Source organism: Alteromonas sp. ABV4_150, assembly GCF_056311745.1.
This window is the reverse complement of the sequence record NZ_CM149971.1, coordinates 288,358-346,028: the sequence shown is the minus strand read 5'-3', so window position 1 is coordinate 346,028 and position 57,671 is coordinate 288,358. Positions and strand designations below refer to the sequence as shown.

Sequence of the window (57,671 nt, the reverse complement as noted above, 5' to 3'; positions counted from 1 at the left end):
GTTATCATATAGCTGCAAAGAAGCTGAAGATGATGCGAACTAAGCATTAACCCAGATAAAAGGTCGTTAAGATAGCATGCCTGAAGGTCCTGAAATTCGTCGCGCTGCAGACAAAGTCGAAGCAGTGTTAAAAGATGCTTCGTTAGAAAAGGTAGAGTTTGGGTTAGCGCAGCTTAAACCCTATGCTAAACAGCTAGAAGGCGAAAAAGTCTTGCGCATGGAAACCCGCGGCAAGGCGTTAATTACCCATTTTAGCAATGGGCTCTCTATGTATTCACATAACCAACTCTATGGCGTGTGGCATACCTGTAAACGCAACGAAATGCCCGCGACTACCCGCCAGCTAAGGGTAGGGCTTCATACCGAAACAAACAGTGCTATTTTATATAGTGCGTCTGACATTAGCATTTGGCCAACACAAACCATTCATGAGCACCCTTTTTTACAGAGAGTTGGGCCCGACGTACTCAACGGTTCAGTGACAGAAGAGTTGGTATTAGAACGACTAGGTTCAAAAGCGTTCTTTAACCGCGCGCTAAGCGGGTTATATTTAGATCAGCGCTTTATGGCGGGGCTGGGCAACTACCTTCGCAGCGAAATATTGTTTGCAGCAGGTGTTCACCCCTCACTCAAACCTTCTCAGTTAGATGATGAGCAGCTACGCAGTTTGGCACATCACACCTTAGCAATATGCAAACGCAGCTATGAAACAGGTGGCTATACTGTGTACACAGAATTACGCGAAGTGCTTGAAGCAAAAGGCGTTAACTTTGAAGGTACGCGGTTTATGGTGTTCGACAGGGAAGAGCAGCCTTGTAGAGTCTGCACCACTCCAATAAAACGCCAAATGTATAACGGGCGACGTCTTTATTGGTGTAGCCAGTGCCAGGCGAAGTGAACCACATCCCCGTTTTTTGATGATCAATAAATAATCTGTTTGACTTGTTTCCAATTACGGTTAATTATATCCGTAACTGGTTACGGAGTTTTGTGAAGTGAAGTCATTTAATGAATTGGGGCATATTGCATTAGGTACTGCCTTACGTCAGTTAGCCGCGCAGGTGTCAAAGGATGCGGAAAATACTTATGCGAAATTTGGATTTGCGATAGAGCCAAAGTGGTTTCCAGTATTTTACGTGCTCGCGTCAAAAGGTGCTGATTCTGTCGTGAATATCGCTAAAGAGATAAATCATTCTCACGTGTCGGTGAGTAAAATCGTAAAAGAAATGAAAGCACGCGATCTAATTGAAAGTTATAAATCGAGCGACGATTCGCGGGTTACGTTGGTGGCTTTAAACAGCAAAGCGAAAGCGTTGGTGCCCCAAATGAAAAAGCAGTGCGATGCCATAGACGCTGCCATGCGCGAACTAAAGGAAGAAACGGGTATCGATTTATGGGAAGCGGTGAGCGTAGTTGAACGGCACCTTCGATATCGCCCAATTAGTGCAAGAGTGGACGCTCACTCGCCTGATATTAAGGTAGTCGATTATGCGCCAAAGTATCGCGAGGCATTTAAATCGCTCAACGTTGAGTGGATAAGCAAATATTGGGAATTGGAAGAGCCTGACTTTAAAGCGCTCGACGACCCTGAAGGTTACATTTTGAATCAGTCGGGTGTGATATTGATCGCGTTAGATAACGGCGAACCCATAGGCTGCTGTGCACTTATTAAACAAACTGATGACACGTTTGAACTTGCTAAAATGGCGGTGTCTCCCAAAGCTCAAGGTAAAGGGGTAGGGCTGCTGTTAGGTAAAAGTATTGTTGAAAGAGCGAAACTGATGGGATTAAAGCGGCTGTATTTAGAAAGCAACTCGGTACTTAAGCCCGCAGTCAGTTTGTACGAAAAGATTGGGTTTAAGCATATTAACGGGGCGTCGTCGCCTTATGCTAGATGTGATGTGCAGATGGAGCTACAGTTAAAATAGTCTGGGCGTACGAAAGTACAAAGAAAGTACGCGTAAGAAAAGACAGGATCCTAACGACCTGACCGGTGCTTTACAAATATGAACACTAACATCACGTTTAAGCCGAATATGGCAATGCACAGCGACCCAATTGTGGCATCTCTGAAGCTAAAGAATTGAGCCACGGTACCTGCGCCAATAGTGCCTAGCATCATACCCACCCGAGTGGCATTTGAATAAAATGCTGAAGTGAATCCAGTTAAGTCGGGTGCTTGTTGTTGCAGTAGCGTCAACCCAATGCCAGCATATAAACCGTAGAACAGGGCGTTTAATATTTGAAGGGTTAACAACTCCCAACTTGACTGAGAAAAGTACACGCCAACGTAAAAGCAACAGCCGAAAATAAAAGCCACAGCCATGATACCCGCAGGTGGGAAGCGTCGAGCTAATTTGGCTGCTAGCAGCATGGTAGGTATTTCAAGTGCTGCCACAACCCCCATCATTAGCCCAGGCAAATTTTCCGGCAACCCCAGTTCATTCATTACGTACAAAGGCATGGATGATAAATACATGACATTGCCTGCCATTCCGGCAAGTATGGCTAACCCCACAAGCCAAAATGGCAGTGATAGCGAGCCTTTAAGCGTTGTATTGAGTGACTGTTGATTGGCTTTTTGAGGCGGCACAACGTTCACCACAAAAAGCGTTGCAACAATCACGCATGCAATGGCCACCGAGAAGGACGCTGCGAAGCCAAAATTGGCAACCAGCGTAAATGCCAGCGGCGGGCCTACTACCCAAGCGAGAGAAATGGCAGCGCGAACTTTTGAGTTAAATGCGGCTAAGTCGATGTCTTGGTTTTTTGCCCATAATCCCGAAACGGTCAACATTTGAGACACGGCTCCAGCGCCCACCGACATAAATAAGACGCCTGCAAGAAATACGTACCAAAACTGTTTGCTAAAGATAAAGGCGACCATGGCAATGCCCACGCAAATCATGGTTAGCCCGTAAAGACTATTTGCGTTAAAACCTTTGTCTGCCAAGTGCCCGAGGTACTGACTGATCACCAACCCTGATAGCGTAACGGACACCATATAAATACTTATATAAATAGGCTCAACGTTGATCTCATCAATGAGGAAGTAGCTCATCAGTGGTGTAACAAACGACGATGTTAGGCCAGTTAATAGACTTAACAGTAAAAAAGGAAGCTGTGGAGAAAATGCGTGACGCGATGACATGAGGATACGAGCTCCGAGGCACTGTTAACCGGGATTGGCCGAAATTCGTAAAGAAAAGGTCGCAGCCCTTAATAACGAGGGCGCATTATAAGTGCTGCGTATCTCATGTCTATGACAAAGCTTTTATTAGTTATACCGTTTTAAATACTTAGTTTACTTCATGCGCCTAGGCCCATAGCGCGTTGTAGATTTAAAGAAAGCTCGCAATTTCGCTAAGCGACTTTTTTTGCAAGGCGTGTGCAGGAATAGTGGCGTTATTCGCCGGATAGCCCGCAATAATAAGCATATAAGCACGCTCGTTATCAGGCCGTTGACAGACTTCGGTTAAAAAGTTCATTGGCTTTGGTGTGTGGGTCAAGGTTGCCAAACCTGCGTTGTGGAGTGAAGTAATAAGCATACCCACCGCGATACCCACCGATTCGTGCACATAGTAGTTTTGGCTTTTTTCGCCTGTTTCTGTCTCTCCAAACTTTTGACTGAATACGGCAATTAGCCAAGGCGCGGTTTCCAGATAGGGTTTACTTGCGTCAGTGCCTAACGGCTTTAGGTCATCTAGCCACTGTTGCCCCGCACGCCCATTATAAAAACCGCGCTCATGCGCTTCAGCCTGTTCGCGTATTTGTTGTTTTACTTCGGGCGACTGAATAGCAGCAAAGTGCCACGGTTGATGGTTCGCCCCGCTAGGTGCGCTTCCCGCGGTTAATATACAGTTTTCAATTACGGCTTTATCAACAGGTCGGTCGCTAAAGTGTCGAATGCTGTGCCGACGCTGCATGGTTTTCAAGAATTCTTCGCTACGGGCTAGCATTTGCTCTTTAGGGTATTCGATAAAGTCATTGAGTGGTGAATGGTCGTGAGGCTGCATTTATTTTCTCTTTTTGTTTTTTATTACTTTATCGCTTCTGACGCGTTAATAAAAATAAAACGGGCAAAACAAATGTTGTAGTGCAGAGCAAAATACTAGGTTACGTGATTATGTATGCACAATAAAAAAGCGATTCACTCAGGCAAAAGTGAATCGCTTTGGTGCAATCGGTTGGAAGTTGCAAGCAACGATTAGTTACGCTTGAACGGCGGGCGCGTGCCTCGTTTTTGTGTGTCAGCTTGCTCTTCGAGTACCTCAAGTTGAGCTACGTCGTAAACCGGCATCATTTTCGTCACTCTACGAAATGGGGGCTTGCCGCGCATAATGACGTCTTTCACTTCTACATACTCAATGGCGTCTTGCCCTACCGACTCTAATTGTGCAACATCGTTAACTGACAAGCTTACGATTTTGCGTTTGAACGGTGGCTTGCCAGAGTAATCAACAACTTGCACATCAACCGTTTCATCGCTTGGTGTGGACATTGCCTGTGCTGTATTAGCAGAAACGCCAAGTGAAACCGCGGTAATTAATGAACCCAATACATAGCGTAATTTCATGTTGTGTCCTCTTATTGAATTGCTACTTTAGTCTATTGTATGACCAAAAAAGTTCTAAACAATGGCGATTGGTGATAGCCATTTACTATCACTTAACTGCTTATAGAAAATTTCAACAATCAAGAAGATCGCGAGGAATAGAGCGATAACGGTTCACGATAGACATTGGGCGGTTAATCATAGTGCAGGAAAAATGAGTGGATGCACCGTTGTGGTGCTATAGCGCTATGTGGTTTTGAAGACTGCTGGCTAAATCAATCACTTACCCTTTGGTCTTTATCTTGCTGTCACCTAATACCTATTTAGAATCGGCAGAAGGTATCGTTGCGGTGAAGTTAAAATTCAGGGTGCCGTCTTTGGCGCTATCAACTTTATTATTCGCTTTTGCATCGACAGTGCCGGCGATAGAACAAAATATTCCTCTTTCACAAAGCAAAGGCGGAACACTATATTTGGAAGCGACCCTAGAATCGAACATAAAGGCTTCGTTTCTATTAGATACGGGTTCAAGCTTGTTAACCCTCAATCAAGCTACCTTCGACGCGCTAACAAGAAATCAAAAGCTACTCGCTACGCGTACTTCTGCGGCGAGAATGGCTAACGGCAAGATCGTTAAAATATCACAGTATCAGTTAAACTCGGTTCGTATAGGTCATACCTGTGAAGTGGGGCCTGTAGAGGTGGCTGTACTTCCAAAGGGAAATAATATTCTAGGCATTAATACATTATTGCGGGTTGCGCCTTTAACTATCACACCAGAGTCGGTGATTTTAGCGGGTTGTGAGTAGACATTTTTACAAACGTTTATTTTTTAAACGCCAATAAAAAAGCGAACCTTAAGGTTCGCCCTCAATTTCTACGTTAATATGAGATCACATTAATCGTCACATTCGCTTACGTCGCCGCCCATTTGCTCTTTCATTTTTACGCAAGCTTCGTGTGCTTTCTTCGCTGCTGCATCTTTAAACTCACCTGCTTTTTCAGCAGTCGCGTCATACGCGTCAGAGGCCATATCTTTGCCGTCTTCATATGCGTCTGAAGCCATCTCTTTGCCATCTTCATAGGCATCAGAAGCCATTTTCTTACCGTCATCAAAGGCATCAGATGTTGCATCTTTGGTTTCATCCCAAGAATCTGCCGCGCCTTCTTTCGCCTCTTCATAGGCTTCAGAAGTTGTCTCGCCTGCCTTTTCCATCTCTTTGCTTACTTCGCTTTTTGTTTCTTCGCTAGATTCTGTACAGCCCATTAAAGACAGTAGTAGTGCTAACGCCATTGCTTTAGTTTTCATTATGAAGCTCCTTTTACCGGGATAGTGGCTATTTTTATAACCGATCAACATGGTGTTCGAACATGCAGCATAAGGCTAAGTGGTACTAGCCATTTAATATCAATATTTGGCAAGCTGAATATTCAACTAATCCAGTCTAGCCTACTTATCTAGTAAAGCGTAAGTAGACTTTATGCGGAAAAATGAAAGGTTTATAACTAAATTTTGGTAATTTGTGGAATTTATATGCTCCTGAACGGTGCTATTTCGTCGGAATGCGGATGTTAATCATCTGGGCCTTGTGTAGTAAACACGAGGTGTCGACGCATATCCTTCAACACAACGCCTTTTTTAAGTAGCGCTGCGCTTAATTTTCGCTGCCACTTCTTTAGCTCAGGCTCAGCATTTGACACCGCTTCTTCATTTTCGAATTGAAAGCGAAGCAGTAACGAGCTGGGGAATTGGTGATACTGAACGTCAAACCAACACTGTTGCATACCATTTAACTCTTCAAGCGCTTGTGCTTCAAGGCTATCGGCTACACTAAAAACCAGTGCTTGCTGTTTAAGTTGAACGGCAGAGAGCTTTTTCATTACAACTGCTTCTCTATAGACACTTCAACGCTCTCGGTGACATCCGCACCTTCAATAGTTAGCCACATTTGCCCATCTTGAATAGTAACCTGTATTTGCATAGAGCGATGAACAGCATTGGCCAAAGTAGTGGCAAGCGACTCTGGCAAAGTAAACACTGATAAGTTCTTTTTGGTTTGTAGCTTGTTATGTTCTTTCTTCCACCACGCGTCGAAGCTGTTGTCGGCGTAGGAATAAATCATCATTTGTTGGCTTTGATTGCAGCCCTTTTTGATGCGCTGTTCAGACGGTTGGCCCAACTCAATCCACAGCTCTATTTCATCGCTAAAACTCTTTTGCCATAAATCTGGAACGTCGTCGTCAGACAGCCCTTTGGTAAACTGTAGGCGTTCATGAGCATTAACAATAAACGCAACCACGCGCAGCATCATTCGCTCGTCATTTTCAGAAGGATGACGGGCAATAGTAAGGTTGTGGTCGTTATAGTAATTGCGATCCATATCCGTTATGGATATGTCAGCTTTAAAAATGGTCGCTTTAAGAGCCATGGTGATCCTGCTTTGTTTTTATTAAGGCTTTCGAAAAACCTCGTGTGCCATGCGAACGAACGCTACAGCAAATTTTGACGCTATATTACCAGTAAAATGCGTTGCCTGCTGTAGCTAAGAGGCCTATATCAAAGCTGAGTACGTGTTTATTTTCATGCGTAATGAAATTTTAAACAAACCTTCTCGGTCATGTTCCTAGGCATCGCGCGAAGCGCGAATAACTAAAACGGTAAATAAGCCACAATAAGAATATAAATTTGGAGAGGGATCAATGAAAAGACTCGTCGCTATGGCAGCTATGGTATTCGCCTGTATTGCGGGTACATCAAATGTACATGCTTTAGAGCGTGGAACTATTGCTGAAGATGCAAATTCAGTGACGCCATTGCTCAATGGTCAGGTTGCGCCTAAAACAACGCTTAAAATGGCTGACGGATCGCCAGTAAGCTTACGAGCGCTGACTATGGAAAAGCCCAGTATTGTACTTTTTTATCGCGGCGGGTGGTGCCCATACTGCAACGAACAGCTTGCCCAGCTGAAAGATATTGAAAAAGACTTAGTGGACATGGGGTATCAGATATTGGCAATTTCGCCTGAATCACCTGCGCGTTTACAAGAGCAAAAACTTGAAACTGAGTTTTTGGTTACACTGCTATCTGACGATAAATTAAATACGATCCGCGAATTCGGCGTTGGGTTCTACGTAGATACCATGACTGAATTAAAATACAAAACCTATGGTATTGATTTAACCAAAGATGAAAGTGGAAAAAGCGTTTTGCCAGCGCCTGCTATTTTTATGCTAGATAAAAAAGGGAAGGTTTTATTTAGTTATGTGAACCCAGACTACAAAGTTCGCCCTTCGGCAGAACTGGTATTAGCAGTAGCAAAAACACTTAAAAAAGAGATGTAATGACTCGTGCAAGCCTTATCAAGGCACAGCCCTTGAGCCTTGATAAGCTATCGCCACCACCACTTAAAAAGTCGCCAGCACTTAAACGGCAAGTAGAGTTGCGATTTGCGATGCTAGTTTTTTAGGGGCAATGTAGGTATCGCTCTTACAGTCTTTTACTACGTTCAATAGTGCTTTAAGCAGCGGTTTATTTTCTACATTGCGCTGACACACCGCGTGAATAGTATTGAGCGCTAGTGTACCTCCCAACGTTTGGATATCGTCAATGTTCAAATTTTGTAAAACGCGATTTGCCGTATAGCGGCGCCATGACATGTGATAGCTGTCAAAATCGCACGTTAGGTCAACACTGAGTGCCGCTTGAAGCGCCCAACTTGAAGGTCGGTAGTGCAATAGGTGTTCGGTAAGTAAAAAGATCTCTAGTGCGTGCTCAACAAATAAAGAAGGCTTAGCGTGTTTACTTAGTTCAACTATCGGGAACACACCCTCTGCAGCAAACATCGACGTTACAAATTCAAAGGTGTAATAGCCATCGCCATGAATGGCAAGCATTAACGATTCTATCTCATTTAGAAGAGCTGAATCCGAATGGTTACCGATGTGCTGCAACGTTAAGTTATCCAAAAATTGCGCAACGATTGGGTAGCGAGAATTAAGCTCTACCCATTCGCTGTCTGTTGAATAACGTTTCGCTTTTTGGCTTTCTAGGTAACAGTTGTAGCGGGATAATTCGACAGAGGCATGTGGCGATCTTGTCGAATAAACATATCCTGCCCATGCCATCATTGGCGATGAATTTAGGCCGAGCGCTTTTATATCTTCCATTGACGTACTTGGCGAACAAACTACTTCGACAACCCCATGGGCGGCCATTACATCTAGCCCCATAAAATCGGGGCTTCTTGCATGTGTTCGAATGAATACGCACCGTTACGCCAGCCTGCTAAATAGCAGCCTTCTATACACTTTCCGCACATAACTGTGCTCCTGTTGTTTACGTTATAAGGAGAGGTGACTGGTTAGTCTTAGGTGGAAAACAGCTTATGTACAAAGCCACATCAGAAATTGGGAGAACTTGGCTTTGAAAAACTGCACAAAGCATCGATAAGTATTGCGTCGACACAATGGCCTAAACTTAAAACAAATTTCGTTTCAAAAAAAGCACAGTTTTGTCCCGCTATAAAACAGTTATTTTCTGGCAGCAAGCGAGGTTTAACGCGGCAAGTGTTATACTTGAGAATGCTCGAATCCAAATCGTATTCCCATGATCAATAAAACACTTCCGCTTCTAGATTTACACCGCCACCTAGATGGTAATGTGCGCCCGCAAACTATTCTTGAGCTTGGGCAGCAGTTTAATATTAATCTGCCCGCTAACTCGATAGAGGGGCTGCGACCATACGTTCAAGTAATGAAAATCGCGCCGGATTTGGTGTCGTTTTTAAATAAGCTAACGTGGGGCGTTAAGGTGTTAGGCAATCTTGATGCTTGTAGACGTGTGGCTATTGAAAACGTTGAGGATGCCGCAAAGCAGGGCATTGATTACGCAGAGCTGCGCTTTAGCCCCTATTTTATGGCAGAAAGCCACGGTTTGCCTACACAAGGTGTGGTTGAAGCGGTTATAGATGGTGTAAAAAGCGCAGTCGAAGAGTACGATGTTAAGGTTAACTTGATAGGTATATTGTCGCGCTCTTATGGCGCAAAAGCATGTCAGCAAGAGTTAGATGCAATACTGGCGTGCAAAACGCACATTACTGCCATTGATTTGGCGGGCGATGAAAAAGGCTTTCCTGGTAACCTGTTCGTAGAGCACTTTGAACAGGTGCAGCGTGAAGGATTAGCTATCACAGTTCACGCCGGTGAGGCGGTGGGCCCTCAGAGTATATGGCAAGCTATCGATGATTTAGGTGCTACGCGAATAGGGCATGGTGTTAATGCGATTTATGATAGTAAGCTTATGGACTATTTGCGCGATAAGCGCATTGGCATAGAAAGTTGTTTAACCAGTAACATACTCACAAATACGGTAACTTCATTACCAGAACACCCGTTAAAAACCTTTTTGGATCACGGCATACTCGCCTGCCTAAATACCGACGATCCAGCCGTTCAAGGTATAGAGCTAGATCATGAATTTGATATCGCGGCCAAGCAAGCGGGCCTGACTGCTTCTCATATTAAACAAGCGCAGAAAAACGCCTTAGAAATAGCGTTTTTAAGCGAAAGTGAGAAAGCCGCTCTAATCAAGAAAGTGGGGTCAGAGTAAAGACTCTGACCCCATAGCTTCGATTTTATGAAGGCTTGAGCTCGACAACTAACCTTAAATGGTTGTCTTGAGCAATGGTATAAAATGGGTAACAAGTGACTAAATACAGCCTTTTTTGATTGAGTTGAACATTCAGCGTTTGCTTTTTTGTATCAACAATGCGCTTGGCCGAAATTCGATAAGGGTGCCATATCCCATCAGAAGTTTGCAGCTGTAGCGCATCACCAATATTTACCTTTGCAAGAAAGGCGAAATGGGTGTCTTTGTGGCCTCCAATAACACTGGTTTCACTGGCCAGCTCTCCAGCATTGATATGTCTTCCTGGGCCAAAGGCCAACGCATTACCCTGGGCACCTTCTAGAATATATAAGTCGGTATCGCTTTTGGGATGCACTAACCGCCCGACGGGCCACGTGTCTGCCCATTGCCACGGCTTAACTTCAGCGCCCGTTTGCAAGGTTTCTGCCCAAGCTTTTTCAATCAGTACTTGGGCTAACTCTGCTTTTATCGTTATCCACGCAGCATTACCAAACCCAAAGGTGACAGCCGCAATAAGCAATACACTTATGAGTACTTTGGGCTTAACCATGATGCTTTACTCTTTCATCTTTTACTAAAATACTACATTGGCTTGAAAAAAATCGCTGTGTTTCACTTAAGTAAAGCAGTACCAAAAAGAGGGATGAAAGAGCACCAATAGCGATGTAAAAAATAATACCAGCAGAGGTTTGCGGATAGCTAACGGCACGCATTTGTGTACCTTGTGGCACTAGATTTTTTACGTTCTGCGATTTAACGTTTACCGATTCAGGTCTTGATACGATTTCTTCAATAGCAACAAAGCTGGTATATGCCGTAATTAGATTGTGGGCTAAGGCTACGCTAATAATGTCGTTTTTAACCTCGTTTTCTTCTCTACCAAGCGCCTTTTCATCCATTAGCGCCGCAATTTTTTTACGTGCCCATGCGGTAGCGATACCATTGCGTTGAGTTGAGTGTGATGGTTTAGCATTAGCCGAATTATCGCTTACGTTATTGGTACGTTCAGCTTCTAAATAACGAGCTTGTATACTGCGTTGCCACTTATGTGTATTACCGTCTTTGTCAGTTAAAGTACCCTCGAGCACCAAGCTATTGTCCGCAGTATTCTGTTCCAAATTATTACCATGACTGCGCTTTTCGTAGGCAAGGTCGGGCACTTTTAAATTAATGAGCAGTGGCTCGCCAGCGTACAAATCAGGTAGGCGTTTCGGGTAAACTTCAACGTTATCCTTGTGCCGCATATTCACTGGCAGCGTTAAAGAAAGATTGCTCAATACAGGGCTTTCAAGCTTGCTAAATAAACGCAGCATTTCTTTTTGAATGTTATTTGGGTTGTCGACAAACACATAACTACCCCGGCCGAATTGTGCTGCGCGGGTCATAAAGTAGCTGTTAGGTGCGCTGCCAATTCCTACCGTAAAAAGCCTTGCGCTACCTAGCTGTTGTTGAATCATTGAAAAGAGTGCAGCTTCATTTCCGACAGCGCCATCAGTGATAAATACAACCTGTTTAATGTAGTTTTCTTTTGGCTGTGCGCTTAGCGCTTCTAAAAGGGCGCCCGCCATCTCGGTCCCACCGTTTGCGTGTAGCTCAGAGATAAAAGATAGGGCCGTTTTTATATTATGTGGCTTAGTATTGGCAGGTTGGCTGAATAACTTTGTGTAGCTTGAATTGAATGCCACAATATTGAACCTGTCCTTTGCGCCAAGTCTTTCAATCGCTAGCTTTAACGCGGCTTTGGCATCTTTAATCGGACGTCCGCCCATCGAACCCGATGTATCTATGATAAAAGTAACGTCCCGCGGAAAGTCTTGAAGATCGTCAGGATTAACTTGAGGTGGTGTTAGCATAACTAACGCATAGTGATCCGAATCTATATCTTCAGCGAAATAGGCTGCTTGTGGAGTAGTGTCCTTCGATGGACGCCACCGCAACCACACATCTTTATTCATGGTTACGTGTTTATCATCAATCCAAGCGCGGTATTGATATTTAGCGTTTTCAATAGCATGCCAGTTAAGTTTGTGGCCTGTGCTATTGATGGAATCAAGAGGCACCCCTGCATTTATTGTTGCATTGAAAGAAAGCTGATTCGTATTGCTATCGGGCTGAGCTGGCGCCATAAACGGTGTTATTTTATCGGCGTCACTGACTTCATTTGTGGGTAGCGCCCAGCCTGAAACAAATGTGTTATTGCTCGTTAAACGACTGCTACCATGGTCTGTGCTTTGCGGGGCTCGCTTACTTCTACTTTTAGCGATGTCGCTGGACGCGTCATTGACATTTTCTTCTTTGTGATTGTTTGCTCCAATGTTGCTAAGGTAAGCATGTTCAATTAAATCGGTATCGCTTAAGTTTCTTGTAGGAATGCCAGGGATATAGCGAGGAGTAAGGGTGGTAGGAAGGTGGAAGCTAAACTCTCCATTATCATACGCAACCTGCTGTATGTACTGTAACTTAACCGTGATCTGTTCATGTGGAGCTATATTTGCTAAATGTTGAGTGAATAAGTTCGGGCGCTGTTGTTGCGTTAAGCTGGCTTTCTTTCCCGCTTTTTTTGCTGCATCAAACGCTTCTTTGGCTTGAGCTTTCGGCTTTATTTTCCCGACGATAACTCTATCGCCAATAAGCATTTCCATACTATTTGTCGCCGCGTTTTCATTAAGCGGAAAGGTATACACACCATGTTTCCATTCATCGCTATCATTGGTAAACGTTTGAGAATAGGTGACGTGAGCAATCATGCCATTAACTTGCAGCTCAACGTCAGTTGAATGTAATAAGGCTGGCGCCGACTCTCCATCTTCGCCCTGCATCACTAGTTCACCAGACTCTGCGCGACTTAACGGGCTTACTGCCACACCAAGTAAGAAACACAGGAATGAAACAAGTATTAACAAGGTATGGCTGCGAGATTTTGACGAATTTTGCCGCTCGCGAAACAGGGGCTTATGTGTTTTTGTGGGGTTAAAGTAGTCGCGCTTGGGTGTTTTGGAAAATAGCATGGAATAAGCTCGCGTTAAGTGACGATGCTTATTATTAAACGCCTCGATTAGGGCGAATTATGAACAGTTATTATGGCGAGGTGGTGAAGAAAAATGGCGAAAGTGTGTTTCCCGCTTGCCGTTCAGTGCATTCTGGAAGGCGCAACATTTAAACGCGCCAACATTAAACAACCTATGCAAGCTACAAACAGCGAAGAGCTTCCTAGGTTTAAAACGCGTTAGCCCAGAAACGCGTTGCATTAGATAAAACTGTTCACAGGCTAGCGCTTTATTATAGGTGAGGGGAAGACATTCAGCTTTTTTGCTCCGATAGTGCAAAGCAGAGTTATGACGAAAATGACTGTTGTTGTAATCACCATTTCAGCATGCTCATGAAGACGGAAAAAATATGATAATGTCCTTAGCGCAAATACGCTCACTACAATAATAAAAAGCATGTAGGCAATATATTTGACTATTTGAACAATTGATATATTCATTGAAAACTCCGAAGTCGGAGGCGTTACGCCTCCGGATTTTTATTCTAGAGACGTGCGTTCTGACATTTTGTCGCCAATTTTACCTCCAGCGTAACCTAGGCCGCCAGAAATACCGCCTAAAGCTGCGCCAGCCCAGCCTCCACCGATACCACCTAGTGCCCCTGCACCTACAGAAGCCATAAAGCCCGCAAAACTAAAATCACCCCAGCAGTGCTCTTCACAGCCGCCGGAAACATTCTCGATATCAGTAAAACTTAATTCTTGCATTGTATAATTCCTTTTATGAATTTACCCAACATTGGGTAAGAGAAAAGGTATACAAAACGCTGACTGAATTTAACTGAATAGAAGTATAGTTTTGTAAATTTACGCATCTTCTAAGATGCGGTAACCGCCCGCTCACACTCTCATTGAATGTTGGTGCGATCCTCCTAAATAGCGAGCTAATGCAAAGTTTAAAATAGCTAACGTTTCAGATCGTCTGGAGTATGGTCAGCTACAAAAGCATTTCGTTCGCCCATGGGCTTGTCTTCGCCTTTGGTACTGTCTGCAGTGGTCTGAAGTTCTATCGACGAATTTACCTCTGCACCGATAAGAATGATGTAGGCACTTATGTATAGCCACATTAGTAAAATGATAATGCCGCCCACTGAACCATACGTTTTGCTATAGCTTGCAAATTCGTTTAGATAAATTGAAAAGCCATAGGATGCAATAAGCCACAATGCAGTGGCAAATAACGAACCTGGCGTCACCCATCGCCATTGAGCTTCCCGACGATGTGGAGCATAGCGGTACAACGCTGATAAGGCTAAATTGAATAAGCCGAGCATAACAGGCCAAGTTATCCACATCGACTGTTCTTCGCTAATGGTGTTCGCTGATATAAAAACAATAGCCTCAGGCAAAATCGTAATACAGGCCAAGGCGATAATAACTGCAAGAATCATAAATATTGTGCAAGTTACGCGAGCCAATATTCCTTTTAGAAAGCCCCGCCCTTCCGATTCACTGTAAGTAATATTGCAGGCCTTGATGAGCGCATTTGCGCCTTTACTGCTACTCCAAAGCGAGAGAAATAGAGTAAATAGAAAGCTCCATCCCAAAGCTGTACTGGATTTCTCCGTTAAATTAGTAAGTTGTTCCTCAATAATATATCGGCTATCAGCTGGCACAACGTTTACAAGTAACGCCATATGACTTTGTAGTTCTTCCGGTGAAACCATAAGTCCGTATAAAGCAATAGTGGCACCCAGTAAGGGGAATATCGCCAATAAACAGTAGAAAGCAACACCTGCAGCAATAAGGGGAATATTGTCTTTTTGCAGGCTGGTGAATATGCGTTTTGTTATGCTCCACCAGCTTTTCAGCGAAAGCTCAAATGCAGATTTTGCGTGGCTAAACCGTCCCTTGCTCATAGTTCCTCTAATCTTTTCGATAAGTACGCATTCGTATTCTTGTATACATCAAAATAAAGAAGACGGCTTAACGCTCTCTGTAAATCATTCACAGGCCGTGCAAAAAATTGATGAAGCCTTATGTTGGGATTAATTCAGCTTGCCTGTGAAAAAAATAATAAAAACAATTTGTTATGCTTTTTTTGAGTTCGTGGTTTGTAATTTGCAATTTACTTCTTACTACATTGAAACTGTGGCGCTGTTTAGTCTTACTGGCTCAACTGGTGCTACGGGTGTTCGATAGAACTATGAAAAGGAGTAACAAGTATGAGCAACATTCAAAATCTTCAGGGTAAAAAAATTGCTATTTTAGCAACCAATGGTTTTGAGCAAAGTGAATTGGTTCAACCTAAAGAAATGTTCACCGAACGTGGCGCAAAGGTTGATATCTTATCCATAGAAGATCAAACCTCTATTAAAGCATGGGATGAAGATGATTGGGGAAAAGACATTGAGGTTGATTTGCAGGTTTCATCGGCAAACCTTGGTGATTACGACGCTCTTGTTCTTCCGGGCGGTCAGATAAACCCTGACATACTTCGTACCAACGAAGATGCAGTGAACTTTATTAAGAAAGCAAATAACACTGATAGCATTAAAGCGGTTGGTGCGATTTGTCATGGACCATGGCTACTAGTGGAATCGGGTTTAGCAAAAGGTGCAACGCTAACCTCATTCCCTAGCATTCAAACGGATTTGAAAAACGCAGGTGCGAATTGGGTAGATAAAGAAGTGGTGACCGATGATAAGTTAGTTACCAGCAGGAATCCTAACGACATCCCAGCCTTTGTCGATCAAATTAGTAAGATGATTGCATAGTGTCTTTCCAAACTTTAGCTTCTCTTCACATTACGAAGCTGTGAGAGAAGCAGACTAACGATAATTTCTATGAGTTAAAAAATGGGAGATGATATGTCAGATTCTACACCGAGCGACAAGGTTATTGCGATTACCGGTGCTTCTAGCGGTATTGGAAAAGAAACGGCAAAGCAACTAGTTGATAAAGGATACAAAGTTGCGCTTATCGCGCGAAGTGAAGATAAGTTAACCGAGTTAGTTAACGAATTGGGCGAAGACAATGCACGCGCTATCAAGGCTGATGTGAGTAACTTCGACGAAGTGAACCGCGCATTTGAGCAAGCACATGAACATTTTGGCCATTTAGATGGCGTATTTGCCAACGCTGGGCGCGGCGCGAACGCTGCCGGTATTGAAAAAGGTGATGTAGAAGACTGGGACGGGATGTTAGGCGCTAACGTCAACGGTTTACTCTATACCGCTAAAGCAAGTTTACCTTTTCTTCAAAAAACGAAAGGGCACTTTATTATTACCAGTTCTGTAGCCGGAAGAGTGGCTATTAAAGGTTCTGTTTACGGTGCAAGTAAGTGGTTTGCCTATGGTTTCGGTCAAAATCTTGCCGAGGAGATGCGCGAGTGGGGCGGTCGATGCACTACAATCTGCCCCGGCATGGTAAACACGCCATTTTTTGACGAGCCTAAGGAAGATAAGCTTCAGCCAGCAGATATAGCAAAGTCGGTATTGTTTGCGCTAAGTGCAAATGAATCGGCCTGTGTTCGAGAAGTTTATGTGATGCCGGCGAAATAATCGAGCCTGACGTAATTGCGGCAATAGGCATCGTGTCCCAGTAAAGGGCAGTGTCAGTCACTGCCCTTTTTTCACTCCCCCACTTTTATGTTAAACCTGCCTTATTAATTTCATGAAGCTATTCAAATTAGCCAAATAAAGTATTTTCCCCACCCTGTTACCCCTAATCTAGGCGTGTAGATAAGCGCTAGTTAAGTGGGATAGGCGATTTCAAATTACTCATTGAAATGGCTTTCCCAAATGATCCGCGGCGCAATAAAAATAACTGGAGAGTAAGATGTCTAACGAATTTACAGGTAAGACCGCTATTATTTCTGGCGCCGCTGGCGGCATAGGGTTAGCGCTGGCAGAGGCATTGGCAAGGCAGGGTATGAATATCGTTATGGGCGATATTGATAATGTGGCGTTAACCGAATCAAGCAAAGGGTTGCGCGAACAAGGTTTTGATGTGCTGACTTGTGCCCTAGATGTTACCGACTACTCTCAGTGGGAAGATATAGTTGCCAATGCAATAGAGAAATTTGGCAAGGTTCATATGGTCATTAATAATGCGGGTGTGGGCGGTACTCCGGGTAAAGTAGAAGATTCAGAGCATCAAACTTGGCGCTGGGTTATGGATGTTAACGTAATGGGCGTGCTTTATGGCGCACAAGCATGTGTACCAGCCATTAAAGAACACGGCGAAGGAGGCTGGGTATTAAACGTAGCGTCAATGGCGGGAATGATGGGCATGCCGTATGCGGGGGCTTATTGCGCTTCAAAAGCGGCGGTAGTATCTATGACAGAAAGTTGGATGCCGGAGTTGAAACCCTTTGGTATTCATACCTCAGTATTGTGCCCGGCATTTGTGAAAACCCGCATCCATGAGTCGTACAGAAACAGACAAGAAAAGTACGCAGTGGCAGCTGAAAAGCGCATTGATAAAGAGAAGCTCAAAGCCGGCGCTCAAGCGGCAACTAAAGCGGTTGAGTCGGGAATCGATGCCTCTGTGCTAGCTGAACGCGTGATAGAGGCGCTTCAGTCAGAGCAAACTTATATTTATACACACCCGAATTATCGAAAGGTTACTACGGCGCGCTTTAGCGCTATTGATTGCGCATTTGTCGATGCTGAGCAGAGTCAGGCTGTTGGTCATCTTATTGACGATGAAATCGTGACTTTTTAGTTTATTCGTGGCTACGGTTTGCGTATAAACACACGAAAGTGCCCTGAATCTTGTCTTCCAAAAGCCGTTACATAACGGCTTTTGATGTTGTGAGAGTCTGAAGGTCAATGACGCGGTCACAGACTTTTTCTAGCTGTGTTCTATCGTGACTGATAAAGAGCACCGTGCAATTTTCTTCTCTGCATTGATCGACAAGTAAGTGAGTAATTGCCTTACTTGTAATGGGGTCGAGCCTAGATGTTGGCTCGTCAGCTATAAGTAGCTTGGGCTTTAGTAGCAGCGCGCGCAGCAATGCAATGCGTTGAAGCTCACCTCCACTTACTTCAGAGGCGCTGCGCTCAAACAATTGCTGGTTAAGGCCTAGTTGAGCTGAAAGTAAATCAGCACGATTTTTAGACACATTGTGAAGCTTTATTACGTCATCAATCAATGATTTAAGCGTAGTGTGATCGGCAAATGAACTGGGGGGATCTTGATACAGCTTTAGGGTTTGATAACGGTGTAAAAGCGTATGAAAAGCAATATTGCCTTGATAGGGTAGAAGCCCAAGTAGAGCATCACCTAGAGACGTTTTTCCACTGCCGCTATCACCACAAAGCCCGACAATTTCGCCTTCCCCTAAAGAAAAACTAAGGCCAGTAAATAGTGCACGGTTACCTCTCATAATTGTGAGGTCATTCACCGATACCAGCGGTGCAAACCTATGCGTTTTCTTTGTTGTAGCCGTCCAGTGTTGCGGAGCCGACGCAATAAGGGCTTTGGTATAATTTGATGAAGGGGAGGACAGTATCTTGCGGGTATCACCTGCTTCAACCAGTTTCCCGTTTTTAAGCACCATACATTTACCACCCAGTGCCTCTGCCACTGAAACATCGTGCGTAATGGTAAGTAGCGTACCGTCGTTAGCTTTTTGCTTTAGTTGCTCAATAATATGATGTTTGCGTCCGGCATCTAGCCCTTTTGTGGGTTCGTCGGCTAGAAATAAAGGTGCATTAGTCGCTGATGCACAGGCAAAAGCAACACGCTGTGCCATTCCACCGGAAAGTTGAGAAGGGACCTTATCACTGTCGTCTTTAAGAGCCAGGTTGTCTAGCTGTGTCTTCGCACTCTTTTGTGCTTCGCGAGCATCGTTACCCAATGTAAACCGAAAAACTTCGGCGACTTGCTGGCGAATTTTCATCATTGGGCTTAGAGAATGCCATGGCTCTTGCGGCAGCATAACAATGTCTCGCCCCCACAATTGTTCAATTTCACGTCGGTTCGCACGAAGCATATCTACACCGTTTATCAGAACATTTCCCGTAACCTTAAGTGCAGGCGGTAAGTCGCCCATAATTGTTTGCGCTAGCAGACTTTTACCTGCCCCGGTTTCACCCAATATAGTCAGTGTCTCGCCTTGTTCAAGGTTAAGGGATAAATCCTCTACAATAATTGCGTCTTGCGCATAAATTGATAAATGTTCAATAGCAATGTATTGGCTCACAGTTTGCGCTCCAATGCATCACTCTTCGATAGTCTACTGCTGCTGTCAAAAATGAACTTATTTAAACGAGGGGTTTTGTCACTCTTCGCAGAAAGTAAGTGAAAGCCCAGTACGAGAACGAATAGGGCGAAAATAGGTTGTGCGAGCAGCCAAGGTGCTTCGTGATAGTATGGAAAAAGCTCAACTATCATCAGCCCAAGCTCAGGGCTGGGTGGTTTTAAACCAACATAAACGAAGCCCACCGATGCCATGGCGATAATTGAGGAGGAGGCACCAAAGGCAGCAAGTGATAACACGTCTTGTCGAATGGCGGGCCATATATGCTTACTAAATAAATAGCGTCTTGGAAAACCCATAAGTGTAGAGTTTTCCAGTGCAGGGCCTGTCACTACTGGTAGAGTGATAGCACGTACCAGCCTGAAGTACTCGACGGCCAGTACTAAGGAAATGGCTAAATACAGCATAATGAAAGAGCCTGGTACTAGCGCCGCGAAAAGAAGAATAAGTACCAGTCCGGGTAGCGCCAATATTGTATTGGCAATGAAATTCAACGTCGTATCTACCCAACCTCTACACCACGCTGCAATTACGCCCGTTAGCACGCCAATGATTGATGAACTTAGTACACACAGTGCAGCGAGAGAGAGTGATATGCGCAGACCCTCTGAGATTCTGGCTAACATGTCGCGTCCGAACTGATCTGTACCTAACCAATGTTGCGCACTTGGGGCTTCGAGCACTTGCTTTAAATTTTGTTGATTACCGTTTGTTCCCAATAGAACAGGCTCGCCCAACGCAAGTAATAAGAGCAGCATCAAAAGTGAAATGCCTATCACTTTTTCAACAGGTAAGGCGGGTGTCTTCATTGGCTATGTCCTCGATTTTCCCTCACCCTTGGGTCGAGTGCATACTGACTTAAATCGACAAGTGTGTTGACCAATACGAATAACATGCCCATTAGCAAAGCAGTGCCTTGTAACATAGTGATGTCGCGGGCAAAGACAGCATGGGAAAGTCCGTGTCCTATGCCGGGCCAAGCAAAAAGGCTTTCAATCATAATTACGCCTTCAGTTAACCCGATAAGCTGTATGCCCATGAAGGCTATAGCAGGTATTACAACGTTAGGTAGCGCATGGCACCTAAACGCCTCTAGAGCGCTTAACCCTTTTATCTTGGCGAAATGGAAGTAACCCGATTGAACCGCATTAACAGTACTATTGCGAATTACGCGGTTTGATATAGCCGCCAGGCTTAACCCTAAGGTCATTACAGGTAATATGGTATAGACAAAGCCTGAAGAGCCCGCAACCGGAAGCCAGTTGAGCTCTAGTGCAAAAATAAAGATGAGAATTAGCCCCAAGCAAAAGACCGGTTGAGAGCGCACGAACGTGGAAAACACTAATGTTGTTTTATCAAAAAGAGAAGCACGGCTTTTAGGTGTATTTTCACTTTTTCGAGCGCTTCTGATGCCGCTATAAATTCCCAGAGGAAACGCAATTAATGCGGATACCAGAATAGCGAGCCCAGCGAGAACAAGGGTGTAAGAAAGCTGATTTTGTAGCTCAACAACAATTGGGGCTCCCGTGACCAAGCTTGTTCCTAAATCCAGAGAGGCTAAATCAGTCATCCAGCTTACGTACTGTTCGAAAGCGCTTCTGTGCAGACCAAGTTCTTCTGCTACGGCATTAGCGGCACTTGTGCTTACCGCATCATCACCGTAGCGGCCAGCAGCTATTTTGTAAGCCATATCTCCAGGTAGTGAACGGGCTATAATAAATGTGAGTGTGCCTACACTCCACGCCATCAGTACTGCTTGAAGCAGCCGTTGAAATAGGATTTTTCTCATTGCTATGGGGTTATTCTCATTTGAGATACACGAAAAGAGCGCTCGTAAGGGTCGAAACTGAAGTTTCTAAGTCGCCTAGATGTAGCCGTTTGCTGTACATAGTACATAACGGGGATGAGAGGAACGTCTTTTTGAACTTCTTGCATAATTGATGATATCAACGATTTGTAAGCGTGTTCATCCGTGGTGTGACTTAAGGTTTTTAAATCACTAAACACTTTTTCATTTTGCCAGTTCATTGGCCCCCAATCTCCGCCTTCTTTTGAAGAAAAGTCAGCCAGCATTATACCGAGAGGGTCTGGGATGTTAGCAAAGTTACGCGCCATAAGTGCAGTCTGCAATGTACCATCAGCATGCCCTGAAGGAATGGCACTTACATTTTCCATATGGACAGAGAGCTTCACTCCAATGCTAGCCCACTGATCTTGAATTGCTGTGGCAATGGTAATGAGTTCTGGCCGATTGGCATAGGTAATCATATCAAGCGTTAAAGGTGAGCCATCTTTGTAGCGCACGCCATTCTCACCTACTAACCATCCTGCGTCGGTTAGTAGCTGTGCCGCTTTTTTCCTGTTTAATAATAAGTCTCCATTTTCAACACTGTTATTTATTGTTGGATTATTGTCTGCGTCACTCATTGAAATAGTATTGGTAGCATTATCTGTGGCAGTAGAACGAATATGCCAGTCTCGAATATTTGGACCAAATAGCTGATCAGCAGAGATATTCGATATACGCATTACGCCAGATGCAATGCCCTTTCTGTCAATCGCTAAACTCAATGCTTGCCTTACTTTTACATCTGAGAGGATAGGATGGCCGCTATTTAACTTAACTAAAGTCGTGCGAGGGATCCTGTCGCTATAAACGTTTACGTTAGAGTCAGTGCGCAACATGCTAACCGCGGCAGGGTCGAGGTTGTACACAATATCTGCTTGCCCCGTTCGTACCATAAGCGCCCGCGTTTCAGAGCGGTGACCCGTTACGTACTCAACGTTTTCGATAACAGCGGGCTCGCCCCAATAATTGTCGAAGCGTGTGGTTGTAATATTGTGGGGTGGTTCAAAGTGCGCAATCTGATAGGGGCCTGTACCTATTAAGGTTTTAATTCTGTTGAACTTGCCGAAGGTTGCAGGTGCCACGATCGCAGTTGCATAATTACTTAACAGGGAAGGGAAAGGACGGTAACTTTGGTTCAAGGTGAACTGGATAGAATATTCTGATACCACCTCCATGTTGGCGATCATATCTTTTGAAAATGGCGTTGGTTTACCAAACGCGACCGAAAGGCTTTTGTAGACGGCGTCGGCGGTCATTAATGTGCCGTCATGAAAATACACATCAGGACGTAAATTGAATGTCCAAACGGTAAAGCCCTCATCATTTGACCATGAGCTAGCAAGTCCTGGGATAAGCTGACCTTGGTTATCTACGTCTATGAGTGTTTCCAGAATTTGCATTCGTGTAAACATGTAGCCGGTACTTGACGGATCGTTATTAACTGGTTCAAAAGGACCACTGATCAGAATTTTGTTTGTAGGTTGTGAAGGTGTGCAGGCACTAAGTAGAACGCTGGCAACGACGAGTAAAATTGTTAGATGTCTAATCCGCATATTATTTTTATGTATTCCCTTCGAGCTTTTAAGCTTTTTCGTGTCTATTTGAATCCTGTTAGTCAGTATCAGTATTTAATATTCTTAGGCTGACGCCCTGAATAGTAAAACAAAGATCCAGATTGGATAATATACGATTTGTTTAATAAGTGTACAGATTGAGTCGGTAGGGCTAAACTACTTTTTGAAAAAATGCACTGGCTAATGACCATCAAGATATTAAGTAATGTTAAGTCGGTGCACAATATTTTCAACTTTTGTAATGGGCAGTTGGTCGTATGTTACATTGTAACTTTAAGCATTTATTAGTAATGCTATAGAGTGATAGTACTACAAATTAAAAAAGGGTTTTGAGCCCTATCAAACACACTGGATAACAATAATGAAAAAGCTCTTAAAGCGGCAGTTGCTGTATCAGTTGCACTTGCGTGCACCCCCGCCTTTGCAGACAAAAACGACAAGAATGAAGTCTTCAGCAGTTCAACATTCAAAGCCATGGAGCTGAGAAATATTGGGCCTGCGTACATGTCTGGGCGTATCGCTGATATCGCAGTCGATCAGAACAATCCCTCAACATGGTACACCGCGGTGGGCTCGGGTGGCGTGTGGAAAACTACCAACGCTGGTACGACCTGGACGCCAATTTTCGACGACCAGCCAGTTTACTCCATTGGTGATGTAACCATTGCGCCAAGTAACTCAAACATTATCTGGGTGGGAACTGGCGAAAATAATGGCGGTCGACACATCAGCTTCGGCGACGGAGTTTACAAGTCATTGGATGGCGGACAGACCTGGAAAAACATGGGACTGTCGAAGTCAGAGCACGTTTCAGACATTATTATTCATCCTACTAACCCAGATATTGTATGGGTGTCTGCCCAAGGTCCACTGTGGAGTGGCGGTGGCGAGCGCGGCTTGTATAAAACTACCGACGGGGGAGAAACCTGGAAGCAAGTGCTTAAGCCTGCTGATAAATGGACGGGCGTAACATCTTTACTTATCGACCCGCGCAATCCAGATAAACTTTATGCAGCAACGTGGGCACGTCAGCGTTCAATTGGCGCTTACGTGGGCACAAACGAAGGTGCAGGTATTCATACTTCTAACGATGGTGGCGAAACCTGGACGGAGCTTAAAACAGGGTTGCCGAAAGGGAATATGGGTAAAATTGGGATGGCTATATCGCCTATGAACCCTGATGTTATCTATGCCACTATTGAAACTGATAATCGCGGCGGGGGCTTTTATCGCTCAGCTGACCAGGGCGCTAGCTGGACTAAGATGTCTGATGAAGTAGGTGGCGGTACTGGCCCTCACTATTATCAAGAAATTTTCGCCGACCAGCATCAGTTTGACCGTGTTTATATCGCCAGTAACTACAGTAAAGTATCAGACGATGGCGGTAAAACATGGACGCCTATTAATACTAAGCGCAAGCACGTGGACGACCACGCCATGGCGTTCCACCCTACCGATCCGGATTTTGTGTTAATGGGATCTGACGGCGGTATTTACATGTCTCACGACAGAATGGCGAACTGGCGCTTTATGGCTAATTTGCCGTTGACTCAGTTCTATAAAGTTGCGCCAGACGATTCAAAGCCTTTTTACAAGATTTACGCCGGTGCGCAGGATAACTCAACGCAAGGCGGCCCTTCACGCACTATGCGAGAAGAGGGAATAAAGAACAAAGATTGGTTCTTAACGTTAGGTGGTGACGGACACGGCCCAGCGGTAGAACCAGGCAACCCGGATATTATGTATTCTCAGTGGCAGCAGGGTAACTTGACCCGCGTTGATATGAAAACCCGAGAAGGGGTATACATCAAGCCTCAGCCACTACCAGGCGACCCGGCAGAACGATACAACTGGGATGCACCGATAAATGTTTCGGCGCACGACCCAGCGCGTATTTACTTTGCATCGCAGCGTGTTTGGCGAAGCGATGATCGCGGCGACAGCTGGACGCCGGTATCAGGCGATTTAACAAAAAACGGTAATCGTATGCATTCGCCATTGATGGGGCGCACGTGGTCGGTAGAAGCCGGTTGGGACTTATATGCCATGACCGAATTTCATACCATCGCCAACTTTGCAGAAAGCCCAGTGGATGAAAATATTCTATGGGCAGGCACTGACGATGGAATCATCCAAGTTACAACTAACGGCGGCAAATCGTGGAAAAAGATTGAGTTAGACGATATCAGAGGCATTCCTGCCAATTCCTATGTGAATGATATTCGCGCTGACTTGTTCGATCCAAATACTGTATATGTGGCGCTAGATAATCACAAATATGGCGACTATAAACCCTATCTTATTAAATCGACTAACTTAGGCAAAAGCTGGACATCGCTTGCTGAAGACCTGCCTGAGAAACATCTTGTTTGGCGTATAGTGCAAGACCATGTGAACAAAGACTTGCTCTTTATCGGTACAGAGTTTGGTGTGTTTTTCTCGGTAGATGGCGGTAAAGACTGGGTAGAGTTAGACGGCGGTATGCCGACTATTTCAACCCGCGACGTGAAAATACAGCGCCGAGAGAATGACCTAGTGGCCGGTACTTTTGGTCGTGGTATCTACATTCTTGATGACTATGCGCCGCTGCGTTCATTAACTGAAAAGTCTATGCAACAAGACGCCATTTTGTTTGGCCCGAGCCGCCCAGTTAAATGGTTCCAGCTAGATGACAATCACACAGACTCTGACGGCGACGACCGCTTTGTTGCCGAAAACCCTGAGCATGGTGCAACCTTCACCTATTATCTGAAAGACAGCTTGCTTACGGCAAAAGAAAAACGCCAAGAAGCTGAGAAGAAGTTAATAGAAGACAAGAAGTACCCTAAATACCCAAGCTGGGAAGCTGTAGAAGCAGAGAACCAAGAAGCGGCGCCAGCAGTCTATGTTGAGGTACGCGACAGCGACGGAGACGTTATTAAGCGCGTTGAGGGTAAAGCGAAGAAAGGCTTGCATCGCATCACCTGGGATATGAAGCATACATCGACGAGTCCGCTAACGGATAAAGAAAGTAAAGATAGAGGTTTGATGGCGCTGCCAGGTACCTATACTGCTACCTTGTTCAAACGCGTTGATGCCAAGGTAACACCACTTTCTGAACCTGTTTCGTTTGAACTTAAGCCTATTGTTCAAGGTGCGCTTGACGGTGCCACTTATGAAGAAATTGCCGCTTATTCAGACAAGGTAAGCACAGCGCAAAAACGTGCGCTCTCTTCAACGACAGTGCTGACGCAGCTTAAAGATACAATAGCTTTGTTGCGCACAGCTATAGACCGCACGCCAAATGATGTGGCAAAACTTGAAGCCCAATTTGCTGCGATTCAAGACGAGTTAAACGAAGTGAACAGAGCGTTTTACGGTCTTAAATCACGCGATAAAATGGGCATTAAGCCAGCGAATATCATGAGTCGCCTGCGCTATGCACGTTCTGCGTTAGGTTCATCTTATGGGCCGACACAGCAGCACAAAGATCAGCTTGGCTATGCGCAAGACAGTCTAGATAGCGTGGTAACGCGTATCAGTACGTTGCAAAATACCGCTGTACCTAAGCTTCAGCAAGCAGTACTTGATGCGGGTGGTCCATGGACTACGGGGCTTCCTGTAATCGCTAAATAGCGGTCACTCGGCATTATTGTGCTTAATACGCGGCAGTAGCTTCACTGCCGCGTTTTTCTTTTCATTTTTAACCAGATTTTTCGGTACCTACTTCTATCATTCGTACGTATCGGCTAGTGAGACCTTTATTGTTTTCTTTTTTGCCAGCTCAACGTCCTTCAATGTTTATTGAAATTTCATCAGGTTTACCTGCACCTATGATTTCGCCTTTTATATCTTCGTCATCTATATATACGTCACGGTTTATTCCAGTGTTTTTGTTATCACTTTTATCGGCAACGAGCTTTGCTCAAAGCGAACCATCCAATAGCGTTGAACGCTATACAGTAACGGCTACGCGCCCCTACTATGACGAAACGCTTTCGCACATTTTTCCACGATATGAGTTTGACAAGAGCAGTTTAGTATCGCCTTTGCATGCCAATGATGTGCTGCTTCAATCGCCGTCAGTATCGTTAAACGGGCAGGGCGGACAGATACAAAGTATTAGTGTGCGAGGGTATTCGCGGTGGCGAATTCAAACCTTGCTGGATGGTGTTCCTATTGTCAGCGATAGGCGAGCAGGCTCAAGTGTAGGCTTTATTCCGCCTGATTTTATTTCGTCAGCCACCGTATTACCGGGCGCAGCTTCCACTTATCTAGGCTCGGGCGCTATTGGCGGCGCGGTGAACTTACAGTTTGAATCACTCAAAGAGTCCTATTTGAGAGTAGGTTACAGTAGTAATCAGCAGATGAAAGCCGTGAGTTATGCCGGAACCAGTGCTGCCGATAGCAGCAGAAATGGCGCAAACGGCACAGAAAAGTCAGGCATTACAGATTGGAATATCTCATACAGAAGCGCGAATAACGGTGAGGATGCGAACGGAAACCCGCTGTTTGATCAATTTGAACAAACAGGGTTGTTTCTTAGGCACAGACCTGAAAATAGCATCATAAAAGAGGCGTGGACGCTTTATTCTGATAATAGCGACATTGGTAAATCTAGCAGTGACTACCCTGAAAGCAGAATAACAACCTACCCAAACAATACCCATTGGCTTGGTAAGATAGCGTTCGAAGATAATTTGTTTGCTGGGAATGTCTGGTGGCATAAATCAACCTTAGATACCTCGGTGCTACGATCAGGAAGTCGCATAAATGACAGCGAAAATAAGGCGTTTGATTATGGCTTCAATATCAATGCAGATACGCAGATAAAAGGCTGGGACTTAAATTGGCAGTTTCAGCTATCCGGTCGTGAAGGTGTGGTGGCAGATGAGAGAGAATTCACATTAATCCCAGTCGAAAGCGCATCACCTCACTCTCCACTATCCAGTTTGATTACAAACGCATTTGAATCAGAACTTGCCTATGAAGTGCGTACGCTTGATTCCAGTGAAGTTAACACCGCAGCCGTTGTTGATACTTCACGTCAGTGGCAAAGCTTGTCACTGGCAATCGGTGCAAGGGTTGATTGGCAGCGACAGTCTGATGATTCAAGTGCCAGCCCAACCCAACCTAATAATGCTAATGCCCAGCCTAGTAAGTCGCAATCAACCACAAATTTTAGTGGTTATCTGGGCGCAAATTATCAACTTTCTCCCCATTGGTCAGCTAGCCTGTATGTTTCTAGTGCATTTCGAAACCCATCGTTAACTGAGCGTTTTTTTGCTGGAGAAACGCCTCGGGGTACGGTGCTAGGTAGTACACAGCTTGAAACCGAACAAGCCCTTAATAAACAGTTAACCGTGGCCTACAGCGCAAGGCATATTCAGGGCTTAATTGAAGTGTTTCATCAGCAAATTGATAACTATATTGAACGAATAACAGTTGCTGAAGATGTACTTCAATATGCTAATTTAGATAGTGCAACCATAGAAGGCGCAAGCTATCAGGTTAGCTGGCAATCACAAGACAGCATCTTCGATGCTCGACTTAGTGGCATGTGGATTAAAGGGGAAGATAAAAGCGAAGGCAACGTGGGCGGTACTATTGCAGATGTACCCGCAAACAATCAGCGCCTAGATGTAGGTGTTAATTGGCAAGACACGCGTTTGTTTACGGTACTAAGTTATCGCGCTAGTAAGACAGACGTTACAGACGGCGAACGAGCCCTTAGCGACGTTTTTACCCTAGATATTGGCGCGAACTGGCAGTTAGGTGAGGGTATGCAACTTCAAGCAAGCTGGAGTAACCTTACTAACCAACACTATTACACCAGTGCCGATGACAAAGCCGCGTTTGCTCAAGGGGAAAGTGTACAGCTAGCCATCACTTACCAACTATGAGTTGTTAAGCGACTGACGGTATTTCTTTTTTCGATATCTGCTTTTCAGGGTGCTGTACAACATAACAAGGCCGGTTACCCACAGCACAAAAAGTAACAGAGCAGCAGGTAGAAACAGCCATAGTTTGGCGCCCTCAAAGAACCAACTACCGTCATGAATAGCTTCAATGGTGTCTGTGCGTCGGTAGGCAACCTGAAGCACTTCGCCGCTTTGGGCATCCAGCTGTACTTCCCAGTGGTTCTTGCCGCGCACTTTTATGATGCCTTTTCCGGGGCGAACATCTAAACGGTCGATGTCTTCCCAGTTATTCAAGTTAACCTGAGGCACCCGTTTTACAGCATGAAGTACTTCCTCAAAAGGCAGCGTCGGCGCGCTGTTTTGGCCTTTTTGCACTTTCTGCGTAGGCGGTTGGACCCAGTCGAATTCTTTTTTAACCTGCAATAACAAGCCGCTAGCGATAACAATGATCACAGGGATAAAAATAACCAGCGACAGCCACAAGTGAATACTGCGACTGTACTTGCGACTGTTTTTGCGAAAGGAAGCGGACATGAAACAACACTTAAAACAAAACGTTAAATACACCGCATACTATACGGTAATCTCGATAGGCAGTAAAAACCGTCTAGCGCGAGGTTTATCTGTTTAAACGGAAAAGTTCAGCGTCATTTGATTGCGGGGTGATTAAAGTGAAGCTTTGTATCGCAGGTAAGCGAAACAACCGACTCGGTTAATATAATTTCGCCAATTTCTTGCCAATGCGCTTTGTCTATTCCTGCATTATTAAATTTGGCGGCAGAAATAGTCCAAGTCAGTGTCTTATTGGGGTAATGCTGTAGCGACAATTCATCTCGAAAGTCATCTTTGTCTACCAGTGGTGTATCTGGGGTCAATGCAGTTCTGAGCCAGTGAGGGCCTTGTATTTCGGCTTTTGTATCAGCTTCGCTTTTTACTTCAAGTTCGCGGTTTAACTCTATCTCTTTCGAAGTAGTTGACGTTGAAATGCTCAGTTCTGACGTACTTTCTTCTGTATGCCCAGCCATTCTGGAGTTTGCATCACCAACCTTTACCGCGGCTAAATGAGAAACTGGTCTAAACCGCGCATTGGCTTTTTTACCGCTAAAGGCTTTATCGGCTTTCTCAAGGTCGCTTTCCAATCGATAGGCAGTAAGCAATTGGCTAAAGGGGGGCAACTCACCAAGCGCTGGTTCGTTAGTCATAGGCAAGCTTGCAACATACCGGGTTTTAGTTCCCCCTAGCGAGTGCATTAAAAATATGTTCTCAGTAAGTGCACTATGGACATTAGGGAAGAGCTTAATTGCCATACCAAAAGCACGCTTATCCCGCTGCTTTGTTCCGCTTAAACTGACGGATGCCCTAACAATAACAGGTACCTCTGTGCCCGCTTGAAAAAGCCCAGAGTAAGGGCTGTTTTGACTCATCTTCCATATACCGGCAAAGCAAATTCCGTTGGCTTGAAGTAGCTTATGACTGGTATCTAATTCGACAAAGTTTGCATTAGATGAAAGGGTTCTTTGAGCGCGTTTCAATAGTACATTCTCGCCGTTGACGTCAAAGTGTTTGCGCGACACCTCATATTGCGGAAGGCTTGAGTAAGGGTCAGAAAAGACTAGGCTTTTCATTTCTTCGAACGCGCTCAATGTTGTTGCTACTTTGAATTTTGCTTCACTAGCTTCTGCATGACTTACTACACAATAAAATAACGTGGCTAGTGCAAAAAAGCGCCATGCCTTGAAAGTATTTTCAAGTGTAAAAGGTCTTTGTTGATACTGAGTAGCTTGAAAAAGGCACATTGAAATGACGTGCTCCCCTGGTATCACAAGAAATCAACAGCTTGCTTCTACACGAAAGCGAATGGGCGAACATTTTACTCCCAATCAACTTTTGGGGCGAACACATACCATTGGCTGTGTTGCTGTTGAAATCACGCAAAAATGTAATCTTGATTGCACCTTATGCTATTTGTCAGAGCATTCGCAAGCAGTTCGTGATATTCCCATTCAAGAAGTATTCAAGCGATTAGACAATGTGCTCAAACACTATGGGCCTGGAACCAGCGTGCAAATTACTGGGGGCGACCCTACGTTAAGAAAACGCAGCGAGCTTATCGATATTGTTGCTTATGCAAATAAGCTTGGCTTACATACGGCGCTATTTACAAACGGTATTGCTGCCACTAGGGGCCTGCTCACAGAGCTTGTCGAAGCTGGGCTTAACGACGTTGCATTTCACGTAGACACCACCCAAGAACGCAAAGGTTATGATGATGAGCTGTCGCTAAATGCTATTCGTGAAGAATACATAGAACGAGCCAAAGGTTTGGGGCTCATGATCATTTTTAATACCACAGTACACACCGATAACTTCAAAGAACTGCCCATGCTGGTGGATTTTTTTGTACAACACGCAGATGCGGTAAGTTTTGCTTCGTTTCAGCTACAAGCTGAAACCGGACGAGGCGAGTGGGGCGCACGAACGGATGTAGTCGACCCGCTTACCGTAAAAACGGCAATCGAAAAAACAATTTCTAAAGCTTTGCCATGGGAAAAGGTACGTATAGGTCATAGTGATTGCCACAGCTACATGCCCACTTTAGTTAGCGATAATCAAGTCTATTCTGTCGTTGATGACGCGCAATTGTTTGCGCAATTTCTTGAAGACTTTAAGCATATACAAACAACCCGGCAGCACGGCACCGCAAAGATTATATGGGATTACAGTAAAGCGCTGCTTGCTCGTCCACAGTGGGTTTGGAAGCTCGCCAAAGCAACATCGGCAAAGCTGTTAGAAATGCGCACTAGTTTAATTAACAGTCGCGGGCGAATTCACAAGCTGTCGTTTTTCGTTCAAAACTTTATGGATGCCAGCGCGCTGCAGCAAGACAGAATTGATGCGTGCTCATTTATGGTAATGACAGCAGACGGCCCTGTTTCCATGTGTAGACACAACGCAGAGCGCGACGAGCACATATTAAAGCCGATTTCTTACACCAACCATCGCGGGCAGATTAAGCAATACCAGCCTTTAGGCGAGCGGTATCGAGAGGATAACGTGATCCCTATTCGACTGCTAGCCGATGATAAGCCTGTTCACGAACCCAACGAAAGGTCATCGAATGAATCAATCAGTAAGCCAGTTAGCGATGTAAACCAGGAGCTAACTCACAAGTCAGTTCACGGGGTGAAAAACGGTCTTGGCGCTAGACCAAATAGCGTTCCCTTAAATCAACAAACTTCAGAAATAGGATAAGGAAAAAGCCATGCAGTATTCTAATTCGCTAAAGTTTAACAGCACTTTCGGTGACGCTTTGCGAGTGTTTGTTTCATGGGTTTTAGCGCTTTTTTTGTTGTTTTTGGTACAGAGTGTAAGTGCAAGCGAAAAGCCAAATGAAGTAAATTCAATTAGTGCTAACGCTGAAAACCAAGCGCTTGTTCCCCTGAAACAAGCTTACAAAGAAGCGACCCAAGACTGGGAGTATATATTAGCAAATTATGTTGATGAAGAAGGGCGAACTAATTTTAAAGCCCTGTCTGAGGATATTGCGCCGCTCGAAAATGTTGTGACCTTTATTGGCTTTGCTAGCCCAACCGCAACACCTGAATTATTCACTTCGCCAGAAGAAGTAATGAGCTATCACATCAATAGTTACAACGCATTGGCAATGTTTGGCGTGATTGAAAAAGGTATTCCGGATGGCTTTACAAGTTTCTTCTCTCGCGCCGCTTTTTTTAAGTTTCGGGATGTGGTGATTGGCGGGAAGGTCACTAATCTATACGACTATGAAAATGATGTGATAAGGCCGCTTAACGAACCAAGAGTACACTTCGCCCTTAACTGCATGGTGAAAGATTGTCCACGACTCCCTAAAACGCCATTTTACCCAGAGTCATTAAATGAAAAGCTAGAACAGCTTACCTATGAATTTTTCAACAAGCCAAAGCACTTCTATTTGGATGATAAACGCAAACGAGTGTATGTATCAGAAATATTAGACTTCTACACAGAGGACTTTGTTGCGTCGGGCAAAGCCAAAGATTTGCCCCAGTACATTAACCTATATATTGAGCAACCAATCCCTGCCAACTACAAGCTTCGCTTTATTGATTACGACTGGCGTATTAATGCACAGCCGGAACAGACCTATACCACAAAAGTTCAAGAAAACGGTTTAAAAAAGTTGCCTAGCCAAGTTTCGAAGAACCCCATCGTAGAGGCTGCTTTTGCGCTTCATTCACGGGAAAGTATGAACGATGAACCTGAACCTGAACCTGAGCCGGGAGCAGCATCGGAAGCGCCTTTTTTACTTACCAGTACGCCTAATCAAACGACAGTTTTAGAGCTATATACGTCCCAAGGCTGTAGCAGCTGCCCCCCAGCAGAAAAGTGGATTTCGGGCTTTGTAGATAGCGATAAATTATGGACAGAGTTGGTTCCTATTAACTTTCATGTGGACTACTGGGATTACCTTGGTTGGAAAGACCCGTTTGCTGATAGTGCTTTTAGTAAAAGGCAACGAGACTATAAGCGTGTAGGCAAAGCCAACACTATCGCTACGCCCGGTTTTGCCATTAATGGCCGTGCTTGGAACGGTTGGTTTCGCGGGCAGCCGTTACCGAATAAAACCGCCCCTTTGTCTGGCGTACTCCATGCTTTGGTAAAAAACGGCAATATAGACGTGACGTTCAATAAAGCAAACGCCAGCAAGGATAATCCTTCACTAACGGTACATACGGCATTACTGGGCTTTGGCATAGAAACATCGGTAAAGCGGGGTGAGAACGCAGGGCGTAAGCTAACTCATGATTTTGTTGTGCTAGATTATGAAAAAGCGGTGGCAAGTAGCGAAACTGACAACACTCGCGCATTTCAATATGAGACAAGCCTGCCTTTGCCTAGCAATTCGCATGTAGAAACCACAAAACGCGCCCTTGTTGTCTGGATATCCCATGCTAACGACCCTTCTCCAATTCAAGTTGCCGCTTCTTGGTGGCAATAAGTTGCTAAGTTTATGTGACATGAGGGTTATTGCCTTAAAAGGGAATCGTGCCTTGCTTCTTTGGCTATCCCAAGTACAGTAGATATTATCGACATTTTTCGGGGCACGGTGTTTGTGCTACCACTTAATACCACTCAGCAAAGATCCTTACCCAGTGAAGGGCAATTACCAATGCTGAGCGGTGTAAACTTAAGGTTTCAAAAAATGAAGCAAAATAACTCCCCAAACCCGCAAAAAGTACCGCAAAAACTATCGCAACAAAAAGAACTTAACATCCCTCAAGAGGCGTTCGATTGGTACGATGAATACGCCCACGGTGATATAGACCGTCGCACGTTTCTAACTCGCCTTGCTTCCCTTTCAGTTGCTGGCCTCACCGTGAGCGCTATTGGTGGCGCATTGATCCCTGACTATGCAAAAGCGGAACAGGTTTCGTTTAACGACCCTGCAATTAAGGCGACTTACGAAGTTTTTTCATCGCCCAAAGGCCATGGAGAGGGCGGCGGGTATTTAGTGCAGCCCTCTAGTTTGCCAGAATCCGGTGTGGCGCCATGCGTATTAGTCGTACACGAAAATCGCGGGTTAAACCCTTATATAAAAGACGTAGCCAGAAGGCTTGCTATGCAAGGTTATGTCGCTTTTGCCCCAGATGCACTGTTCCCATTAGGTGGCTATCCAGGAAATGATGACGACGGCCGCGCTATGCAAAAGAGCCTTGATAGGGACAAAATAGAGCAAGATATGGTAGCGGCAGCGCTGTGGTTAAAAGATCACGAAAAGACGACAGGGAAGCTTGGCGTGGTAGGTTTTTGCTTTGGTGGGTATATTGCTAATTTTCTAGCCGCCAGCATACCTGATAGGTTAGACGCTGCTGTTCCTTTTTACGGCACACCAGCCAAGCAGCCGCTAGTCGACCAAGTAAAGGGTCCTCTATTGATTCACTTTGCTGAGAACGATAAGCGAGTGAATGCCACATGGGAGAGCTATAAAGCCATATTAGAGGAAAAAGACGCTGAGTATGAGGCATTTACTTATGCCAAAGCACAGCATGGTTTTCACAACGATTCAACAAGCCGTTACAGCCCAAAAGACGCGGAGTTAGCATGGCGCCGAACGGTAGATTTTTTTGATAGCCATTTGAAATAGTAAAAAGTGAAGCGGCCTTGTGAGGCCGCTTTTGTTGCTCAGCTTTTACCGGCAATTATCCTACCCATAGTAATGGGGAAGACTTTCACATAAAAGCCCGTGATAGATGCGAATGGCCAAGTAGTGTAAAATTAAAAAAAGCGCGATTTGCGCTACACTTTAATCCATACCAATTATTGGCTACTCCACCTTTCAGGCCCACTTACATGATTCACAACGATGTTCTACGTCGCCTTCGTTATGCATTAGCTATAAACGACACCGCCGCAATAAGTATTTTTAAATTAGTTAACTACGATATGGAGATTGACTATTTACATGCCGTAATGAAGCGAGAAGACGAAGCTGGCTATTTGCCGTGTCGTGATAAGATTATTGCGCTGTTTCTTGATGGATTGATTATAAAGAACCGAGGCCGACAAGAAGGGCAAGCACCCAAAGAGCTTGGGCCAAAAGAGCGATTAAGTAATAACGAAGTACTTCGCAAAATTCGTATAGCAATGAGTTACAAAGATGAAGATATGATTGAAGTACTTCAACTGGCTGGCTTTAGAATTAGCAAAAGTGAACTTTCTGCATTGTTTAGAAAGCCAGACCATCGCAATTACAAACCAGCGGGTGATCAAGTGGTTCGTAACTTACTGCAGGGTATGGTGAAAAAGTATCGACCTGATTCATCAGGTACCGGCCGCAGTGCGCAAACAGGTCTTCAAAAGCCAGCCGCTAAAGTGTCAGAAAAAAATCGGACAAACGATAGAAAACGCATAAAAGGAAATCCGAACGGGAATAACTCTCATACTAATGAGCCAAGAGTTACGTCTTCGGCAACTAAAAAGGCTAAGCGCGCAGTTAGCCAAAGTGCTAACAATGAAGCGCAGAAAGGCAAGAAGCAAACTAATACGTCTGTGTGGGGCGAGCTACCTGCTAAAAAGCGGTGAATAAAGTTCACCGCTAGATGGCTTCCATTTGCCAGTGTTTGATAGCTTGTTAGGCTTACTGATTTCAATCAATATAGAATGGAGCTTTCATTTATGCGGTTTACTTTTGGGCTCGCTACACTTCTTGGCATAGCATTAATGCTAGTAGGGTGCGGTACGACGAAAAGCGATAAAAGGGAAACAGAGAGTGAAAAGGCCGAAACGCCATACGCTAATTTAGACGACATTAAACCCCAGTCGATAGTTTACAAGACGGTTAATGGCAAAGATTTAGCGCTGGATCTATACATGCCAACTTCCTTAGGAACTGCCCCCACACTCGCCGTATGGGTTCATGGTGGTGCTTGGATGAGAGGAAGTAAAAACGAAACCCTGTCCAAAAATGGTAATTTAGTCGCCTCTTTGCTCAATGAAGGTGTTGCGGTTGCGGCAGTAAATTATCGTCTTAGCGGTGAGGCTATTTATCCTGCAGCACCCAACGACATAAACGATGCGATAAATTTTTTAGTTGATAATAGCGATAATCTTAAACTAAGCGCTGATCACGTGATCATGATGGGGCGCTCAGCGGGTGGGCATCTGGCCTCGCTCTTGACCACATCAAACAATGACGACGCTCCATTTCTTAATGCAAAGCCGCGCTACCGTGTAATTGGTATGGTTGATTTTTTTGGACCTTCTGATCTTGTGGCTTTGCGAGGCAACAGCGGCAAAGTGGATCACGACGCGCCTGATGCCGCAGAAGCTCAATTTTTGGGTGAATCTCCACTGGTTAACGAAGCCCTAGCGCGAGAAGCTTCGCCAACCACTTATATAGATAATGAAACGCCGCCTTTTATTATTTTTCATGGAATTGATGATGGTGTAGTACCCGCTACGCAAAGCGAATTGTTAAGTCGCCGCCTAGACCAATTTGGCGTGCCAAATGAGTTATTTCTTGCTAAAGGTAAGCGCCATGGCGATCCGGTATTTGATACCGACGAATTTGTCTCGAAAGTAGTTAACTTTGTAAGAGAAGTTAAAAAGGAAAATAACTAAATTTATTTCAATAGAGTAAAAGGGAAAAATTATGAGCCGACATTTCGATAAGGCCGAAGGCCTGTATGAAGAAAAAGATGCTGCCACACAAGGCTTTGTGTTCAACCAAACTATGCTGCGCATTGCAGACCCAAAGCGATCGCTAGACTTTTACACGCGAGTGATGGGGATGACGCTCATTAAACGTCTAGACTTTGAAGAAATGAAGTTCAGCCTGTATTTTTTGGCAGCAGGTGAAGATTTTTCGGACATTTCTGACGATGAAGAGCAACGTACTCAGCAAACTTTTGGTCGCCCAGCTATGCTTGAATTAACCCATAATTGGGGCGATACGCCAGAAACCGTTAGCTATCATAACGGTAATGCCGAGCCTAAGGGCTTTGGCCACATTGGTTTTCATGTACCTGATGCAGAGGCTGCCTGCGCTAGATTTGCATCACTAGACGTTCCTTTTCAGAAAGGGCTTAATGATGGTTCTATGAAAGGCATCGCATTTATCAAAGACCCAGACGGCTATTGGATAGAAATTTTTAATGCGTCTAATGTATCCGCAACCTGTGCACCGCATTTGAAAAAGTAGCCTAGACGTTCTCAAGGCTCTTGCTTTCAGCATTTGGTTAGCTGGAAATTTCAAATAAGTATTCCAGGAAAAGGGTAGCCCAGCGAAAGCGGCTACCCTTTTTTTCGTTAGTTCGCTTCCAAGGTTAACTCAACACCGCTAACTTCAGTATGTAAGTCATGCTGAGTATTAAGCAAAAATAAACGACTTGCTTCAATTTCCCCTTCGTTGGCTAAATAGCTTTTTACCGCTTTACTGCGCAAATCGGCAAGTTCAATTAACTCACTTTCAGGAATGTCGATACTATTGCGAAGCGTGTTGTAACGGGCAATCATCAGCGCTCTTTGCACGTCCTCTTCGTTAATCGCGTCAATAAGGTCATCATTACTGTTTTGACCTTTACCTTCACTTACTAACTCAGGGTATAACTGAGCCACCATCTTCTTATATTCTTGATCAAGGTCTGGCGTAAACATCTCTACATAATGTGACAAAAGGGCGTCGGCTAGTGGACCTTCCAGTGGTATACGGCTGCCAGTTAATGACTCATCTTGCGCGCTATCACTGTTGCTGGGATTTTCAACCTCACTATCGGCAGAAGTACTCTCGTTCGCACTCCCATTGCCTGAAATTCTAGATGGTTCAACAAGCCCACTTTTTGCAAACAGCGTGGTATTTAACTGGCGTTGTGCCAGCTTACTTGCATCTGATACCGCATTTACCGTACCTTCAATGTTCACTCTTAGCCCTGGGCGCTTCTTTAAAGCTTCGGCCAGGGTGTTCAGCTTTTCCTTAGCCTCAGCATTTAGCTTGTGTTCCCCAAACGTAAACGCAACACTGTCTAGCTCATCGTCGCTGCCAACCAGATTTGCTAGTAGCGAAAACGGCGCGGTAACCGCCTTGGTGATGATATTGCCAATTGCATTAAGGATTATGGAGCCAAAGCTAAAATCTGGGCTGTCTACGTCTCCAGATACATCTAAACCTAAATCTATAACGCCGTTGCTATCTTCTAACAGCGCGATAGCCAGACCTAGTGGCAAACTTAGCGCTTGATCAGAATTAGATTTTTTACCTAATGTTAGCTGGTCGATAACCACATGATTCTTACCTTCCAGCGCTTTCCCCTTGAGCTTGTATTGCACAGCTAGCGACAACAAGCCTTTGTCAATGTAATAGCCCATGTAGGTGCCAGAGTAGGGGTTAACTGAAGTAAGTTCAGCGCCTTTTACAGAGAAATTTAAATCTAGGTCTAGGTCACTTTTTAACGGGTGAACGGTGCCCGCTAGTTTTACCGGTGCATAGTTATCTATTTTTCCAGTGATATCCACATTGGCCGGCGTATCTGAACGCGAGTTTATGCCTGTTACTTTGCCATTTAGGCTTTCTATGGCCGACGCGAACTTCGGTGTTAATGAGTGATCAGCAAAGTAGGCTTTACCGTTCTCAATTGATATGGCATTCACAACAATAGCAAACTCTCCAGCGTTTGAAGACGTCTTTTCACGAGTTTCAGATGTTATCGAATTTGTTGAACTCATGCTGCCAGGTTCGCCAGCGATATCACTCTTAGCGGGCTGCTCTTCATTGTTGTTTTCTTTTGAAGAAACAACTAGCTTGCTCACATTGGTTTGCTTGGCTTCGTCAATAATGAGTCGAGCGAAGGGAGATTGTAACTGAATATTGTTTACGGTTAGCTGGTTTAAAGCGTGGTTAAAATCAATATCGTCCACTATTAAAGATTGCCATTGCAACAACGGCTTTTTGGCATCATCTAAAACACTTAAGTCAGCAACATTCGTATTTGCCTTAACGTTTAATGTTTCAGTTCCCTCATCACCAACTGCAGCGTCAAATTCAACATTTAGATTGAATAGCCCATTTTCGAGGGTGACGTTGGCGTAAGGTGAGATATATTGCTGAAACTGATTAAGTGCTAGTTGTTCAATGACTGCTTTGCCTTTAACCGTTTGTTCTGCAATAACTAGGCTTCCGCTACTTGTCAGGGTACCTTTTGACGTATTGCTAAAGGCCTGGGTATCGGCAGAGACTTGTAAGCTTGTGGTATAAGAAATAGGCTTAGTGAAATCAGTGGTTATTTCACCGCTTTCAATATCGAAGTGACTTATTCTATAGTAGGTGCCATCACTTACACGGCGCTCTAGCATATCAATAGTACCGTTATTGAATGCAAACTTTTGCAAGGTAACCTGCCATGTCGTCTCTTGCTCTAGTTGCGATGATGGGATGTTAGCTTGTGCTTTTGTATCTAACTTCGCACCAGTTTGTGCAGGCGAATTTGTGCTTGCATTGGTGCTTGTTTGAGTAGCAGAGGCGGTCAGACTTTTAGGTGTAAACAGGCGTTGTAAGTTTAGCCCGCTCTCGTCAAATAAGCCCGTCACCCTGACATCATCTACCGCAACGTCGCCAATATTTACCTGCTGCTCTGCACCATTGACGTTTATCTCGTGAATAGCAAATGCAGGGATGGCGAGGATCTCTTTTGAGGTGCTAGCGCTGTCGGGCGCGCTTGATGACGCGGTGGAGTTAAACACCAGGTTATTGACGGCAAACTCACCGCCTTCCAGTAGAAACTGAAGCGTATCTCCCTCTTCAAAAGCCTGTGCTCGAAGGCTTAAGTTAACCGTGCCGTCTACTAGTTTCGCGTCTACCAAATCTTTCGATAGCGACCAAAGCGGTGTAAGCGCCACGTCACGTATTACAACGTCTGTAGCAACTTTAAAGGGAGACAGTTGGAACTCACCTTTAATCGAAATTTTGCCTTTCTCGGCGGTAAGCAAATCAAACTGGTATTGATTAAACGCAACTTGGCTATTGTCACTAACACTAATTACAGCATGCGTATCTAGATCTTGAAGTGCAACGTCCAATTCAGGGTAATCAAGCAAGGTATCGGTAATTTCGTCTTCTAAAACTATATGGCCGTTACTTAGTATAAATTGACCTAGTGTTATTCTAGGGATCTGCCCGTCAGATACGTCTTCCTCTTCATCTTTCTCATTTGTACTGCGCTTTTCAAGGTGAGCGAGAATATCGGAAAAGTTAAATGTTTGAGTATCGTTATCGGTATTTAAACGTGCCACTTTTGCATATGGCGAATTGATAGTTAAAGACTCTATTGCAGGTGTGAAAGTAAACAACGATTGCCAGAAACCAATGTCTAGCGATAAACTACCGACACTAAAAAAGCGATTATTTGACGAGTTATTTTTGGCATCGCTTTCACTGCTATTTTTATTCTGCTCGTCCTTATCACTTGCTAATGATGGCTTAGACTCTGGATAGATTACGAAATTAGTAATGCCTACCTTCAATAGAAAAGGGTTTATCGCAATATCTTTTACCGTGGCATTTCGACCTGTATTTTCTTTTACTAGGTTAGGTAACTTTGCCTCTAGCACCGCAGGGGTCACTACGCCTAATAGAAGTGCATAGGTAAGATAGGAAAGGACAAGGTAGGTAGAAATTCGAAACCACTTTGGTTTCGCTGAAAACCAAGATGTTGCATTTTGCATAGGCGATTAGGCTGCGTAATTGAGTATGAAAAGATGAGCAAGGTTGCTATTAGAAAAATACAACCTTGCGAAAAAGATTTAAAGCGTATTAGTTTTTGCCAAGCAGCACATCTCAATACGCTTTCGATAGATTACAGAGCCGCTAGTAAATTATCTAGGCCAGATTTAAATAGCGCTTGTGTTTCTTCATCGGCATTAACATTTAGGTATGAGCTGATTTGCGTGGCAAAGCTAGCAATCATATCGGTTGATAGGCCTAGCGCTTCAAACTGTTGCTTTAGGTCGTTTACCGACTTAAGTGTAGAGCTATATTCAGACGCTTTATTAAGCAAACCTGTTAGTGACGAACTAGAACTTGCAGCCGTGTCGCTGCTAAGTGAAGGTACATTTTCAAGCAGGCCATCAATGCCAGGAATGCTGTTTGCCAGTTGCGCATAGTCACCACTAGATAGGTTACCTTGAACATAGTTCATAATAGAGGCAATGCCGCCTTCTGACTGGGCTTCAGATACATTGAGATTGTCAGAAACTGTGCCTACCAGGCTGGATAAATCGATACCAGTCGCAGCACTTGTCGCCATTTCAGTTAGGCTACTGGTAGTAACCGTTGAGTCAGCTTTCTTATCACCTAAAAGGCCTTTAAGCTGGTCTATATTGGCGTTTGCGTTTGTTGTAAAGACGGTAAGAGCAAGCACAGCAGGTGCTAAAGCTAAACGGTTCATAGTAAGTTTCCTTGTTGTACGCCAAAAAGTTAAAGCCCTAATGGCATTAAGCGATTGCAAATAATTGTAGTTATTAGCTATCGATTATCTAAACCTTCCATAAATTAGAAGTATTAAGGTATGTGACTACTTACATTCTACCTTAGTAAAACGGTGTTTTCTTCATGTGAAATGTAAAGGTGCTTTACACTTTTACTTAACCGCTGGGCAGCTAGTTGTTTTGCAAGTAGCAAATAGCAAGTAGCAAGAAGCAAGCAGCTAGCATGCAAGTATTGCTAACTAGGTAAATGTGAATTAGTGAAAAATTAAGTCAATTAGACAAAACACTAAAAGGAGCGGTGCGCTCCTTTTAGTATTCTGACTGATTTTCGACTTTATTTACTTAGTTTTAGGCGGAATAATTATACGCTCTACATCAGGAGTGGCGTTCTTTTCGGCATTCGTTGTATCAAGTTGCGAGCCCAGTTGATAGTCTAATTGGACGAGAAGCCCAGTTTGTCTGACGCCTTTGCCACCTTGAATGCGTGGTTTATATTCCCACTGTTTTAATGCCACTTTAGCACTTTTATCAAACACGCCAGCTGGCTGAGATTTAACCACTTTTACATTATCTGTTGTGCCTGTTTCAGTTATATCAAAAGACAGCACGACAAAGCCTTCCAAATCATTTGTCGCTGCTTTTTCTGGGTAGATTGGCGGAACGCGTTTAACTGGGGATGCTTCATTAACTTTCGATTTATCCATGTTGACTTCAGCTTTGGGCGGTGGTGGCGGCACATTGGCCAACGCGGTATTAATAGTTAGTAATGCGGCAACAGAAAGTACGCTCGCTGCCAGTACTTTATTGCTGCTCATAGGTTGCTTTATAGCATTTAAACGTTTGATCATAGTCGTCTTTTCTCCAAAGGTTGGGTACAAATTTATCGTGCGTGAACAATGCTCGGCACACTGCACAAGTGCTTTTGCATAGGTGAGTTTTTCATTTTCTGTCTTGTTTTTTAGTACAGCATGATCACAAGCCAGTTCTTGGTTTATTCTGAAAGACTTAAGCGCAAGCCAAACTAGTGGGTTAAACCAAAATAGAATGGCAATAGCGAGTGCTAGCGTATTCCACAGGTGGTCACAATGTTTGCGATGGACGGCTTCATGTTCCAATACCAGTGCCTGTTGCTGCTGTGAAAACGTGCTTTTAAATGAAAAGGGAATAAGCACTTTGGGCGCGATGAAGCCAAACAGCATAGGGGTGGCTGCTTTACTGGAATAGTAGGCATTAGTGTGGATTGCGCGTCGCTTCCCTATCGAAGTCCATGTTGCAAAATGATGTACTAAAACATAGGCAGTGATAATGCTTGCACCTACTGCCCAAAGAGTAAACCAGGTTTCAATTGCAATAGTGTCCGCTGTTGGTTTAACGCCGACTACATAGCGAGCAAAGCTATTTGATGGGATGCTAACCATCGACAGTGGAAGGTTGTTAACTATCAGGCAACCTGGTATCAGCGCCCATAGCTTATACGTTAACGAGGTACCTAATCTAGATGTAAAAAAGTGTTCAGAGACAATGAGTAAAATGAGCGTCAGTGACAAAATGCCTTGTTGAGCGATAATCCAATCAATCATTATTTTCTTCCCACTCTTTTATAAGCGCTTTAAGCTCGTTCACATCTTGTTTAGACAGCGAGTTTTGATTCGCAAACCCTGCAACCATAGGCGCGATTTTTCCTTTAAATAATCGACTTACAAAACTTGTCGTCTCTTTCTTTGTATAATCTTCGCGAGCAATAAGCGGGTAATAAAGGTACTGGCGCTGCTGTTTTTCAAAGCCTAATACTTCCTTTTTTACCAAGCGACCCAATAGTGTTTTTACGGTTTTTTCATGCCAATCTTTCTTATCGTTTAACCGTGAAACCACTTCACTTGATGTAGCGGGGTGGTCGTCCCACAGTACGTCTAGTACTTCAAATTCGGCGTTTGAAATTTCAGGTTTGTCTGACATTTTACTCATAGTGACAATATCTAATTCAATGATTACAGTTGTAGTCGATGTGTTTAGATTACACTTGTAATTATAAAGCGCAAGTCTTTTTGTGTATTTTTTAAACCCTTTTTGTAAGGGAAGAGGAATTCGTTCAGTGCTTTCGTATCTTTGAGCAGGTATGTGCCTGAAAAAATGATATAAATAGACTAAGGCAACGGCTTGGGTGCGGCGACGTGTTGCAAAAGAGGCGTGTGGTTCTTTTTAGTACAGGACGTTAAAGTTAAGATCGTTTGACTCTAAAAATTCGCCTAAGATACGCGCTTGTTGGTTTCCTCTTGGAACCATTACGTAACATTCTGGCTTAGGGGACACTTCCTGAAGGTCGTACCATAAAGTGTCTAAAACATCATTGCCGAACTTTAAAAAGGTTTCGCCCCAAGACGTTTTATATATAACTGCTACATCTTCAACCGTGGCTTTTTGACGTAGAGTCGGGAAATTTACAATAGCGAAGGTTGCGGTTATACGCTCGGGCGCGAGCAGGTCGTTGCGGGGTAGCGACGATACTTTAACGGGCGGGAAATACTTGCACAAATGCTTTAAGAGATCGTTAAGATCTAATTCACTTACTTCGCCATAGTTATAGTCTAAATAAACCTTACTGCTGGTATCGATAATTTTACTTGATACCAACCATACCATTAGCGCAATCGCACTAGGCGCTTGGGATATTTTTTGTGCTTCATCAATGATGCCGGATTTACTCAACAAATCACCGGCATAGGCAGACCATACCTCATCACCGTTTTTAAGCTGGCGCATGGCAATTGTGATTTTTTCACAATAAAGGCTTTCATCGAAGGCACGCCGAAGAAATTCTATTTTATCTTCTTTTTTTGCGTAATAGGTACTTAAGCGCCTGCCCAAGACGGTCATGTCTTTTTCATCCATCACTTGCTGGTGGTCGCTGAGTTCCTTAGAAATGCGTCGGTAGCACTTTAAAAGAAAACTATGGACACGGCGACTAAGCTGCACACGCTCACTAAATGCCCAATCCTGTTGATTGTCTAGATGCAGTATCTGTTTTCGGCTCCATCCCCACTGTCTTGCATAGGACGCTAAAATTTTGCGTTTAAAGTTTGGCTTTTCTCCCTCGAAAAGGGGTTGGCTTAAGGGGCATGCGCATTTTAAATATAAGCATTGCTGCAGTATCCCAATGTCCTCGGGCTGTCCGTTGGCTTTATAGTGGGTAATAAGTTCATCAAACATTAATGAGTATGGATCGATGTCTGCGACCCGACCCGGCGCTTCAGCACCCCGGTGAACGTGTTTTTTTAGTAGGTTACAGAGCGGCTGCCCATGGGAAATGTTGGCCAAGTAGACTTCAAGCTTTGCCATTTTTAAAACCGACTTGAATGGAGAATCCATTGCTTTCCCCAACTGCCAAATGGCTGCACCAAACAGCTCGCTGGCATCGAGTTTTTCTAAGTGACCTAAATCCATAAACCAGTCTAAATCAGGTGAGCCGCCTTTTTCCAAACTGTTATAAATGGCCTGGTATTGTTTTTCTGTGGTTTTTTCTGGTGTAAGCCACCAAAAAGGGGCTTTGCCCGCTACTACAATATTGGTGTTGTAAAATTCGGCTTTTAAAAACAGTGCTTGTGCAGAGCCTGCGCTTTCACCTTCAGCAATACCGAAGTCATTTTCCTTTACTTTATTTATCTCAGATAAAAAGAAGTGCACTTCAATGCCAAAGATGTTGTCCGCCCATTTTTCAATAGCCGTAAGCTTTTCTTGTAGTAAGGAAAGCTCTGTATCTGAAAAGCGATTACCTTCAATGCACACCCAAAAATCGAAATCTGAGTCATCAGTTTGCGCAATCGTGCCCACACTCCCCATTAGGACGAGTGATTCTATAGCCCGTTGCCTCGGCCAGATCTGCTTGATATCAGAAAAAAGATAACTCTCAGAGGGGAAACATCGTAAAAGTGCCTTTTCGATATCAGGCCTAAAAGAGTAGTTACTGATGCCAAAAGGAACGGTCTCGCCCGACGATAGCGGGGCAATATAACCCGGAAGTGCCTCGTGATTTACGTGAACTAGAAATGGAAGCACATGAAAAAGTGGCTTGTGATTTTCTGGCATAAGTGTAAGCGCACGTTCAATACGTGCTTTGTTATACCTTAATACACGCAATAACCTAATGGTAAGGTTTTGCTGGACGGAAAGCGGCTGCTGCGTTGCCATTATGTTAATCTGCACTTTTTCATGCCGCCAAGCATAACGCTAATTTGCGTCGACTTCCTCTATTTTTGGCAACTAGTTACTTGGTTATGTCAGTAAATTTGTGCAAAAAGAAATTGTACATCTCTTAAATGAATTTAGCCCTCTCTTATTATGCGCCTCATTTCATTAAAATACGCTTCACAATCAAGCGGGCGCGTCTTTAGGTATTGTAATTTCAACCCTTAGTCCGCCTTGTTTCGGGCTTTGCATGGTGAGTGTTCCGCCATGCTTTTCCACTGCTTTTAGCGCTATGGTTAAACCCAGTCCAAAGCCCTCGGTATGCATCTGATTTCCTGCTCGGTAAAATGGCTGCATCAACTTTTCAATTTCATTGTTATCAACGCCCATGCCATTGTCTTCAACAACGATGACAACATTATTAGTATCCGAAGAAACCCTTACAGATACTGGTTGCCCTTTGTCGGAGTACTTACACGCGTTGCCTACGATGTTGTCTAACGCCTGGTGCAGCGCTTCGGGAAAGCCGTTTATTATGGCAATATTTTTACGGGACTTGTCAAAGTCTAGTGAAGTCGGAATACCTGGATAGTTAATAGCCATATCATCCAAAACACGATTGCATAATGCGATCACATCACATGGTTCTGCTGCCTGCGGTGTTTGCTCCAGCGTTGAGAAGTTTAAAATTTGCTGAATGAGTTGGTCCATTCGGTGGCAGTCACTATGTATTTGCAGAACGTGTTTGTTATCTGGTTGATGCTGTTCGATGATTGCTGCTGACGTTTGAAGCCGAGCTAGTGGCGCGCGCAATTCATGGGATACGTCGTGCAATAACCTTTTCTGTGCCTCTATAGCATCAGCGGTTTTACGAACCATGAAATTTATATCGGCTGCTAAATCACTGAGTTCGTCGCCGCGAGAAAGTAGCTGAGAGGGAACCTGCAACGCTGTTTGGTCGTTCGCGTATTTTCGACTAAAGGCGCCTAAATACTTAATCGGTTTTACAATGCTCCAACTAAGTAGGGCACTTACTAATGCCGAGGCTAAAAATATAAACACAAACTGCACTGACTGAAAGCGGCTTAATACTTGTTTGTAGATTCGCGGCGTTTGCGGTTGTTTAAACTGAACGATGTATTGCGTGTTTGAAGGGCCATAGATTTCACGTGTGACCCGTTGGTCGTCAGGCGTTTTATTCATGCGGTAGTGATAAATTGTATCGCCATCTACCGAGGTTATTAACATGGGGGTCAGCTGTTTTTCTCGTCCGTTTCTTCGTTTGACCCACTCTTTAATCTCGTTTCTCGCCCTGCCATTTGTAAACGTTTCATGCTCGTATCGCCATACAATCCTTTCTGCCTGATTGGTCGCATCGTCAAAAAAACGTTTGGTATAGTTGCTTGAAGTGTATTCGTTGATCAAAACGTAGCCAGTTGCCGCCATCACCGCTAAACTGGCTATCCAAAAAGCAACAAAAATTCGCCAGAACAGGCGCTTAAACCCTAAGTTAGCTTTTATGTCCGACCATTTAATGCTACTTATCATGACCTATATCTTCTATTCTGATTTCTGAGGTACGGTCAGCATTTGATAGCCAACACCGCGGACAGATTGAATAACGTTAGTAACCCCTGCAGCTGAGAAGCTTCTGGCGAATTCGGCTAACGTGAACATCCATTGCTCTATCATAGGCTTCCAATGGACGTTTCAATACCTCTTGCGTCATTTCCTGTTTGGATATGGTTTGCCCTACACGCTCCATTAGGTAGCTAAGTGCGTTGAACTCAGCCCCCGTTAACGCTACGGATTTCCCATTAACGGTGGCTTGGCGTGCGCCGGTATCTAAATGAATACCGTGTAGCTCGCTTGGCGAGGCGGCAGGCATTGTTTTCAAGTACTGAGTTCTTCGGATGATAGCGCGGATACGGGCGCCAAGTTCTCTTGGGTTACAAGGCTTAGGAAGGTAATCATCAGCACCTAACTCAAGACCCACAATTCGGTCTATGTCATCGCCACGACCTGTTAGCATTAGAATTGGGGTTTGCTTTTCGGCTCTTACTGATTTCAACACGTCAAGGCCCGACATACCAGGCATCATAATATCTAGCACTACGGTGTCGTACTGATCGGTGTTGAGTAGTGTTTTTATTGCTTCATCACCACTGTGAATAGCATCAACACGAAAGCCGTCCCCTTCTAGAAATTCTTTAAGTAAGGCGCACAAGTCTTTGTCATCGTCGACGAGTAAAACGTTTATTTTTTCATTTTCCATGCCCCGAATATTACCCCTATTAACTGCAGTGTTTTTCAACTTTACCGAACTTTACACTAGCTTAACCCTACTTATCGATTGATTCACGCATACTTAATTCCGTTGATGAAACAACATTATTTTTTAACGTCATGCATAAACATGGCAAAACAAGTAGGAAGATTAAGATGAAAAAATTAATTACCGGTGTTTTATTAAGTGCATGTATCGCAACCGCTGCTTACGCAGGCGGTAAGAATTCAGATGAACGTAGAGGTGGAGATTTCTTACCTTTGCATAAAATGGAAAGAGTACTTGATCTAACTGACGAGCAAATAGTGCAGTTTGAAACATTGAAAGAGGAGCTTAAAGCTGAGCGTCAGGCTAAAAGAGCCGAAATGGGTGAAGAAGGTAAGCGCAGAAAAATGAATGCACTAGCGGGCCTAAACCCAGACGACGCGAACTATCAAGAAAAGGTAAATGCGATTGCAGAGCAAAAAGCGGAAAAAGTAAAAGCGCGTTTTCTTAAGCGTGCTGAACTTCGTATGAAAGTAGCGGATATCTTAACCGATGAGCAGCTTGAAAAGTTCGATAATATGAAAAAGAAACGTGGCAAAAAGCAGCGTAAGCACAGCTAATTTAGACCATGTTTAACAAACTAAAAGCGCCTGTACGGCGCTTTTTTTTACAAACGTTATAGTGTTCTCAGCACTTGTTTTAGAAAGAACAGGAGGGGCTCAACTTTGATAAACCTGTTTCGCTAGTTCTGAGCAACTCTTGCTGGATACTGTTCAAGCAAGCTTGTCACCAGTTCATCAAGCTTGTTTTGAATACTAATACTGTCTTTAGACTCAAGTTCAACGCTACCCGATGCGCTATAAATAAATTTCCCATCTTTTACTATATCTATTTGAAGGCCTTGTTGGAAAGAGGTTTGCTCGCCCACAGGTATGCTAAATATACTGCCGAGAGAAATGCCACCAGAGCGTCCAAAGGTTCCTGTACCCAATCCTAAATTTAACGTGGTTCCATCTTCTTTTGTGGTCGTAGAAGGAAGGTAACCTACTGACACATCGGCATCGTTCTCTGTTGTTGGCGTTAAGCCTTTTGTAATCAAACGCTCAGTTATGGTTGAAGACAAATGGTTTGCGAGAGTTTCGTTAATAGGGTTTAGTGGCGCTTGAATATAAAACGTTTTAATGTCTGCAAAGTTTTGCGTGTCATCTACGCTGACTTGAGGTTTGCTGGCGCACCCAACAACTAACGCTAAACTTAACAACGACAATAAGGCTGGCTTAATACCATACTTCTGTTTCCAAAAGCCTCTTTGACATTCTGTTGAAGTGCTACTTCGCATAATAAATCCTCTCTAAAATACTGCTGTTAAAAGCATGCTCCGTCAGCAGAAAAGTTTAACTATTTCTAACTTTAACGACAGAATACCCTATTTTAGATCTGAATTAACACTTAGCGGGTTGACGATAAGCTACAGCCTTCTGCTCACTGAACGTAATTCGCTGAATTGTCTTCACTCGTCGTCGAATTGTGCTCTGCTAAGGTATTTAAACCGTATGCTTTGTTATCAAATGCTTCTTACTCGTTTTCTGATATGCATGCCAAAGCGCACACTTGAACGTGTACGGTAAGCGAGTGACTATGTTTAAAGAAAAGACTTAAAGGGTAAAGGATATGCATATAAAGCAAGTTAAGCGCACGTTAACTGCCACTGTCATGGCGGCAGTTTTTTCTGTAAGTGCAGCAGCAAACGAAGCACAGGGTTCTCAAGTTGAATTGGTCGGTGACATTAAAGGTACACAAATTACTGGTGTAACGGTAAGTAACGATGGGCGAGTATTCGTGAACGCGCCCAATTGGCGAGACGGTGTAAGATTTTCTGTGGCTCAGGTTACCGATAACGGAGAGTTTGTTGCCTACCCCAATACTGAAACAAACGAGTGTGTAGCGCACAGCGAGATGAGAAAGAATTGCTTTTTGGCCGTGCAGTCAGTGGTTGCCCACAAAGACAAGCTGTATGTTTTAGATACTCGAAACCCTAAGTTTAGTGGGGTAGTTGATGCGCCTCGTTTGTTTGTCGTTGACTTAGGTTCAAACGAAATCGAAGCAACTTTGATCCTCAGTGAAGATGCATATCACCCTGATTCCTACATTAACGATTTACGCGTAGACGAGAACACGAATCGTATATACATGACTGATTCGGCACACGCGGGTTTAGTGGTTTATAACCTCGATGACAATACCAGCTATCGCATTTTAGATAATCACGAAACCACAAAAGCTGAGGTAGAGTCGTTAAGCATTCAAGGTAAACCCCTCAACATGACCGTTCAATCAGATGGCATCGCCTTAGATACATTGAACGACACATTATATTTTCATGCTTTGTCGGGGTATTCACTGTATGCCATTAATACCTCTGATATAAAGAAAGCATCGAATGAGGTACTGGCTAAAAAAGTGCGAAAAGTCGCTACAACAGGTGCGCCAGATGGCATGATTTATCACGATGGCAACGTCTATTTAGCTGACTTAGAAAAGCAAGAAGTGCAGTATCTTACACCTAGTCTTGATCTTCGCACACTTGTAAAAGGCGATGTAGTGAACTGGGCTGATACCTTTAGTATACATAATGATGAGCTTTACTATACGAACAGCAAAATTCAAGATGCGGGCAGCGATGTAAGCGACATGACGTTTGAAGTATACAAAACAGCGCTACCTTCGCGTTAAATCACGAGAAATAGTTGAGGAAAAGGAAATGATCATGACAAAAGGAGTCGGCAGCGCGTCACTTGGTTTGGCAGTAGCATTGTTTGTGACGGGGCAGGCTTCAGCTAAATCAGAATTTGAATATGGCCCAGTGTTTAGCTCTTTTGGAAAACATGCGCCAGTGGATGGCGTTGGTTTTACTGAAAATCAGACATTCAAGGTTGCATTTGACGTAGCTAAAGCGGCAAAACCAGGCGAGGTTAACCGCAAGTTTGAGTCGCTCGCGCGTTTTATCAATATGCATGTTGCCAACGGCGTAAAACAGGAAAATCTTTCCCTTGCGCTTGTGGTTCACGGTTCTGCCACAGAAGAAATGCTTAAAAATGATCTCTTCAAACAGCGCAAGGGCCAACTCAACGGCAACGAAGCGTTGCTTACTGCACTAATGAAACAAGGCGTTGAAGTGATAGTATGCGGCCAGTCAGCTGCAGCCCATGGCGTTGAAAAAAACGCTTTGATAGAGGGGGTAAAGATGGACCTATCAGCCATGACAGCTCATGCGCGCTTAGCCAAACGAGGTTACTCGGTTAATCCTTTTTAGGTTATTTAGTATTTGTGGAGGTATGTGTTATCCGGCTTTAGTGGTTTTATGTTTTGTTTAGAGAGTAAACAAAACATGAATATTCTATTTTATTAATATTATTCATATCGTTATGTTTTAATCTTGCAAGTTGAAACTCGGAGCTTGAGTCTTTACTACACAATCAATTGATACTCATATAGAAATCAAGCGTACCAAAGCACCATGTTGATAAACTCATCAGGTTCATGATGAAGACGGTGATAGCGATGGGGAATTAATTGTCAACTACAAAGGAGGAAATTCGAGTTCCTTCGCGACGACCATGATCCGCACCAAAGAGGGTAAATTCTATGAGTGGTCTGCGACAGGGCGAATTGGCGTGTCACTGGCACAATTTTCGTCCGCCAATGATCTCGCCTTCTCCTTTAGGCGAGCCGCGTCCCGGTTGGTATAAATGGGTGGAAAAGAATGGGGTCGGCAATGACGAAAGGTCTCTATCTTTCAAGCCATTGCACCTACGACTAGCTGCACCTATGGCTTAGCACGGGCTTGCGTTAGGGCTCATGCTCAGAGCGGTAGTGCAAGCTCAGTGTGCTCGTAGGGCTTTACGTCAATTTGAAAAATTTATTTCAACGTCAACTATTAGCACCTGAACTGAGATCTTTTTGACCTTGCTCAGTTATAAGAAATTTGTCCAAGCGCAATAATATCCTCAAACGGCGTAGTGTCGGGCAGTGTACCAAAAGCAAAACCGCATGCATTGCCGAGTCTAGATTCACAGAACGTGTGGGCAATATCGCTCAGGGCATGATCGTTATCGAGCACCGAAGCAAGTAATGTGCAGGCTTGTAGCGCTAGCGCCATTTGCTCAGTTAAATATCGGCTTCGCATTTCCATATTCTGCGTATTTGATAACTCGTCAAACAGCTTACTAAGGTGCATATCATAGTGCTTATTTTTGCCTACCTGTGTTTTAAGCTCTTTAAACAAGGCCTCTTTAACATTCGGCTCTTTGGCAAGTGCGCGCAGTACATCCAAGCATTGCACGTTTCCACTGCCTTCCCAAATAGAGTTTAGCGGGGCTTGGCGGTAATAACGGGGCATAGGGTTTTCTTCAACGTAACCAATACCACCTAAACACTCTTGTGCTTCGTTTACAAATATAGGTGCGCGCTTACAAACCCAGAACTTCCCAATGGCGGTGGCCAGCCTTGCCAATGCTGCTTCATGGCTATCTCTCTGTGCACTATCTACCGCTTTTGCAACGCGCATTGTAAGCGCGGTAGCAGCTGCGCATTCAATCGTTAAGTCTGCCAATACATTTTGCATTAAAGGCTGATTAATAAGCGTTTTGCCGAAGGCATCCCTTTGACTTACGTGGTGTAAGGCGTGAACCAATGATTGCCGCATAAGGGCAGATGAGCCTATCATGCAGTCTAACCGGGTAAGTGACACCATATCGATGATCACCGGCACGCCACGACCTTCTTCGCCAATTAAATATGCCGTGGCGTCCTGAAATTCAACTTCAGAGGAGGCATTGCTCCAATCGCCTAACTTGTCTTTCAAGCGCTGAATTCGAACGTTATTCAGTTCACCGTTTTCTAACACCCTTGGCAACAAAAAGCAGCTTAAACCGCCTTCAGCTTGCGCAAGTATAAGATGCGCATCGCACATGGGCGCTGAGAAAAAGAACTTGTGGCCAACGATACTGTAACTGCCATCAGTTTGCTTAGAGGCCTTTGTGGTGTTACGCCTAACGTCGGAGCCCCCTTGTTTTTCAGTCATCCCCATACCTATCGTCAGTCCGTGCTTCTGACTTGCAGGAATGGCGCGAGGGTCGTACTTGCCATTAATAGTTTTATCTAGATAGTAAGGCGGTAAGCTTTTCCCATATCGCATGGCTGGGATCGCTGCGTGTGTCATGGTCAGGGGGCAAGAGGTGCCAGATTCAGCTTGATAATGCAAATACATTAGTGCTGCCCGTATGGTATGCGCACCATCAATACCCTCGTGTTTCCAAGAATAGTTGTGCACATTGTGTTGCATCGCACTTTCCATAAGCGCGTGATAGCTAGGATGAAACTCTACATTGTCTGTACGACGGCCATAGCGATCAAAGGTATGAAGAACGGGCTTGTTTTTATTTGCAAGCTCTCCATGGTTCATAAGTGTGTCACCCGCGAGTCGACCATATTTGTCTAACAAACCTTCATTATGCTGATGGGATGGCGGCAAGTGCTGGTTTAAAAATACGCATAGCAACGCATCACCACGCCACAAATTGTAGGGGGCAGGAATAGTGGGCTGGTTTTCTACTACATGTGTAACGAATCGATTCGGTAAAGTCATGGCATTTCCGCTCAGTAAATATGTAAGACGTATCTTTGTCCCATATATCTACAATAAATCATAATGCTTAAACATTACATAGATATATTAAAATAAGTAAAGTATGTAATGTTTGTGAATGGCGCGTGTTTATATAATTATGGGAAGGCGCGTTCTTAGCCTTAAACCATTTTAGCTACCGAGGTGGTTGAGGCCCCATTAAGCGCTTAAGTCCTTTCTGAAGAAGAAGTAAGTAGAATTTGCAGCAAATAGAAGAGAAAAAGCCCGTAGCAAGAAAGCTACTGCTTAAGTTATTAGGCTCAAGAGACAATATTCAGATGAATGCCAGCGCAGCTGTTCGAGTAGGTGCATTGTTTGGTATTTCTGAAAACAATATTCGCGTAACGCTAACCCGCTTGCAGTCTGCAAAGCTCATCACTTTGGTTGAGAGGGGTTATTACAAACTAGGCGATAAAGGCATATGCTTTGCTAAAGAAATACATCAGTGGCGAGAAGATGAGAATGGGCTTGTACCTTGGCAGGATGATTGGGTTGTCGCTCAAACAAGCTTCCTTCCTAAGAGTGATAAAAAGCAGCTGAGGGCTGCTGAGCGTGCACTTAAACTTGTGGGTATGAGGAAACTTGCAAGTGATATGTATATAAGGCCAAACAATTTTGCAGGTGGAATAGGTGAGGTGCGAGGCAAACTTCACACTCTTGGTCTATCGAGTAAAGCACTTGTGTTTAGTGCCAGCGATTTTGACAATCAAACGCAAGCCAAGGCTATGAAACTATGGAGCTACCTAAACCTAGAGGCGCTTTATAAAGACGGATGCGTTGAAATAGAGGAATCTCTTGCCCGATTGCCTACTTTGTCCCTTGAAGAAGCCACCAAAGAATCTTATGTGGTAGGAGACAGTGCGTTATACCACTTGGTATTCGATCCTTTATTGCCTTCACCATTTATAGATGTGGCGATGCGCGAGCGCTACCGTAACCTTGTAAAAGAGTACGATGATGTGGGCGCAAAAATATGGCATCGCTTTTTAAACCAAAAAAGTTAGGTCAATAGACACTGGTATTAGAACGGAAGTAGCCGAAATGGAAGTAAATATGACCGAATCAAGACCGTTATTTAAGCATATTCGCAATCATACTGCGCTTTTTAGTGAGCTTTCTCAATATAGAAACGCCGCGGTGAGTGTATTAGGGTTCTCAGGTTATGAATTTCATAAAACACCCAAATTTGTCACCGAAGATGGAAGCAGACTTACTATAGAGCCAGAAAGAAGTATCGTTCTTCCAAAAGTAAACGCGTTATCAGGGCTTAAAAGTAAGCTAGTGCAAGCTATTCCGACGTTGCACATGGTTGAACATAGTGAGATAGGCTATCGCTATCCAACGGCTGCGTTAGCAGGGTTAGATGCCCCATTTATTAAGCGCATGCGCTCTGAGTATTTTCATAAAGTAGATGAAGATAGAAGTATTTGCCGCCCCGTGAACTTGTCCTACGGAATTAAGAGTCGAGGGAAAGCCGATAATCGACAAGAATACGAAGTGTGGATGCCGGACGAAGCCCCTGATCAAAACCCACTTCCACTGCTCATCAATGCCTATGGCGAAGACCTGCCAGATGATGTAAGGCACTTTGTTGAACAACCTTCAAAAGTGCATGGTTGGATGGGCGTTAAGCGTGCGGCATTTGAAGCGCTTTATACAAATAAGCAACACTGCGGCGAGTTGATTATTTGTGTCGCTATGAGCGTAGATGCTTACAATATTGGCGCTAAGCCGGATTTAGCCTATTCTCCAGAGGCCGAAAGTTCTATTGCAGTGAGTAATGCAGAGTTTGAATGGGAAATAGAGGGTTACTATGCGCCACGAGGCTGGGTGTTTGATCACGATGAAGTTTGGGCAGCAATAAATCACACGTTAGAAGCCATCAATGAGCCACTCGATGATCTCTATGGTAAAAAAATTATTCCTATTGCAGAAAGCAAAACGGAGCGAATTTTGTCAACGCTGCAGTCACTGGGCGTCACGCAACAAGAAGTAGATAACCTCAATCTTCAGCCATGGGAGTTCATGCTTACTGAAAGCGAGCACAGGGTGAAAGCGCACGACCCCAGTCGTTCAGTTAATTTGTTGGGCAGGCTGAATCGTCTCTTTTACCAACCAGAACAGCAGTTGCCATCACTTAATTGGATGCACGATCTCATTTTGTAGGTCAAAAATTTAAGGTTACGCTGATACCGGCTATTACCCCACTATCATTTTTTGAATTAAGTGCGCTGAAAGTGATTTCATGCGCGCTTTTTTGTACGCCCTTAATGGATAACCTGTAACTAAAAAGACTTATATGTAAATTTTTATATAAATGTTGTTATTTTATGTAAATTACTTTCATTTTTATCGTGATCTGTATGTTTAAGTTGCATTTTCTGTAATAAAATTACGAAAAAAGCTTTATTCTTTGAAATATTTGGTCATAATGTACACATCACTTAGGTGATATCTAATTTAGTTACAAAATAGGAATTCAAAAAATGAAACTGTCTACTTTCGCTATTGCTTTAACTTTAACGGTTGCTGCTACACAATCTTTTGCAAAAGATGTAGTACTAAAGCCTGTTAACGACAACATCGAAACACAAGCGTGTTTAACTGCGGCTAAAGAAGGTTTTGGCCCTGCGCTGCGCCTTATTCGCGCAAATGGTTATAACGTAGAAGAGTTCAGTGCATCTGTACGTTGTAACGGTGAGTCGCTTCGCACTTTCGCTTACATGTACAAAAACAACAAGGCAACTGAAAACGCAAAAACAGTAGCACTTGTTGCAAAGAATAAAGATGTTGCTTCACAAGCGTGTCTAGAAGCACTTTCTGTAGGTAAAGATGCAGCGCTAGCGAAATTTGGTCTGGAAGGTGAAAACATCATCTGTAACCACAAAGAAATGTCTGACTTTGTTCGTGAATACAGAGCAGAAAACGTAGTAGTTCGCACAGCAGCTGAATAAAACTACGTTTTAGGATAGCAACCTACTGCTAATATTTTGTACAGTTTCATGGCCTTTCGCTTGAAAGGGCGAAAGGCCTGACACTTTACGAGTTTTACTATTTACTCTCTTTTTCAATACTGGCTATTCTTGCCAATTGATACCCCTTACCGTTTTAAATAAGTACAATGCTTTACGTGTATTTATTGCTTTTCACTAGAATGAATTAAATGGAACTTGGTCTGCCTACCATCTAAATAGCTTACTGACTTACCGTCAAAAAATGCATCTTCTTCCAGCATAATTCTTATTTCTTTGTTCCACTCGTCAATATAGCTTGCCGCGTTGAGCTCTATAGAATAGGCCGTTTGTGCAAACATTGAGTAGTCACCTTGAATTGGCACACCTTCTTGTGCATCCCACATTCCTATTGTTGGCCCTGCCGCGTGCCCGTGAAAACCAAGCGGGTGGGTATAAATAGCGGGCGTGATCCCTTGTTCGATAGCCTGCTGTCGCGACATTCTCAATATAGTGTTACCTGTTCTTCCTACTTTAAAATTGCTAGTCAAAATGTCTTGCAGCTGGTTACCCGCCTTAAGTGCTTTTTTAAGTGACGCTGGCGCGTCTTTTTCTCCAGGTTTTAATACGTAGGCATGCTGCTGTTGATCCGTGTTAAGTCGCAAGTAGGTAATGCCAAAATCAACGTGTATCAGGTCGCCCGGTCGAATAATGTTTTCTCCTGGACGTTTGCTGAAAGCACTGATCTGATCGAACACTTCATTGTCTTGTCTTTGGATGGAAACAGTAGGATGAAACCAATTGGTGAGCCCTAAGGCACGAG

49 protein-coding genes (1 of these 49 running past the window's edge) are annotated in these 57,671 nt (G+C 44.0%); 22 read left to right on the top strand and 27 right to left on the bottom strand.

Going from position 1 to position 57,671, the window contains the following annotated elements; translation table 11 throughout:
- The first annotated feature begins 76 nt into the window (after positions 1-76).
- Together nei and ACYX4M_RS01515 are read left to right on the top strand one after the other, a co-directional pair.
- Positions 77-898 (top strand): endonuclease VIII, encoded by an 822-nt coding sequence (nei, locus tag ACYX4M_RS01520; RefSeq protein ID WP_476081601.1) that lies wholly within the window; start codon positions 77-79, stop codon positions 896-898.
- A 97-nt stretch (positions 899-995) separates the two neighbouring features.
- Positions 996-1,928, top strand: a complete 933-nt coding sequence (locus ACYX4M_RS01515; protein ID WP_476081600.1) for a bifunctional helix-turn-helix transcriptional regulator/GNAT family N-acetyltransferase — start codon at positions 996-998, stop codon at positions 1,926-1,928.
- A gap of 50 nt (positions 1,929-1,978) precedes the next feature.
- On the opposite strand, the gene ACYX4M_RS01510 is transcribed toward ACYX4M_RS01515, so the two are convergent.
- From ACYX4M_RS01510 to ACYX4M_RS01500, 3 genes are all read right to left on the bottom strand, one after another.
- Positions 1,979-3,151, bottom strand: coding sequence for a sugar efflux transporter (locus ACYX4M_RS01510; RefSeq protein ID WP_476081599.1), 1,173 nt, complete (start codon positions 3,149-3,151; stop codon positions 1,979-1,981).
- Positions 3,152-3,341: 190 nt separating this feature from the next.
- Positions 3,342-4,016: a nitroreductase family protein gene (locus ACYX4M_RS01505; RefSeq protein WP_476081598.1), complete on the bottom strand. Its 675-nt coding sequence runs from the start codon at positions 4,014-4,016 to the stop codon at positions 3,342-3,344.
- Positions 4,017-4,207: 191 nt separating this feature from the next.
- The gene (locus ACYX4M_RS01500) at positions 4,208-4,576 is read right to left on the bottom strand and encodes a hypothetical protein (RefSeq protein WP_476081597.1); all 369 of its coding nucleotides are present in this window, start codon (positions 4,574-4,576) and stop codon (positions 4,208-4,210) included.
- A 281-nt stretch (positions 4,577-4,857) separates the two neighbouring features.
- Between ACYX4M_RS01500 and ACYX4M_RS01495 the strand changes: the two genes are divergently transcribed.
- Complete coding sequence (locus ACYX4M_RS01495) at positions 4,858-5,364, top strand: aspartyl protease family protein (RefSeq protein WP_476081596.1); 507 nt, start codon at positions 4,858-4,860, stop codon at positions 5,362-5,364.
- An 89-nt stretch (positions 5,365-5,453) separates the two neighbouring features.
- Here ACYX4M_RS01495 and ACYX4M_RS01490 read toward each other — a convergent pair whose 3' ends face one another.
- From ACYX4M_RS01490 to ACYX4M_RS01480, 3 genes are all read right to left on the bottom strand, one after another.
- Complete coding sequence (locus ACYX4M_RS01490; RefSeq protein ID WP_474855153.1) at positions 5,454-5,864, bottom strand: hypothetical protein; 411 nt, start codon at positions 5,862-5,864, stop codon at positions 5,454-5,456.
- Between the two features lie 263 nt (positions 5,865-6,127).
- Entirely contained in the window at positions 6,128-6,436 is a 309-nt protein-coding gene (locus tag ACYX4M_RS01485) for a hypothetical protein (protein ID WP_476081595.1), read from the bottom strand.
- Positions 6,436-6,984 (bottom strand): YaeQ family protein, encoded by a 549-nt coding sequence (locus ACYX4M_RS01480; protein WP_476081594.1) that lies wholly within the window; start codon positions 6,982-6,984, stop codon positions 6,436-6,438. Before ACYX4M_RS01480 ends, ACYX4M_RS01485 begins: the two co-directional genes overlap by 1 nt.
- A gap of 271 nt (positions 6,985-7,255) precedes the next feature.
- Here ACYX4M_RS01480 and ACYX4M_RS01475 point away from each other — a divergent pair, with 271 nt between their 5' ends.
- Positions 7,256-7,897, top strand: coding sequence for a peroxiredoxin-like family protein (locus ACYX4M_RS01475; RefSeq protein WP_476081593.1), 642 nt, complete (start codon positions 7,256-7,258; stop codon positions 7,895-7,897).
- A gap of 81 nt (positions 7,898-7,978) precedes the next feature.
- Here ACYX4M_RS01475 and ACYX4M_RS01470 read toward each other — a convergent pair whose 3' ends face one another.
- A complete protein-coding gene (locus ACYX4M_RS01470; protein WP_476081592.1) occupies positions 7,979-8,785 on the bottom strand; it encodes a hypothetical protein in 807 nt (268 codons plus the stop codon).
- Positions 8,786-9,161: 376 nt separating this feature from the next.
- Here ACYX4M_RS01470 and add point away from each other — a divergent pair, with 376 nt between their 5' ends.
- Positions 9,162-10,163 carry an adenosine deaminase gene (add, locus tag ACYX4M_RS01465; protein ID WP_476081591.1) on the top strand — a complete coding sequence of 334 codons (1,002 nt, stop codon included), beginning with the start codon at positions 9,162-9,164 and terminating at the stop codon, positions 10,161-10,163.
- A 25-nt stretch (positions 10,164-10,188) separates the two neighbouring features.
- Here the strand turns inward: add and ACYX4M_RS01460 are convergent, their stop codons facing one another.
- The 4 genes from ACYX4M_RS01460 to ACYX4M_RS01445 form a co-directional block, all read right to left on the bottom strand.
- Positions 10,189-10,752: a class GN sortase gene (locus ACYX4M_RS01460; protein WP_476081590.1), complete on the bottom strand. Its 564-nt coding sequence runs from the start codon at positions 10,750-10,752 to the stop codon at positions 10,189-10,191.
- Positions 10,745-13,105: a marine proteobacterial sortase target protein gene (locus ACYX4M_RS01455; protein ID WP_476081589.1), complete on the bottom strand. Its 2,361-nt coding sequence runs from the start codon at positions 13,103-13,105 to the stop codon at positions 10,745-10,747. Before ACYX4M_RS01455 ends, ACYX4M_RS01460 begins: the two co-directional genes overlap by 8 nt.
- 623 nt (positions 13,106-13,728) lie before the next feature.
- Positions 13,729-13,956, bottom strand: coding sequence for a hypothetical protein (locus ACYX4M_RS01450; protein ID WP_474855167.1), 228 nt, complete (start codon positions 13,954-13,956; stop codon positions 13,729-13,731).
- 197 nt (positions 13,957-14,153) lie between these two features.
- Complete coding sequence (locus ACYX4M_RS01445; protein WP_476081588.1) at positions 14,154-15,107, bottom strand: YihY/virulence factor BrkB family protein; 954 nt, start codon at positions 15,105-15,107, stop codon at positions 14,154-14,156.
- 306 nt (positions 15,108-15,413) lie between these two features.
- Between ACYX4M_RS01445 and ACYX4M_RS01440 the strand changes: the two genes are divergently transcribed.
- From ACYX4M_RS01440 to ACYX4M_RS01430, 3 genes are all read left to right on the top strand, one after another.
- Positions 15,414-15,965: a DJ-1/PfpI/YhbO family deglycase/protease gene (locus ACYX4M_RS01440; RefSeq protein ID WP_476081587.1), complete on the top strand. Its 552-nt coding sequence runs from the start codon at positions 15,414-15,416 to the stop codon at positions 15,963-15,965.
- A 93-nt stretch (positions 15,966-16,058) separates the two neighbouring features.
- Positions 16,059-16,751: an SDR family oxidoreductase gene (locus ACYX4M_RS01435; RefSeq protein WP_476081586.1), complete on the top strand. Its 693-nt coding sequence runs from the start codon at positions 16,059-16,061 to the stop codon at positions 16,749-16,751.
- Between the two features lie 277 nt (positions 16,752-17,028).
- Positions 17,029-17,916 (top strand): SDR family NAD(P)-dependent oxidoreductase, encoded by an 888-nt coding sequence (locus ACYX4M_RS01430; protein WP_476081585.1) that lies wholly within the window; start codon positions 17,029-17,031, stop codon positions 17,914-17,916.
- 67 nt (positions 17,917-17,983) lie between these two features.
- Here ACYX4M_RS01430 and ACYX4M_RS01425 read toward each other — a convergent pair whose 3' ends face one another.
- Genes ACYX4M_RS01425 through ACYX4M_RS01410 form a run of 4 tightly spaced genes read right to left on the bottom strand, consistent with a single transcriptional unit; the run spans position 17,984 to position 22,858 of the window.
- Positions 17,984-19,399 carry an ABC transporter ATP-binding protein gene (locus ACYX4M_RS01425; RefSeq protein ID WP_476081584.1) on the bottom strand — a complete coding sequence of 472 codons (1,416 nt, stop codon included), beginning with the start codon at positions 19,397-19,399 and terminating at the stop codon, positions 17,984-17,986.
- A complete protein-coding gene (locus ACYX4M_RS01420) occupies positions 19,396-20,265 on the bottom strand; it encodes an ABC transporter permease (protein ID WP_476081583.1) in 870 nt (289 codons plus the stop codon). The genes ACYX4M_RS01425 and ACYX4M_RS01420 overlap by 4 nt, the downstream gene beginning before the upstream one ends.
- Positions 20,262-21,245: an ABC transporter permease gene (locus ACYX4M_RS01415; RefSeq protein ID WP_476081582.1), complete on the bottom strand. Its 984-nt coding sequence runs from the start codon at positions 21,243-21,245 to the stop codon at positions 20,262-20,264. Before ACYX4M_RS01415 ends, ACYX4M_RS01420 begins: the two co-directional genes overlap by 4 nt.
- Before the next feature lie 2 nt (positions 21,246-21,247).
- The gene (locus tag ACYX4M_RS01410) at positions 21,248-22,858 is read right to left on the bottom strand and encodes an ABC transporter substrate-binding protein (RefSeq protein WP_476081581.1); all 1,611 of its coding nucleotides are present in this window, start codon (positions 22,856-22,858) and stop codon (positions 21,248-21,250) included.
- 525 nt (positions 22,859-23,383) lie between these two features.
- Here ACYX4M_RS01410 and ACYX4M_RS01405 point away from each other — a divergent pair.
- Together ACYX4M_RS01405 and ACYX4M_RS01400 are read left to right on the top strand one after the other, a co-directional pair.
- Positions 23,384-26,494 carry a WD40/YVTN/BNR-like repeat-containing protein gene (locus ACYX4M_RS01405; RefSeq protein WP_476081580.1) on the top strand — a complete coding sequence of 1,037 codons (3,111 nt, stop codon included), beginning with the start codon at positions 23,384-23,386 and terminating at the stop codon, positions 26,492-26,494.
- Positions 26,495-26,655: 161 nt separating this feature from the next.
- Positions 26,656-28,761, top strand: coding sequence for a TonB-dependent receptor (locus ACYX4M_RS01400; protein ID WP_476081579.1), 2,106 nt, complete (start codon positions 26,656-26,658; stop codon positions 28,759-28,761).
- On the opposite strand, the gene ACYX4M_RS01395 is transcribed toward ACYX4M_RS01400, so the two are convergent.
- Both ACYX4M_RS01395 and ACYX4M_RS01390 read right to left on the bottom strand, forming a co-directional pair.
- A complete protein-coding gene (locus tag ACYX4M_RS01395; protein WP_476081578.1) occupies positions 28,756-29,313 on the bottom strand; it encodes a PepSY domain-containing protein in 558 nt (185 codons plus the stop codon). The genes ACYX4M_RS01400 and ACYX4M_RS01395 overlap by 6 nt on opposite strands.
- 113 nt (positions 29,314-29,426) lie before the next feature.
- The gene (locus tag ACYX4M_RS01390; RefSeq protein ID WP_476081577.1) at positions 29,427-30,575 is read right to left on the bottom strand and encodes a hypothetical protein; all 1,149 of its coding nucleotides are present in this window, start codon (positions 30,573-30,575) and stop codon (positions 29,427-29,429) included.
- 4 nt (positions 30,576-30,579) lie between these two features.
- On the opposite strand from ACYX4M_RS01390, the gene ACYX4M_RS01385 reads away from it, so the two are divergent.
- The 6 genes from ACYX4M_RS01385 (at position 30,580) to gloA (ending at position 37,480) form a co-directional block, all read left to right on the top strand.
- Positions 30,580-32,031 carry a radical SAM protein gene (locus ACYX4M_RS01385; RefSeq protein WP_476081576.1) on the top strand — a complete coding sequence of 484 codons (1,452 nt, stop codon included), beginning with the start codon at positions 30,580-30,582 and terminating at the stop codon, positions 32,029-32,031.
- Positions 32,032-32,041: 10 nt separating this feature from the next.
- Positions 32,042-33,778: a DUF1223 domain-containing protein gene (locus tag ACYX4M_RS01380; RefSeq protein ID WP_476081575.1), complete on the top strand. Its 1,737-nt coding sequence runs from the start codon at positions 32,042-32,044 to the stop codon at positions 33,776-33,778.
- A gap of 204 nt (positions 33,779-33,982) precedes the next feature.
- Positions 33,983-34,924: a dienelactone hydrolase family protein gene (locus ACYX4M_RS01375; protein WP_476081574.1), complete on the top strand. Its 942-nt coding sequence runs from the start codon at positions 33,983-33,985 to the stop codon at positions 34,922-34,924.
- 206 nt (positions 34,925-35,130) lie between these two features.
- Positions 35,131-35,862, top strand: coding sequence for a YehS family protein (locus ACYX4M_RS01370; protein ID WP_476081573.1), 732 nt, complete (start codon positions 35,131-35,133; stop codon positions 35,860-35,862).
- 93 nt (positions 35,863-35,955) lie between these two features.
- Complete coding sequence (locus ACYX4M_RS01365; protein ID WP_476081572.1) at positions 35,956-36,900, top strand: alpha/beta hydrolase fold domain-containing protein; 945 nt, start codon at positions 35,956-35,958, stop codon at positions 36,898-36,900.
- Positions 36,901-36,931: 31 nt separating this feature from the next.
- Positions 36,932-37,480, top strand: a complete 549-nt coding sequence (gene gloA, locus ACYX4M_RS01360) for a lactoylglutathione lyase (protein WP_474871197.1) — start codon at positions 36,932-36,934, stop codon at positions 37,478-37,480.
- A 107-nt stretch (positions 37,481-37,587) separates the two neighbouring features.
- Here the strand turns inward: gloA and ACYX4M_RS01355 are convergent, their stop codons facing one another.
- From ACYX4M_RS01355 to ACYX4M_RS01325, 7 genes are all read right to left on the bottom strand, one after another.
- Positions 37,588-40,995, bottom strand: coding sequence for a DUF748 domain-containing protein (locus tag ACYX4M_RS01355; RefSeq protein WP_476081571.1), 3,408 nt, complete (start codon positions 40,993-40,995; stop codon positions 37,588-37,590).
- Positions 40,996-41,126: 131 nt separating this feature from the next.
- Positions 41,127-41,717 (bottom strand): DUF2780 domain-containing protein, encoded by a 591-nt coding sequence (locus ACYX4M_RS01350; protein ID WP_476081570.1) that lies wholly within the window; start codon positions 41,715-41,717, stop codon positions 41,127-41,129.
- Between the two features lie 378 nt (positions 41,718-42,095).
- Positions 42,096-43,337 carry a M56 family metallopeptidase gene (locus ACYX4M_RS01345; RefSeq protein ID WP_476081569.1) on the bottom strand — a complete coding sequence of 414 codons (1,242 nt, stop codon included), beginning with the start codon at positions 43,335-43,337 and terminating at the stop codon, positions 42,096-42,098.
- Entirely contained in the window at positions 43,330-43,722 is a 393-nt protein-coding gene (locus ACYX4M_RS01340; protein ID WP_474855215.1) for a BlaI/MecI/CopY family transcriptional regulator, read from the bottom strand. The genes ACYX4M_RS01345 and ACYX4M_RS01340 overlap by 8 nt, the downstream gene beginning before the upstream one ends.
- 234 nt (positions 43,723-43,956) lie before the next feature.
- Positions 43,957-45,942: a class I adenylate cyclase gene (locus ACYX4M_RS01335; RefSeq protein ID WP_476081568.1), complete on the bottom strand. Its 1,986-nt coding sequence runs from the start codon at positions 45,940-45,942 to the stop codon at positions 43,957-43,959.
- 183 nt (positions 45,943-46,125) lie between these two features.
- The gene (locus tag ACYX4M_RS01330) at positions 46,126-47,487 is read right to left on the bottom strand and encodes a HAMP domain-containing sensor histidine kinase (RefSeq protein ID WP_476081567.1); all 1,362 of its coding nucleotides are present in this window, start codon (positions 47,485-47,487) and stop codon (positions 46,126-46,128) included.
- 76 nt (positions 47,488-47,563) lie between these two features.
- The gene (locus tag ACYX4M_RS01325; protein WP_476081566.1) at positions 47,564-48,214 is read right to left on the bottom strand and encodes a response regulator; all 651 of its coding nucleotides are present in this window, start codon (positions 48,212-48,214) and stop codon (positions 47,564-47,566) included.
- A 167-nt stretch (positions 48,215-48,381) separates the two neighbouring features.
- Here ACYX4M_RS01325 and ACYX4M_RS01320 point away from each other — a divergent pair, with 167 nt between their 5' ends.
- A complete protein-coding gene (locus tag ACYX4M_RS01320) occupies positions 48,382-48,831 on the top strand; it encodes a Spy/CpxP family protein refolding chaperone (RefSeq protein ID WP_476081565.1) in 450 nt (149 codons plus the stop codon).
- A gap of 122 nt (positions 48,832-48,953) precedes the next feature.
- On the opposite strand, the gene ACYX4M_RS01315 is transcribed toward ACYX4M_RS01320, so the two are convergent.
- Positions 48,954-49,550 carry a DUF4136 domain-containing protein gene (locus ACYX4M_RS01315; RefSeq protein ID WP_476081564.1) on the bottom strand — a complete coding sequence of 199 codons (597 nt, stop codon included), beginning with the start codon at positions 49,548-49,550 and terminating at the stop codon, positions 48,954-48,956.
- Between the two features lie 332 nt (positions 49,551-49,882).
- Here ACYX4M_RS01315 and ACYX4M_RS01310 point away from each other — a divergent pair, with 332 nt between their 5' ends.
- Positions 49,883-50,944, top strand: a complete 1,062-nt coding sequence (locus tag ACYX4M_RS01310; protein ID WP_476081563.1) for an L-dopachrome tautomerase-related protein — start codon at positions 49,883-49,885, stop codon at positions 50,942-50,944.
- A gap of 34 nt (positions 50,945-50,978) precedes the next feature.
- Entirely contained in the window at positions 50,979-51,524 is a 546-nt protein-coding gene (locus ACYX4M_RS01305; protein ID WP_476081562.1) for a DsrE family protein, read from the top strand.
- 657 nt (positions 51,525-52,181) lie between these two features.
- Here ACYX4M_RS01305 and ACYX4M_RS01300 read toward each other — a convergent pair.
- A complete protein-coding gene (locus ACYX4M_RS01300) occupies positions 52,182-53,858 on the bottom strand; it encodes an acyl-CoA dehydrogenase family protein (protein WP_476081561.1) in 1,677 nt (558 codons plus the stop codon).
- Between the two features lie 239 nt (positions 53,859-54,097).
- Between ACYX4M_RS01300 and ACYX4M_RS01295 the strand changes: the two genes are divergently transcribed.
- The 3 genes from ACYX4M_RS01295 (at position 54,098) to ACYX4M_RS01285 (ending at position 56,851) form a co-directional block, all read left to right on the top strand.
- Entirely contained in the window at positions 54,098-54,901 is an 804-nt protein-coding gene (locus tag ACYX4M_RS01295; protein ID WP_476081560.1) for a PaaX family transcriptional regulator, read from the top strand.
- Between the two features lie 49 nt (positions 54,902-54,950).
- Entirely contained in the window at positions 54,951-56,063 is a 1,113-nt protein-coding gene (locus ACYX4M_RS01290) for a hypothetical protein (protein ID WP_476081559.1), read from the top strand.
- Between the two features lie 320 nt (positions 56,064-56,383).
- Entirely contained in the window at positions 56,384-56,851 is a 468-nt protein-coding gene (locus tag ACYX4M_RS01285; RefSeq protein ID WP_476081558.1) for a DUF3718 domain-containing protein, read from the top strand.
- Positions 56,852-57,033: 182 nt separating this feature from the next.
- Here ACYX4M_RS01285 and ACYX4M_RS01280 read toward each other — a convergent pair whose 3' ends face one another.
- Positions 57,034-57,671, bottom strand: the end of a protein-coding gene (locus tag ACYX4M_RS01280) for a M24 family metallopeptidase (protein WP_476081557.1). It continues 694 nt past the right edge of the window; 638 of the gene's 1,332 nt are visible here — the last part of the coding sequence; its start codon lies off the right edge, out of view — the gene reads right to left on this strand; its stop codon occupies positions 57,034-57,036.

Excerpts from the sequence above, each read along its gene's own strand:
- nei (WP_476081601.1), top strand. The coding sequence starts at position 77 with ATGCCTGAAGGTCCTGAAATTCGTCGCGCTGCAGACAAAGTCGAAGCA.
- ACYX4M_RS01510 (WP_476081599.1), bottom strand. The coding sequence starts at position 3,151 with ATGTCATCGCGTCACGCATTTTCTCCACAGCTTCCTTTTTTACTGTTA.
- ACYX4M_RS01505 (WP_476081598.1), bottom strand. The coding sequence starts at position 4,016 with ATGCAGCCTCACGACCATTCACCACTCAATGACTTTATCGAATACCCT.
- ACYX4M_RS01500 (WP_476081597.1), bottom strand. The coding sequence starts at position 4,576 with ATGAAATTACGCTATGTATTGGGTTCATTAATTACCGCGGTTTCACTT.
- ACYX4M_RS01490 (WP_474855153.1), bottom strand. The coding sequence starts at position 5,864 with ATGAAAACTAAAGCAATGGCGTTAGCACTACTACTGTCTTTAATGGGC.
- ACYX4M_RS01485 (WP_476081595.1), bottom strand. The coding sequence starts at position 6,436 with ATGAAAAAGCTCTCTGCCGTTCAACTTAAACAGCAAGCACTGGTTTTT.
- ACYX4M_RS01480 (WP_476081594.1), bottom strand. The coding sequence starts at position 6,984 with ATGGCTCTTAAAGCGACCATTTTTAAAGCTGACATATCCATAACGGAT.
- ACYX4M_RS01475 (WP_476081593.1), top strand. The coding sequence starts at position 7,256 with ATGAAAAGACTCGTCGCTATGGCAGCTATGGTATTCGCCTGTATTGCG.
- ACYX4M_RS01470 (WP_476081592.1), bottom strand. The coding sequence starts at position 8,785 with ATGGGGCTAGATGTAATGGCCGCCCATGGGGTTGTCGAAGTAGTTTGT.
- add (WP_476081591.1), top strand. The coding sequence starts at position 9,162 with ATGATCAATAAAACACTTCCGCTTCTAGATTTACACCGCCACCTAGAT.
- ACYX4M_RS01460 (WP_476081590.1), bottom strand. The coding sequence starts at position 10,752 with ATGGTTAAGCCCAAAGTACTCATAAGTGTATTGCTTATTGCGGCTGTC.
- ACYX4M_RS01450 (WP_474855167.1), bottom strand. The coding sequence starts at position 13,956 with ATGCAAGAATTAAGTTTTACTGATATCGAGAATGTTTCCGGCGGCTGT.
- ACYX4M_RS01445 (WP_476081588.1), bottom strand. The coding sequence starts at position 15,107 with ATGAGCAAGGGACGGTTTAGCCACGCAAAATCTGCATTTGAGCTTTCG.
- ACYX4M_RS01440 (WP_476081587.1), top strand. The coding sequence starts at position 15,414 with ATGAGCAACATTCAAAATCTTCAGGGTAAAAAAATTGCTATTTTAGCA.
- ACYX4M_RS01435 (WP_476081586.1), top strand. The coding sequence starts at position 16,059 with ATGTCAGATTCTACACCGAGCGACAAGGTTATTGCGATTACCGGTGCT.
- ACYX4M_RS01430 (WP_476081585.1), top strand. The coding sequence starts at position 17,029 with ATGTCTAACGAATTTACAGGTAAGACCGCTATTATTTCTGGCGCCGCT.
- ACYX4M_RS01420 (WP_476081583.1), bottom strand. The coding sequence starts at position 20,265 with ATGAAGACACCCGCCTTACCTGTTGAAAAAGTGATAGGCATTTCACTT.
- ACYX4M_RS01415 (WP_476081582.1), bottom strand. The coding sequence starts at position 21,245 with ATGAGAAAAATCCTATTTCAACGGCTGCTTCAAGCAGTACTGATGGCG.
- ACYX4M_RS01410 (WP_476081581.1), bottom strand. The coding sequence starts at position 22,858 with ATGCGGATTAGACATCTAACAATTTTACTCGTCGTTGCCAGCGTTCTA.
- ACYX4M_RS01405 (WP_476081580.1), top strand. The coding sequence starts at position 23,384 with ATGTCTGGGCGTATCGCTGATATCGCAGTCGATCAGAACAATCCCTCA.
- ACYX4M_RS01400 (WP_476081579.1), top strand. The coding sequence starts at position 26,656 with ATGTTTATTGAAATTTCATCAGGTTTACCTGCACCTATGATTTCGCCT.
- ACYX4M_RS01395 (WP_476081578.1), bottom strand. The coding sequence starts at position 29,313 with ATGTCCGCTTCCTTTCGCAAAAACAGTCGCAAGTACAGTCGCAGTATT.
- ACYX4M_RS01390 (WP_476081577.1), bottom strand. The coding sequence starts at position 30,575 with ATGTGCCTTTTTCAAGCTACTCAGTATCAACAAAGACCTTTTACACTT.
- ACYX4M_RS01385 (WP_476081576.1), top strand. The coding sequence starts at position 30,580 with ATGACGTGCTCCCCTGGTATCACAAGAAATCAACAGCTTGCTTCTACA.
- ACYX4M_RS01380 (WP_476081575.1), top strand. The coding sequence starts at position 32,042 with ATGCAGTATTCTAATTCGCTAAAGTTTAACAGCACTTTCGGTGACGCT.
- ACYX4M_RS01375 (WP_476081574.1), top strand. The coding sequence starts at position 33,983 with ATGAAGCAAAATAACTCCCCAAACCCGCAAAAAGTACCGCAAAAACTA.
- ACYX4M_RS01370 (WP_476081573.1), top strand. The coding sequence starts at position 35,131 with ATGATTCACAACGATGTTCTACGTCGCCTTCGTTATGCATTAGCTATA.
- ACYX4M_RS01365 (WP_476081572.1), top strand. The coding sequence starts at position 35,956 with ATGCGGTTTACTTTTGGGCTCGCTACACTTCTTGGCATAGCATTAATG.
- gloA (WP_474871197.1), top strand. The coding sequence starts at position 36,932 with ATGAGCCGACATTTCGATAAGGCCGAAGGCCTGTATGAAGAAAAAGAT.
- ACYX4M_RS01355 (WP_476081571.1), bottom strand. The coding sequence starts at position 40,995 with ATGCAAAATGCAACATCTTGGTTTTCAGCGAAACCAAAGTGGTTTCGA.
- ACYX4M_RS01350 (WP_476081570.1), bottom strand. The coding sequence starts at position 41,717 with ATGAACCGTTTAGCTTTAGCACCTGCTGTGCTTGCTCTTACCGTCTTT.
- ACYX4M_RS01345 (WP_476081569.1), bottom strand. The coding sequence starts at position 43,337 with ATGATTGATTGGATTATCGCTCAACAAGGCATTTTGTCACTGACGCTC.
- ACYX4M_RS01340 (WP_474855215.1), bottom strand. The coding sequence starts at position 43,722 with ATGAGTAAAATGTCAGACAAACCTGAAATTTCAAACGCCGAATTTGAA.
- ACYX4M_RS01335 (WP_476081568.1), bottom strand. The coding sequence starts at position 45,942 with ATGGCAACGCAGCAGCCGCTTTCCGTCCAGCAAAACCTTACCATTAGG.
- ACYX4M_RS01330 (WP_476081567.1), bottom strand. The coding sequence starts at position 47,487 with ATGATAAGTAGCATTAAATGGTCGGACATAAAAGCTAACTTAGGGTTT.
- ACYX4M_RS01325 (WP_476081566.1), bottom strand. The coding sequence starts at position 48,214 with ATGGAAAATGAAAAAATAAACGTTTTACTCGTCGACGATGACAAAGAC.
- ACYX4M_RS01320 (WP_476081565.1), top strand. The coding sequence starts at position 48,382 with ATGAAAAAATTAATTACCGGTGTTTTATTAAGTGCATGTATCGCAACC.
- ACYX4M_RS01315 (WP_476081564.1), bottom strand. The coding sequence starts at position 49,550 with ATGCGAAGTAGCACTTCAACAGAATGTCAAAGAGGCTTTTGGAAACAG.
- ACYX4M_RS01310 (WP_476081563.1), top strand. The coding sequence starts at position 49,883 with ATGCATATAAAGCAAGTTAAGCGCACGTTAACTGCCACTGTCATGGCG.
- ACYX4M_RS01305 (WP_476081562.1), top strand. The coding sequence starts at position 50,979 with ATGACAAAAGGAGTCGGCAGCGCGTCACTTGGTTTGGCAGTAGCATTG.
- ACYX4M_RS01300 (WP_476081561.1), bottom strand. The coding sequence starts at position 53,858 with ATGACTTTACCGAATCGATTCGTTACACATGTAGTAGAAAACCAGCCC.
- ACYX4M_RS01290 (WP_476081559.1), top strand. The coding sequence starts at position 54,951 with ATGACCGAATCAAGACCGTTATTTAAGCATATTCGCAATCATACTGCG.
- ACYX4M_RS01285 (WP_476081558.1), top strand. The coding sequence starts at position 56,384 with ATGAAACTGTCTACTTTCGCTATTGCTTTAACTTTAACGGTTGCTGCT.